Raw genomic sequence first — 51,601 nt, forward strand, 5'->3', positions numbered from 1 at the left:
CGTCACCGTACGTGGTGATCTCGACGAGCTCGACGGGCCGTCCGGTCACCTGGCTCACGGCTTCCGCCACCTGCCCGGACTGGGCCATGGCGAGCCTGCTGCGCCGCGTCCCCAGCCTCAGTGCCCTCCCCGTCATGCCGGCCCGCACGTGTGGCAGCGCACCGTCCGGGTGAAGCGGCGCGGGGCGCCCGACAGGGGTCCCTGCCTGCCGTCGGCCGTGATGTGTGCGTGTGCGTCGCAGACGGCGGCGCCGCAGGCGAGGCAGACGCCGACGGCCGTCGTGGCCGCGTCCTGCCGACGGCAATCCAGACACTGCATCAGTACTCCTCGAGCGGGGTGGAAGGCGCCTCACCGGCCGGTGCGGGCGGGCGGGAGCCGCGTGGGTGCGGGAGTCGCGTGGGTGCGGCGTAGCCGCCGTCGTGGCGTACCAGCGCGGGGGCTTCCTCCCGTGTCCCGCCGGCGTCGACCTCACCGATGACCAGGACGTGGTCCCCGGCGGGGTACCGGGCGACGACGCGTGCGCTGAGCCAGGCCGGCACGGCCGGCAGGATGGGCAGTCCGTCGTGCTCCAGCAGACTGGCCGTCCCGGCGAACCGGTCGGCGCCGCTGCGCGCGAACCGGTCCGCCAGCCCGGCGTCGTCCGCGCCCAGCAGGTGGACGGCGAAGCGGTCGGCCCGCTCCACGGCGGGTGCGACGGAGGCCCGGGCCGCCACGCAGAAGGAGACCAGCGCGGGGTCCAGCGAAACGGAGCAGAAGGACGTCGCGGTGAAGCCGGCGGGCCCCGGCACGGTGATGACGGTGACCCCGGCCGCGTGGCGCCGCAGGGTACGGCGCAGGAGGGCCGCCTTGGTGGGGTGCGTGCCGTCCCGGGACGACATGACGGTCCGATACATGGTGTTCCTCCGCCAGCGACCTGGCATGCCGTGGACGAGGCCCCCCGTGAGAGAGGTCAGGGCCCTCTCACAGGGGGCGGCCGTCACTCCTCAGGCCGCGCTGTTCACGAGGGGGTGCGCCGACAGGTGGTCGAGCATCTCCTGGAGCTGCTCGGTCTCCTTGTCCGGCAGGGGCAGCAGCGGCGTCCGCGGGTGACCGGCCCCGCGGTCCTGGAGCCGCAGTCCCGCCTTGACGGCCCGCGGCAGGCCGTGGCCGACGATGAACCGCAGGAACGGCAGCAGTTCGGCGAGGAGGGCATCGGCCCGCGCGTCGTCCCCGCCGGTCGCCGCGGCGTACAGCTCCAGGGCCCACCGCGGCACGAGGCAGGGCGCCGCGGTGCACCAGCCGGCGGCGCCGGAGCGGAAGGCGTCGAGCGCGACCGGGTTGTTGCCGTTGTAGACCGACAGCGCCCCGTCGGACAGTTCGCGCAGGGAGCGGAAGCGTGCGACGTCGCCGGAGCTCTCCTTGACCATGGTCAGGTTCGGGATCCTGCGCGCGAGCGCGACCACGGTCTCCGGCTTCAGGTCCACGCCGCTGGTGCCGGGGTTGTTGTAGAGCATCATCGGCAGGTCGGTGGCCGCCGCCACCGCGGCGTAGTGCCGCTCGAGTTCCGCCTCCGTCAGCTGCCAGTACACCTGCGGCAGCACCATGATCGCGGTGGCTCCGTTGCGGGCCGCCACCCGGGCCCGGCGGACCGTGCCCTCCGTGCTCCAGTGCGAGACGCCGACCAGGGTGGGAACCCTCCCCGCGACGGTCTGCAGGGTGGTCTCGCAGACCGCGTCCCACTCGACCTCGCGGAGGTAGGCGCTCTCACCGGTGCTGCCCAGCGGGGCGACGGCGTGACTGCCCGCGACCACCAGGTCCTCGGTGAGCCGGCCCAGCGCGCCGAGGTCGACCTCGCCGGTGACCGTGTCGAAGGGCGTGACGGGGTAGGAGATGATGCCCTTCAGCGGCGGGTGCGCCATCAGAGTTCCACCTTGCCCGAGACGCAGTCGGGGTGGTTGCGCAGGGCCTTGCGCGCGTAGTAGGCGAAGTTCGCCTTGTTGCGGCGGTCGGTGGAGGTCCAGTCGTGGGCCTCACGCGCCAGCTCCGGGTCCAGCGGCTGCAGGGTGCCCGCCGCCATGGCGAGGAGCTGCAGGCGCGCTGCGCGCTCGATGAGCATCGCCAGGTTGCAGGCCTCCTCGACGGTGGCTCCGGTCACCAGCTGGCCGTGGTGGGCCAGGAGGATGGCGCGCTTGTCACCGAGGGCGCCCGCGATGATCTCGCCCTCCTCGTTGCCCACGGGGACGCCCGGCCACGTCTTGAGGAAGGCGCAGTCGTCGTACAGGGGCGTGGTGTCCATCTGGGAGATGACGAGCGGGACTTCCAGCATGGCGAGCGCGGCGGTGTGCAGCGAGTGCGTGTGGACGATGCAGTTGACGTCCGGCCGGGCCCGGTAGATCCAGGAGTGGAAGCGGTTGGCGGGGTTGGCCATGCCCTCCCCCTCCAGGACGTTCAGGTCCTCGTCCACCAGCAGCAGGTTGTCCTCGGTGATCTCGTCGAAGCCGAGGCCCAGGCGCTGGGTGTAGTAGGTGCCGGACTCCTGCCCGCGGGCGCTGATCTGCCCGGCGAGCCCCGAGTCGTGCCCGCCGTCGAAGGCGATGCGGCACGTCAGGGCCAGCTTCTGCCGCGTGGTGAGCTTCGAGTCGCCGAAGACGTCACCCATCTGCCGCTTGGCCCGGTCGACGAGGACGTCCTTCGAGTCGTGCAGGGTGCTTGCCATTGTCTGCTCCAGTTCCGAGGCCCGGTCTGTCGCGGACCCCGTGTCCGGTGTGCTGCGTGGAACAACACGGGAAGGAAACCATGTTCACCATAGGACACCTTGTGTCCTCACGCAAGACCGGGCCCACCGCGTCGGCTCCCGCACGGGCCGACACGGAGGCGACGGCCGGGCGGAACGGTGGGGACGGCCGGGCGGAACGGTGGGGATCCCCGCCCGGCACCGCCGTCACCGGTCCGGCACTTCACGGAGGAATGCGGTGCCGCGCGGAAAAGCCCGGCACTTCACAGCAGCTCGGTCCGAACGGGCAGGCCGAGCAGGAATTTCCCCGTCACCTCGTCCATGGCCGACCTGATCTGCGCGTGGGCGGTCATCGTGTGCGCGTCCCTGAAACGGCGCTGGAGGGGGGACGTCTCGTAGATGGCCGATCCGCCGCCGAGCCCATGCATCGACGCGGTCACCTCGGCGGCGGTGCGTGCGGCGTGGACCGCGGCCAGGCGCAGGTCCACCCGCACCGCGTCCGGTACGGGCACACCTTCCCGCGCGGCCCGCCAGGCGTCGTCGACCGAGCGGTAGAACAGCAGACGGGCGGCCCTGAGGGAGGCCTCCGCCCGGGCCACGGCGGTCTGGGTCCCGGTCCGCTCGGCAAGCGAACGGCTCGACCCGAAGGGCTTCTTGGCGGTGGCCAGCGCCCGCAGGTCGTCGACGGCGCCACGGGCGTTGCCCAGTGCGGCGGCCGCCACCGCCGCGGCGAAGAAACCGAACAGCGGGAACCGGTACAGCGCGTCCGCTCCGGCCGGAGGGCCGTCCACGACCGACAGAACACGACGGTCGGGAACGAACACCTCGTCGGCCTCGCAGTCGTGGCTGCCCGTGGCCCGCATCCCGATGGTGTTCCAGGTGTCCAGGACGGACAGTTGCGAGGTGGGTACCGCCACGACCCGCAGATCCGGTCCGGCGGCGTCCGCCCCTCCGTCCGCCGTTTCCCGCACGCACCCGGCGAACAGCCAGTCCGCGTGGGAGACACCACTGCAGAACGTCCAGCGCCCCGACACCACGACGCCGCCCTCGACAGCCCTGGCCCGGGCGGTGGGTGACCACACCCCCACCGCCGTCGACCGCGGATCGCCGAAGACCTCCTCGGCGCCTTCCGGAGGCAAGTAGGCGCTCAGAAGGCTCGACGTCATCGCGATGGAGACGAACCAGCCCGCGGAGGCGTCGCCCCGCGCGATCGACTCGGCGGTCCGCAGCATCACCGCGGGAGGCGCCTGCACTCCACCGACCGAGCGCGACACCCCGGTACGCAGCAGTCCGGCCCCGGCCAGTTCCCGGACGAGGGCCGCGTCCAGCGCCCGCCGCTCGTCACCCGCCCCCGCCAGGGAGCCGGCCGACTCGCGGCCGCGCAGCGCGGCACGGCGCAGTCCTTCGAAACCGCTCCACACGCCGTCCGCCGCCTCGGCCAACACGTTGTCGTCGTCCACCGGCCATTCCCATCGATACTCGTTCATGTCCATTCGAGTGCCAGCACCATGTGGCACTGCCAACTTAATTTGGCAGTGCCTATTATTACCATTCCGACCACCGACCGGAGACCGCACGTGACAGACCTTCCAGGCACACCGGCCCATGAGCAGCTACTGGTGGGACTCATCCGACTCGGCCAGGCCCTGCGCATCAACAGCTACCGCAACGCGGGTCCCTACCGGCTCTCCCCGCTGCAGGCGGACATCGTCACGCTGCTGGCGGGAGATCCACGGCCGCGACGACTGAGCGACCTCACCCGCGCCCTCGCCTCCTCGCCCCCGACGATCAGCGACGCGGTGAAGACACTGACGACCAAGGGGCTCGTCGACCGCCACCGCGACCCGTCCGACGCCCGGGCGGTCTCGCTGACCCTGACGCAGGACGGGCACACGGAGGCGAGACGACTGGCGCGCGTACCGGAGGACTTCGACGACGCGATGGCGACCCTGGCGCGGGAGGACCTCGCCGCCATGCTGCGCGGCACGAGCACCATGATCAGGTCACTGCAGGACCGCAAGGCCATTCCCCTGTCGAGAATGTGCCTGACCTGCCAGTTCTTCCGCCCCGACACCCACCCCGGCAGCGACAGGCCGCATCACTGCGCGTTCGTGGACAACCCCATCGGCGACGCCGAACTGCGCCTGGACTGCCCCGACCACCGCGAGGCCTGAGCGGCCGCACCGGCACCCGGCGCCGCGGGGCACGCACGGTTCACCCACACCCCGCCCCAATTAATTAGGAGTCCTATACACTTTGGGAGTACCGCAGCGCCGTCGGGTGCCGTCCCGGCCGGTGCCCGACGACGAAAGAGGAGACATGTCCACTTCTCGCGCCACGCAGGTGCACCGCGCCGCTCCCGACTGGGACGTCAGCCAGTGGCTCAACTCCGACGCGCTGGACCTGGAGCGACTGCGCGGCAAGGTCGTCCTCCTGGAGGCCTTCCAGATGCTGTGTCCCGGATGCGTCGCACACGGGATCCCGCAGGCGCAGCGCGTGGAATCGGCCTTCGCCGGGGCCGACGTCCAGGTCGTCGGACTGCATTCGGTCTTCGAGCACCACGCCGCGATGACACCCGTGGCGCTGGAGGCGTTCCTCTCGGAGTACCGCGTGACGTTCCCCGTCGCCGTCGACCGGCACGCCGAGGACGATCCGACACCGCTCACCTTCGCCCGGTACGCCATGCAGGGAACTCCGACCACCGTCCTGATCGACCGGGAGGGAAGGCTGCGCATGCAGCGTTTCGGTGCCGTCGAGGACCTGGTGCTCGGCGCCTCGATCGCCACCCTCCTCGAGGAGCGGGACGTGGTCCCGGCCCCGGCCGAGACCGCCGACGAGGACAGGGCCGGGGTGTGCACGGTGGGCGGGGAGTGCAGCTGACATCCCTTCGGGGCTTCAGCCGGACGTCCGTCCCCCCGGGGCGGTGAGCAAGGCCCGGAGGCACAACTCCCTCCGGGCGGCCGGCCCCTGCCGCGCGGCCGCCCCGCCGGTCTCCGGCGGGCCGTGGACTCCCTGGCCGCTCCAGGCGTACGCGGCCGCGGCGACTTCGCCGGGCCGCACCCGTCACCCGTCGGTCGCCCGTCGGTCGCCAAGAAAACGACAACCTCCAGCCAAGGGCTTCCGGAGAGGATCGAGCGTGCCCTCGATCCTCAGGAGGGCACGCCACAGCACCGCCGGAACACGATTGGGCACCACTCATGACGGGGACCACGGAGACCGGGTGTCTCCCTCCTGCTCCCGGCCGAATTCCCCCAGCGCACTCCGCCGCAGCGCACTGCGACCGCGACGGCTTCGTCCGCGCCATCTACGACCAGTACGGATCCGAGCTGCAGCGCTACGCGGCACGATTGCTCGACGGCGACTGGCACAAGGCCGAGGACATCCTCCAGGAAACGGCGGCCCGCGCCTGGAAGCACGCCGCGTTCCTGCAGACCCGGGGGGAAGGGCTGCGCCCGTGGCTGTTCACCGTGATCAGGAACCTGGCTATCGACCACCACCGCGCCCGGCGCCTGCGCCCGTTGCAGCTGGTACCGCTCGAAGAGCTCGACGTCGCCGCGGAGAGCCCGGACCATCAGCTCACCCTCCACCTGGTGCTCGACGCGCTGCAGGACCTGAACGAGCAGCAGCGGACCGTGATCAGGCTCATGTATTACCTCGAGTGCGGTGTCGCCCGGACCGCGGAGCACCTCGGCGTCCCGCCGGGGACGGTCAAGAGCCGCGCCTTCTACGCGATGCGGGCCCTGCGCGAGGCCCTTCGGGCACGGGGCGTGCACGGCGACGAATGAGCCCGGCGGCGGACAACCGGACACCGCCCGGTGCGGCAGGTGAACCGGATGCCGTCCCCCACCGTTGAGCCAGTGTGGACGAATACGCCACAATCCCGCTGGAAACCGGCGGAGTTGACCACGACCCCCGGTGGTATCGGCCCCGTCCTGATGTACCGCCACGTGTGAGCACCCCCGTCCCACACGTGGCACGGTCCCGGCAGGTGCGCGACCGCGCCTGCCGGGACCGCATCGTCTCCCGTGGTGTCAGCAGGTCTCCCGGACGTACGTCTCGCTGCCGGGCTCGGACACCTCGACATCACGCCTGACCACGCTCACCCGGTCCCCGTAGGCGCAGGCATTGCGCAGGCCCTCGTCCGAGTACTCGATGAAGATGGCGTGGTCGCCGAAGGCCGAGACGTACTGGCCGCACTCGTTCCACCGCGGGTCGCCGCACTGCTCGGCGATGGCGAAGTCGAGGCCGTTGCGCTCGTGCCGGTCGGCCAGTTCGACCGTGTTCTTCTGGCCGACGGCCAGTCCCTTGCTGTGCGCGTGCGACGACAGCAGGCGGATGTAGGCCTGTGCGTCGCCGGCCGTGATGGCGCCGTTGACGACGTCACGGTCGTAGGTGTCGTAGTTGTCCAACTCGACCGCGTCGAAGCCCTTCTCGTCGCACACGTCGATCTGCTTGTTGATCTCTTCCGCGATCCGCTCGCGCTTGCCGTCCTCGCTGATGTCGAGGATCACCTCGTCCCAGTCGGGGTCGATCACCACGACGCCGTCCTCGTCGGTCAGCAGGAGGTCCTGGTCCCAGTCCTGCGGACCACCGACATCACCCTCCTCCTGGGTCTGGAAGGCATTGACGTAGCAGATGTTGTACAGGTCCTCGACGATGGACTCCTTGACGTCGCGGGTGACGACCTCCACGTCGTCGGCCGGTTGGTAGGGGCCGCCTATCTGGTAGTCGAAGGGCGCGTTCACCGGTGGGAGGGTGACGGCCGGAGCGGCTTCGGACCGGAACGGGCCCAGCAGGGCCGCGACCGTGCCGCAGGCCGCGGCGACGGCAAGTCCGACAACGACCGTTCCCGTACGAGTACGGCGGTGGGAGCGCATGGGTGACTCCTTCATGGGCTTGTGTCATGACAGTGAGGGGCGGAGAGCCACGGTGCCCCCGACAAGGCGTACTGCGCCCACCCTAGGAACGATCTTGGCGAACCCGCAACGCAAGCCTTGTCGAAAGCTTGGCACCGGCCCCCGGCTCCCCTGCGAAGTACGTGCTCACAGGCCGTGCAGCGCCTGCAAGCGAAGGAGTGCCGTGTCTGCCGCCCCGGCGGGCACCGCTCCTCGCACAGAGCCCGTCGGGACGACTTCGGCGGTCGAGCCGAGGAGGGCGCGACCGGCCGTGCGTCCGTCACCGGTGGTGCGTACTCATGCGACGTGCAGCTTCTTGCGGCGTTCGCGGGCCAGTTGCTCACGGTAGTCCTCGACCGCCTGGTGGTAGCGCGCCACGAAGTACGGGTCGTCCAGCCGGTCCGCCGCGTCCATCGCCTCGATGGCGGCCCGGGCATCGGCCGGTGTCTCGTAGGCGGCGAGCATCGCGTTGATGCGGTAGACACCGTTGCGCTGCTTCCTCACCAGCCGAGCGAGGATCAGCTCCCGGAGGCCGGAGGTGACGCTGGGCCGGCTCAGGCTGAGCAACTCGGCGATCTGGCTCTGTCCCATCTCCACACGTCCGCCGGGCTCGCTGCGCGAGCGCAGAGTGAACAGGACCCGATAGGCCGGCCCCGGCAGATCCAGGGCCGCGACGACCCCTTCCGCGTTGACCGGTGTGACCAAAAGTCCCCTGCTCACCGATCGTCCTCCTCCTTCTGTGTCTTCATCGCCGCGAACCGCTCCCGGCGCTCCCGGCGTTTGCGGGCGCGCTCCTCGCGGAACTCCTCGATCGCCTCCCGCATGTGCTTCAGCGAGGGAAATCGGACGAGATCCGGAAGCGCGGCGGCCCGCAGTTCCGCCAAGGCGTCGGCTTGGTCGACTTGAACATACTCTGTACTGCCGTCGGAGAGCCTGACCAGTTCAGCCGCGACGTAGGAGTACGGCGGATTGAACTGGTAGACCCCGCGCGAGCGCTTGATCACGATCCCGTGGCCCATGACCTCCCGCAGGGACTCGTTCACCTTCTGGCGGGGAACATCCAGAATGTGCGCCATGTCCTCCTGCGTGAGCGGGATCCGCCCACCGGCGCGCTGCCCCGCGATCAGCAACAGGATGAGCCGCAGCGGCAGCGCCTCGCGGTAGTACTGGGCGATCACCAGGAAGAACTCCAGCGCCACCATGGCGAAGGCGTTGGGACGCTCGGAGGTGGAGAAGAACTCCAGTTGCTGACGCTGGCGTCCCACGGTGATCTCGCGGCCCGGATAGGACCGGGCCAGCTCGTCCAGGCCGTCGATCTTCCGCAGTCGCTCTCCGAATGCCCGCAGCGGGTCGTCGGGTGCCAGGCCTGGGTTCGGCGCGGGCCTGGCGACATGTCGACGGCGCTGCGACTCGGACACGAGCAACACTCCATATTTCCAAGATCCCGGGCATGTGCAACGTAGCAGAAGGTCAGCAGTTCTGACCTCAAGGTCAGCAATGCCGACCTTCCGCAGTCTTGTGTCACCCCTAGGAGTGACACATCTCCTGCATGACCCCTGCATCGACTCCTGTGCGCTGGGCAGCTCTGGAGTGTCCGGGACGGGCAGACCCTCGGCACGGAAGTCAGCAATGCTGACCATCCGGCGGAGAAAGGTCAGTAATGCTGACCTTTTAAGAGCTTCCAGGTCAGGAATGCTGACCTTTCCGGGGAGTTATGTCTACTCAGGAGTGACATTCAGAAGCCCGAATGTCACTCCTGAGGTGACACAAGCACCCCACCTTCAACGCTGTGACCAGCAAGAACGCTGCCTCTCTCCCTATCTAGGTCGTGTGGGAACGTGCGGACCGGACCCCGTCGTGGCTGAGGTGGCTTCGCGTGCGGCTCCGTAGGCCGACCGCGGACCGTAGGCGGCACCAACGGCTCTGAGTCTCGGGTGGTGCCGGCCGTGACGAACAAGCAGCGGCATGGCGTGGCTGGGGTAGGACCCGGGTTCCGCCGCACGGCCCGGGGGGGCCGTGCGGCTGCTGCACCTCCGCACGCCGCATCTCAAGTGCCGGGCATCCGAGGTGCTCTTCCGTGGCTCGGCATGTCGACGGGCGGAGGTGATGCGAAAGCCCTCGGGCAGTGGGGATCCTGCGCATCAGGTGACGGTGGGTCGACTACGAGGCGGGACGGCGATCCCGTAGGCCGGGGGCGACAACGGGCGTGGCGGAAGGCGCTCCTGAGATCGCCGACCGACGGTTCAGGATCCTCCAGGCCCGGGTGTGCCTTCCGTACTCCATCTCGTTCCCACGAGGGGTGGCCCACAGCAGCCCGTCCTCTGTGCTGACGGGGTGGCCCGCACGGGCTTCGGCCTCCGGACGCCTGGCGGTGGACAGCCAGGCGTCCGGAGGCCGTCATGGTCGCCGGAGGTCATCTGGAAGGCGGTTGCGACGACTTCACCGACGTCCGAGCCTCACGGACGGCCAGGCCGGGGTCAGGCAGGGTCCCGGACCGGAACCGCTGATCGTCCTGGGACATCGGCTGCCGCCTCACGACTCCTCATCAAGGAGGCCCGGAAGGTGCGCGGGGGCCGACCGGTGAGGCGCTGGACGGTGTCGGTGGTGCGGTCCTCCGCCCCTCCGGCGATGGCACGGTCCATACCGGCCAGTAGCGCGGCGAACTCTTCCGGCATCTGCGTCGAGAGGCGATCGCGCATCTGCTCGTAGGACAGACGGCGGTGGACCACGGTCCGACCGGTGAGCTCGGTGATGATCGCGGCGATGTCGTCGTAGCCGAGTGCCTCGGGTCCGGTGAGGACGAGATCGGTGTTGGGGGCTTGCTCATCGGTCAGCGCGCGGACGGCCACGGCCGCGATGTCGTCGGCGTCGACGAAGCCGACCCGGCCGCTTCCGGTGGCGGTCCAGATGATGCCCTCGTCGCGGATGCTACGGGCGTGCGCGTGCGTGCCGGTGAAGTTCTGCATGAACCACGAGGGCCGCAGTACCGCCCACTGTTCGAACAGATCGGGCAGGGCCTGATGCACCGTTCCCACCGCGGGGCCGCCCTCAGGGACGGCCGAGGAGCTCAACAGCACCGCGCGGTGCACACCGGCGGTGCGGGCCCGACGCAGGAACGGCAGCATGGTCGCCGCAGGGTCGGAATCGCCCACGGGCGGTACGAGGTAGACGCGGTCGACGCCGTCGAGGGCGGCCGTGTGGGTGGCGGAGTCGTACCAGTCGAAGGGGATGGGCTCGGCGCCGGCGACCGGAACGGCCCGGCGGCCGGCGGCTTTGACGCGGTGGCCCGCGGCCGTCAGCTGTGCGGTGGTGCGGCTGCCGGTGGTGCCGGTGGCGCCGATGACCAGAGTGGTGCCGACAGTGGTCATCGGCTGCTCCCGGTGAAGTCGGCGCCGGGCTCCTGGAGGGCGAGGGGGTTCCAGTAGTCGCGGTAGGAGGTGATGCGTCCGTCCCGGACGGTCACGACGGCGATGTAGGTCATGTCGAAGGGGGCGTCGCTCTCCACCAGGCGGCCGACGCCGCGCATCTCGACCACGATGGTCTCCGGATCGGTGGTCCGGTGGATCCGCAGGTCGGGGAAGTCGTGCAGATCGATGTGGTCGGGATAGTGGCGCATGTAGGCGGCGATGGCCTCCTTGCCCTCCAGACGCCGGGGCCAGCCGTCGGGGGCAAAGGGGAACTCCGCGAGGCCGTCCTCGGCCCACAGGTCGACCCACCCGGGAATGTCCTTGTCGAGCAGCAGCCGCAGGCTGTGGCGGTACAGATCCGTTGGGGAAGGCGGTGCGGACATGGGTATCCTCCAGTTCACAGAATCCGGACCTCGGGTCCGCTTTGACAATACGGACCACGGGTCCGCTTCGCAAATGGAGGAGCAGCATGCCGGAGCGCAGGTCCCGCAAGGACGCCGCCCGCAACCGGAAGGCCGTGCTCGAGGCCGCCGACACCCTTTTCGCCCGCTGCGAAAGCCCCGAGGACGTCACCATGGCCGCCGTCGCCGCGGCGGCCGGCGTCGGCAAGGGCACACTCTTCCGGGCCTTCGGCGATCGCGCCGGACTGCTCCGCGCCCTGTACGAGGCACGGCTCGAACCGATCAGGGAGGCCGTCGAGACCGGGCCACCGCCTCTGGGGCCCACGACCCCACCGCGAGATCGCGTGCCCGCCCTGCTCGACGCCGTCCTGTGCTTCAAACTCGACAACCGGCGCCTCGCGCTGGCTCTGGAGGAAACCGGGAGCAGCAGCCCGTACCGGGCGGAACACTACGAGCGGTGGCACAGCCTGCTCCGAGCCGTACTGGAGCAGATCCCCGGCCGGACCGACAGCGACTTCACCGCCCACGCCCTGCTCGCCGCCACACGAGCCGACCTCGTCGAGCACCTGACCGGAGAAGAGCATGTTCCGCGGGAGAGAATGCGGGCACAGTTGGCGGACTTCGTCACCGGCGTCCTGGCCTCCGGCCCACCGCAAGGGAGGACCGCCGAGGAGTGATCGGGGACCGGGTGGGTCCTCGATCAGTGCGGCCCACCAGTCGTCCTCGGCCGGTTCGACGCCTCGGCCCTGACCGGTTCACCCCTGACCGGGTGGTGGACCGCAGGCGGGGACGGCCGTCACCCGGACCCGAACGGGGTGCTCCCATCGGCCCCGTGGTCCGCCGCGAACCCGCGCCACCAACGGCGAACGCCCTGACAGAGCGTCCGTCACGACCGCCTCGGCGTGCGATCGCGCCGTGGGAAGGACCGGGGCGGGGCCGTCCTCGGGGCCGATGAGAAGCTCGATCCCGTGCGGCCGTGGACGCCGCCTTCCGCCCGGTCCGGTACGCAGGCGAGGGGTGTCGACGAGCCGTTGTCAGCATCCCCGGCATGGGACTGACCCGTATCGGTGGCCCCCAGGGCGAGGTTGTGGTGAGCGTGGAGGCCCATCTCCAGCGAGCCGGAGCGGTTCACTCGCCGCCGTCGGTGATTACGCCGTAATCACCGACGCACCCGTGATCAGTTGGCACGCCCAGGTGATTACGCCGTAATCACCTGGGCGCTCGTGATCGGTTGGCGGGCCGGGGTGATTACGCCGTAATCACCGGCGCATCCGTGGTCGGTTGGCAGGCTCGGGTGATTACGCCGTAATCACCCGGGCGGTCACCGGCACGCATCAACTTGGCTTAACTAACGCGTCGATGCCGCTTCTGATCATGGACGTTAGTATGGTGTCTTGCATGAGTTCACCAGCCACCTCCAGCGACCGCGAGAAGGTCGTCTCCAAACTGCCGGGATGGCTCCGGCAGAACCTCAAAGTCAGAGCTGCTCAGCACGGCATCGAGATCCAGGCCGCCGTGGAAGAGGGCATCAACGCCTGGTGCGATCTGGCTTCCGCCACTGCGACGGTCGACACCGCCGGCGCCGACTCTTTCGCCACCTTCTTGCCCGCCGGCCAGTGGGAAGAGTTCCGGCAGATCGCTGCCGCCCGACGCGTCTCGCTCATCCAGGGCCTCGCCCAGTCCGTTCAGCTGTGGCTCGACATCCACCCGGCCCCGGACATCGAGCGGCCCTCCATCACCCGCCGGGTCATCGTCTGCAACCAGAAAGGCGGAGTCGGCAAGACCGCCGTCACCGCAGGCCTGGGTGAGGCCCTGGCGGAAGACCCCGACACCTTGCATCCCGTTCGCGTCGCCAAAGCCCTCACCAAAGCACTGCGCGCCAGCGAAGCCCACCCCGACGAGGCCGAGCCCGATGGCGACCCACTCGACATCGAGAACCTCCCCGGCCCCGGGATGCGCGTGCTCCTCGTCGACTTCGACCCTCAGTGCCACCTCACCAATCAGCTCGGCGCGGCACCCTTGCCCATGAACGGCGACAGCCTCACCAACCACATGGCGGGCGACCCGAAGGGCGACCTGAGCGACCTCATCGTCTCCATCGACGACGACACCTTCGACGGCCGACTCCACCTGCTGCCCGCCTGCAACGACGCGTTCCTTCTCGACGTGCGTCTCTCCGCGGTACGCGCCCGGGAAGCCGCACTCGAGCGGGCTCTCGCCCCCCTCGAAGATGATTACGACGTAATCATCGTGGACTGCCCGCCCAGCCTCGGCCTCAGCATGGACGCCGCCGCCTACTACGGCCGCCGCCGCGACGGAGAAACCCCCGGGCAGTCCGGTGCCTTGATCGTCGTCCAGGCCGAAGACAGCTCCGCCGACGCATACGAACTGCTCACCACGCAGATCGACGACCTCCGCAGCGACCTCCAGGTCGACATCGACTACCTCGGCATCGTCGTCAACCTGTACGACTCCCGCCGCGGCTACATCGCCACCTCGTCCCTCCAGGGATGGGTGGACATAAAGGATCCGCGGGTCGTCGGTCTCATCGGAGACCTCAAGGAACAGAAAGAAGCCGTCCGTGTGAAGAAGCCCCTGCTGTCCTACGCCCCTAAGTCACAGCAGGCAGTCGGCATGCGCGCGCTCGCCAGGGAGGTCTTGTGAGCAAGGCCGATCAGCTCGGTGCCGGCCGGTTCGGCGGGGCAGTGCGTTCCGTCAGCGCACGCCGCCAAGCCGTCGCCGCCGCAACCGGCGTACCCACCGAAGGCGTCGCCCCACCGGCGGAACTCCCCGTCGAACGCATCAGCCTCAACCCGGACAACCCCCGCTCCACACTCGGGGACCTCACCGACCTTGCCGGCAGTCTGAAAACCCACGGTCAGAAGCAGGCGATCACGGTCATGAACCGCGACGCCTACGTCAAAGCCAACCCTGACCGGGAAGCCGACCTCGAACCGGACAGCACCCACGTTGTCATCGACGGCAGCAGCCGCCTCGCCGCCGCACGCGAGGCGGGCCTCACCAGCATCAAGGTGATGGTCAGTGACGACCAGGGCACCACCTCGGAGGAACTCCTCGAGTCCGCCCTCGTCGCCAACATCCACCGGCAGAACCTCGAAGAGCTCGACGAAGCCCGCGCCCTCCAACGGCTCCTGGCCATCCACGGAAGCCAACGGGCCCTCGCCAAGCGTCTCCACCGTTCCCAGGGATGGGTGTCCCAGCGTCTCGCCCTGCTCAACCTCACTCCCGAGCTTCAGGCCCGCATCGGTGAGGAGCCCATCGACCTACTGCGAGCTGTCGGCAACAAACCAGCGGAACACCAGGCAACGGCTCTGCAAGAACTGAAGGAAGAAAGAGAACGAAAGGAAGAAAAGGCACTCGCTTCCGCGAAGCACGCGGTACAACCGGCAGCCGACACGCCTGCACACGCGGAGAACAACCCTGCCGGTGATTACGGCGTAATCACCGGCACCACGGACGACGGCGAACCGTCCCCGGCGCCGGAGGAGTCAGCCACCACAGAGCAACGCGCGCCTTCCATGCCGACAGCCACGGAGCAAGATCCGTCTGCCGCTGAAACGGGGAAGGACACGCCATCCGTTCCCGTGCAGGCCACCGCTCCCACGGCGGCGGCCAGTGCAGGAGAGCAGCCGAAGCGGTTCCCCTACGACGACGGTGTCTACGCAGCGCAGCACCTGATCCGCAAGATGCCGCCCGAGGAGTTCAACAAGATGCTGGACCTCCTCATCAAGCACAGGGACAGCCACACTGTCCACACCGGCTGAACCCTGGCACGGCAAGCGACCGGCCCGGTCCCTCTTTTGCTTTGAGGGACCGGACTGGTAACCGCATCCGAGGAACACGAACTCCTCGGGTGCGACGCGGACGTCGGTACGGTTCCAGTAGTAGACACCGCTCTGCTCACCTTCGTAAGCGAAGGTCTGGCCGGCCTCGATGGTGAAGAACTGCTCCTCTCCCATCTCACCGAACCCCCGTTATGTTTTTCGCGGTCCTGCAAGAGGGCCGCTGGCCTTCGGGCCCGGCATGACTGTTCCCCCCCTGTCGAACGGATGACCTGGGGGGTGGTGTCACCGGGTCCGAGAGGCGCCGTCGGAGACGCTGACAAGAGGTCCGACTACCGCATGGCCGGGCGCAATGCCCGGTCGTGTCCGGGTGGCAGGTCTGCATAACGTGGATGCGCGAGAACGGCCTCGACAGCCAGGCCAGCACCGGTATCGAGCAAGTGGGTCACGGTGATCGACACCAGCAGCGTGGGCGTCTTCCTCGGTTTGGACGTGGGCAAGAGCACACACCCCGGCCACGGCCTGGCCCCGGCCGGGAAGAAGGTCTTCGACAAAATGCTCCGCGACGGCACCTTCTACGAATCACGCCTCCCCCAGACGACAGCTGCGTGAACCCGGCCGCAGGCAGACCGGCGCAGATCAACGCTTTATGCCCTCTGCCCATGCCGCGATATCCGCGGCACCCCGACGGACAGCTTCTTCCGGGTCCCGGGCGAGCTCCCCGCAGGCCGCTGTGACGTCCGGCGCGCCGCCCGGTCCCACGAGCGCGTCGTGCACCCCGGTCTGCAGCCAGTCGGCCTGGTTGTCGTCCGCCGCGGCAAACGCGAGAGCGATGAGCCTGATGGCGGCCACCGTCCCCATCCGGGCGAGAGCCTCTGCCGTCTGCCGGGTCACCGCCGTGTTTTCGACGTCCAGCAACAGCCCCACCAGTGTTTCCCCAGCTTCAGGAACATCAGCGAAGGAAGCAAGGCCACGCCCGGCACGAACACGTCGCGTCCATGAGGGAGACGAGGCCTCAGCCAAGGCCGTCTTCAACCCACTCATCATCTCTGACACGACAAGACAGTTTCATGTCCCATGAAGAAGATCGAACCCCGGGCAGAAGCTGCCCACACGCTTGACGAAGGACATAGAGGCACCCCCGACTCCGGCGCCCACCCGGAGGCGAGTTGCGCCTCCGGCATCTTCCCGTCGCGAAACAGCGCCGCTGGAGCCAGACGCGTATGTCGTAGGAAGAAGTGTCGCGGACCTTCACCAAGTACATGGCTGAGGTGGGGTCGTCATCAGTGAGCGGTAGCCCTACGGCGCCGCGACGTGTTCATGTCGGTCCCGCCGATGAACACGTCGCGGACAGCTCCCACGTCCTTGATCACGGCCTTGCGGAAAACTGAGATGCCCTATGGGATTCCGTGCCCGTGGAGGGCGCCGGCTGGTCGACCGGTCCCGACCCCCTGTCAGACATCTACCGCGTCCCCTGTTCAAGCACGGCTGCCACGTGCGGCTACGACAACCCAAGGCGCCCGCCCTGAGGGCCTCCGCAGGTTTTCCACGCAGTCGTCACAGGACGCCACGGCCTTGAGGACCCCGGCGAAGTCCACCGGCATGAGCAGTGACCGGCAGGACGAAACGGCAGGGACTGTTCATGGTGGAGCGCCGGGACTCACGCAGCCTCAGTCCCTCCCCGATTTCCGCAGGTCAGAGCAGGTATGGCGATACCTGGAGGGACCGAAGGGACTCAAAGCTCTAATTATGAGCCAGCTATGTTCATGTATTCGTACACGCGCGCGCGTGTGAGAAAGAAGTACCAAGAAGTACCAGCTGGCTTATAACTCCGGTCCCTCGGTCCCTTCAGTCCCTCCAGGCTGGATCTGGCCTCTCTGACCTGCGGAAATGCTCTTCAGGTAGGCGGCTGCGAGGGACCCTGGTCGGTCCCCTCCTTCAGTCCCTGAGCTCCGCCCCCCCGGCTCCAGGTCTCGGAGGGCCTCGGAGGGCCCCGAAGTGCGGCGCCACAGACGGGCCACCAGCCGCGGGCTTCAGTCCCTGAGCGCCTGAGTCCCTGACTGCTTGAGTCCCTGAGTCCCTGAGGGAGGATTCCCCTGCCCCGGACCGCAGGGGTGCGAGCTTCTGGTCCCTCCAGCCCTTGGGCAGAGTGAAAGTGACAGCAAGAGGCATTTCCCCCACGACCGACAGGGCCGAAGGGACCCAAGGGACTGAGAAAGAGAAAACTTCCCGGCACGCGGTGAAGAGGAGCGCCCTCAACCTTCCAAGGGCCTAAACTCTTGACGAAACTGGTCCCTTCGGTCCCTCAAGCACCAGGCATCACACGCCTGACCTGCTGTTTAACATCGAGGACGGACCAGCCGAGCTGAAATGAACGAGGAAGATCCGCGTGCCGCGCCCTGGTGACAGCCGCTTGCCTGCCGCTCCGGCAGTGCTGACGCAGCCCCACACCCTGGCCCGCTGGTGCGCGGCCCAGGGCTGGCCGGTCCACCCTCTGGCGCCAGGACGCAAGACACCGGCAGCCAACTGCGGCAAGTGCAGGCACAGCAAGCACATCGCCGAGGACTGCCCGTGCCTGGGCCAGGGCCGGTGGTGTCACGGCTTCCATGCGGCCACCCTCGACCCAGCCCTCATCGACACATGGTGGGGTACCACTCCTTCACTCGGAGTGGGCATCGCCTGTGGGCCGGCCAACCTCGTGGTCATCGACATCGACGCGCATCCCGCGGCTGTCCCGGACCGCAACCGGCTCCTGCCAGGTATCCCCATCCATGAATCGGTCAATCTCGACGGGCTTGCCTCCGGGTTCGACACCCTCGCTCTCCTCGCGGCCCTGCGTGGCGAACAGGACCCCGCACACGACACGAACACGTTGCGAGTCCGAACCCCCTCGGGGGGCCTGCACGTCTGGTACCGCACCGCCCGTCCCACTGTGCGCTACCGGTGTTCCACCGGCTCCAGCCCGAAAGTGGCGCTCGCCTGGCAGGTCGACGTCCGAGCGCACGGCGGCTATATCGTGGCTCCCTCCACCCGGACGGCGAAAGGCGCCTACCGGGCTGAAGGCGATACCCGTTTGCCGGCTGCCCTTCCCGACTGGCTGCATCACGAACTGGCCCGCACCGGCCACATCATCGAGCCGCCACGGCCCCGCCTGACCACTGTGCTTCCTGCCCGACCAGTCCGCCGCGCCTCCCCCCGCACGGCGGACCGGGTTCTCAGCAAGCTGATGGAACAGGTCCAGCAGTGCGCGACCGCACCGGAAGGCACCGGCTTCACGGAGAAACTCAACCGGGCCGCCTATACCGCGGGAGGCCTCGCCGCCGCCGGTCACCTCGACCACGACGCGATACGCGAACAACTTCTGCACGTCGCCAACGACGCCCGCCCCTGGCAGACCCTTCGCAACGAAAAGATCATCGACACAGGAATGACCGCTGGGGCTGCCCGCCCGCTCAACCCTGAAGGACTCTCATGAGCAGCGCCGAGAGCACGCCACGTTTCGATCCTCAGGCCGCCGCTCAGCAGATGCTGGAGCTCAGCCTGCAAGACGAGACAGCCACTGCTCCCGCCCTGCTCCCCGCCCAGGGCCAGCCCGTCGGCTCCATGACCGCGGTGCCGCTGCCGCCCTCCCTGACGGACCGCGGCAATGCCCGTCTGTTCGCCCAGCGCTACCGCGACCAGTTCCGCCACGTCGAAGGCCTGGGCTGGTTCACCTGGGACGGATACCGATGGAAGCGCGCCGGCGGGGAGAAAGCCGCCCTGTGGGCAGCCGGCGAAATGGCCGAAGACCTCCCCACCACCGACCCCCACGGCGTTTTCAACGACCGCGAACTCGCCCGCCACAAGCGACGCACCCTGTCCACGACCGGCATCCAAGCCCTGCTCACCCAAGCCAAAGCCTCGCCGGACCTGTCCGTCGACCCCGACGCCCTCGACGGCGACCCCTACGCGCTGTGCACTCCAGCCGGTGTCGTCGACCTCCACACCGGACACATCCACAAACCCGACCCCAACCGAGACTTCCACTCACGCGCCACCAGCGTCGCCCCCCAGCGGATGAACACCCCCCGCTGGCACCGTTTCCTCGCCGACACCTTCGGCGACGACGACGTCGGCCGGGAAATGATCAGCTTTCTCCACCTGCTGCTCGGCTACTCCATCACCGGCGACGTCGGAGCCCAGGTCCTGCCGTTCCTGCACGGCGAGGGCAAGAACGGCAAAAGCGCCCTGATGGACGTCCTCCTCCAGATCCTCGGCGACTACGCCGACGCCGCCCCGCCCGGCTTCCTCATGGACCGCGGAGCGTTCTCCGAGCACTCCACCGAACTCACCGAACTCCACGGCCGTCGCCTGGTGGTCTGCAGCGAACTCAAACCCAACGACAAGTTCGACGAAGCCCGTGTCAGGCTCCTCACCGGCGGCGACAAGATCAAAGCCCGCCGCATGCGACAGGACTACTTCTCCTTCACCCCCACCCACCACCTCTGGCTCTTGGGCAACCACCGCCCGGAAGTCTCCGTCGGCGGATTCGCGTTCTGGCGTCGCATCCGCCTGCTGCCCTTCACCCGCACCGTGCCCGCCGAACGCCGCATCGACAACCTCGCCTTCGAGCTCGTCCGCGACGAAGGCCCCGGCATCCTGCAATGGCTCATCGAAGGCGCACGCCGCTACCTCGCCACCCGTGATCCCCTCGACGGCCCCGACCAGGTCCGCCTGGCCACCACCGCCTACGCCACCACCGAAGACCACATCGGCCGCTTCCTCACCGAATGCTGCACCCGCGACACAGCCGGCCCCGCCGACCTCCGCGTCGAACAAGGCCTGCTCTACGCCCGCTACCAGAACTGGTGCAGCACAGAGGAAGGCATCCGCGCCGCCACCGCCCGTACCTTCGCCACCCGCGTCCGCTCCGAACTCAGCCTTGCCTCACCGGCTGACATGATCAAATCCAACGGGCGCAAGTACTACCCTGGCCTGGCCCTCCTGGAGACCGAATGACCAGCCGCAGCAGGCACCAGTCCCCAGCACGACACATCCACCCCCAGCCCCGGCCGCTCTACCATGGCCACCTGAGTCCGTACCCGCAGAGCCCGGCCGCCCCAGCTGATCACCACAGCCTCGACGCCATGAACCCGCACACACACCAAGCGCTGCTCCCTCACCGGAGCCGACCGACGAAGGAGGGGCGGCAGCCATGAGCTCGCTGCTGACCGAGAGCGACCTCATCCACGAAGCCGACGTGGTGTGGCTGGAACCCCTCGACGCCCTCGACTACGTCCGTCAAGCCCTGGACAAGACCAAACGCCGCAACAACAAACCTCCCTACGCCCGTGACGGCCGCATGGTCGGCTACGCACGACTCGACGACCACGCCGAACCCGACCCCGACAGCGGCCTGTACAAACGGCGCGTCTTCTACCTCCTGCCGCACGACCGCGACAGTCTCCCCGACGGCGTCTACCGCGAGGGGGCGCCCGGGGAAGCCGTCGACCCGCGCACCATCGCCCCGAAGAAACCTGGCACGAAAACGGACCGCTCCCAGAGCGGCCCGGCCATAGCATCGGCATAGTCAGGTCAGTCGATCCGGCGCGGCACGACCGCCTGGGTCGTCTTCCGTGACCACCTGGCCCCAGCCGTCCGCAGTGGCCTGCGCCGCATCCGACGACGCACCCGTCTCATCTCGAGGACCGCCCCGCCGGAAACCGGCCTCTCGCTCACCACGGCAACTCAACGGAGAGCTCGGTAACAGCGGGACCGGGTGCAGTCCGAGCCGGGATCCGGAAAGCCCGGGGGAGCAGCACGTCGGTGAAGAACCTCGTCGTCGTGACAGGTGTGTCCGTGTCTCCCTCGTGAAGGTGGCCGCGTCGATCAGCTCACTGTGATCCGTCGGCGCTCCTGCTCCGGCGTCCGGTCCGGAAGCAACGGACAGCTTCGAGCGCGGAGTTCGCCGTTCTGCCCGATGGTCCGGCCGGCTCCCGATCCGGTCCGGCTCCTGTGCCGGATGAACTTCGCGGACTCTGTGGCCGTTGTCGATATGGAGCACTCTTTGCTCTGCGCAACGAGAACCACCGAAGACAGCTCGGCACCCACCTGTGGGGATGCACCGTAGGCTGTCTCGCCGACAGTAAAAGGAAAGAACGTGCGAGCCCTTACCTCCCCAGGCAGTCAGGTGGCCCGCCAGACCTTGTACGAGGGCGTGATCTCCTCTTTCGGGAGCCATGCTCCCTGTGAACGGCACTCGTCGGGGACTGGCCCGGGAGCCGATCCCCGCGCATCGTTCCTCACTGGTCCTCGGGGCAGGAGGGTCCCCGCGCTTCCTTGAGTCCCTGCCCCTGGATCCTGGCCAAGGCGCAGGTCACAGTGGTGCGCTGAACCATTCAGGGACTCAAGAGACCCAATGTCGAAATCATGCCCACGCCCTCCGCGGTGCAGGTGTGCGCAAGGACGCCGAGCCGGGACGCACCCCCTGGAACGCTGGTAATCGAGAATCTGAGTCCCTTCAGTCCCTCGGGAGTGTATGAAAAGCATACTGACCTGCACGGATGCCGAAGGGGCCAAGGAGGGACCGAAGGGCCTGGAGGCTCCCGGACGGATCGTTCGCAGCAGCCCGTAGGTGTTCCCGATGCTGATGTCCACCGTCCGAGGTGCATCCGCTGGCCGGCTTCTGCTTGTCCGAAAAGAGCAGAAGGCCGCTCAAGCAGCCCACCGGCCGGTCTGCCACCGCCATGACGGCAGACCGGTCCCTTCGGTCCCTGCCCTCATTGAGGTCCGATGGAAGCTACCCCGACGAGTCTCAGCAAAGGATGGCCACGTGCCCGGCTCTGGCGTGACAAGCGAGCCCGCAGATACTGCTCGGCCTGCCATCCCTGACGCGGGGAGCGTGGCCCGATGGTGTGCCGGAAGGCCTGCCCATCCCCTGGCAGCAGGTCGTCGGACTCCTGTCGCCAGGGGGGAGACCTCCGCTCCCTCCCGAGGAGTCGGAGCGGAGTGCGGGAAAGCCGGCCCCGCCGCCGCTGACATCGATGTCCGTGCCCCAGCGGTTCCCCGGCGCGACCGCCCGCTTTCCAGGATTCTCATCCACGAGCCGACCGGCCCGGGCGGACTGGCTTCGGACTGTGACACCCTTGCTTGTGCCGCCGTGCTGCGTGGCCGGCCCGGTCCAGCCGACAACGACGTCATCCGACGAGTGCGCACCCCCCGCGGCGGCATGCACATCCGGTACCGAAATCCCTGCCCGGCTGTGCGGTTCTGCTGTTCGACCGGCTTGAATGCGCGGATCGCTCCGGCCTGTCAGATGGATGTGTGCGCGGATGACGACCGCGTCGTCGCCCCTGTGATCCGCCCTGCTCGAGGAACCCGCGGTCGAAGGGGACCCGCGGGCCTGCCCGCTGCCTTCCCTGAAAAAATGAACAAGGCTGCGTACACCGCTGGAGGGCTTGCGTCCGCGGGGCATCTGGATGAAATCATCGCGCTTGCCCTCCTGTGCGAGGCGGTAGAGATCGATCGCCCCTGGCAAGCGGCGCGCCATCAGCGCGTCGCCACGAACGCGTTCGCCGCCGGTTCGGCTCGCCCGCTCCATCTCAAAGGACCTTCATGAGCAGCGCCGACACTCCGCGCTTCCACACAAGCGCCGCGGCTCAGCAGAGGTTCGGTCCTGGACAGGCAGATCGGCCGCCGACAGGACTGGACGCTCAGCCAGACACTTCCCCAGCCCCCATGCCCTCCTGGGCAAAGCCGGTATCACTCCCCGATACTCTTACCGACCGGGGCAATGCCAAGCTCTTCGTCAGGCTCTATCGCGATCAGTTCCGTCATGTCGAAGGGCTCGGTTGGTTTTCCTGGGACGGTTACCGGTGGAAGCGCGCCGGTGGGGAGAAGGCGGCTCTGTGGGCGGCTGGTGAGATGGCCGAGGGCATGCCGGAAAGGGATCCACGAGGACTGTTCAGCGAACGGGATCTCCACCAGCACAAGAGGCATGCGCTGTCGACCACCGGAATGAAATCCCTCCTCGCTCAGGCCAAAGCGTCACCGGACCTCTCGATGGACCCTGACACTCTGGACGGCGACCCCTACGCTTTGTGCACACCGGCCGGAATCGTCGACCTGAATTCCGGTTTACTGCGCAAGCCGGATCCCACGCGTGATGTCCATTCCCGAGCGACCAGTGTCGCCCCACAGCGGATCGAGACTCCCCGCTGGCACCGCTTCCTGCGCGACACGTTCGGTGACGACGCCGAAGGCCAGGAGATGATCAATTTTCTGCACCTGCTGCTCGGTTACTCCATCACCGGCGATGTCGGCGCACAGGTACTGCCCTTCCTCCACGGACAGGGAAAGAACGGTAAAAGCGTCCTGCTCGACACCATGATCCAAATTCTGGGCGACTATGCCGATGCCGCCCCGCCCGGCTTCCTCATGGACCGTGGGGCCTTTTCCGAACACTCCACGGAGCTGACCGAACTCCACGGGCGCCGGCTCATCGTCTGCAGCGAACTCAAGCCCAACGACAGGTTCGATGAAGCACGCGTGCGGCTGTTGACCGGTGGAGACAGGATCAAAGCCCGCCGTATGCGCCAAGATTACTTCTCCTTCACCCCTACTCATCATCTGTGGCTCCTCGGGAACCACCGGCCCGAGGTGTCGACGGGCGGATTCGCCTTCTGGCGCCGTATCCGCCTGCTGCCTTTCGAACGTACCGTTCCCGATCACCGTAAGATCGACAACTTGGCTTTCGAACTCGTCCGCGACGAAGGTCCCGGCATCCTGCAGTGGCTTATCGAGGGCGCCAGGCGCTATCTGACCACCCGTGACACCCTTGAAGGACCCGACCGCGTTCGCATCGCCACCACTGCCTACGCACATACGGAGGATCACATTGGCCGCTTCCTCGCCGAGTGCTGCACCCGAGACCTCAGCACTCAGCCGGACCTCCGCGTCGAGCAGGTCCTTCTTTACACCGCGTACGCCTCCTGGTGCAGCACCAGTGAGGGCATCCGTCCGGCTGGTGCCCGTGGCTTTGCCACGCGTGTGCGGCAGGAGGTCGGACTTGCCTCCCCGGCCGACATGATCAAATCCAACGGGCGTAAGTACTATCCCGGCTTGGCCCTGCTGGACACACCGTCATGAACCACCGCACCTGCCGGCATCCACCGTCATTCGCAACCAGAATTTTTCCGTGTACCAGCCCCTGATCGACCTACCATGAAGGGGTGGAGGGCTCGGCCTGGGGTGCACCCCTCCCACGGGGCGGGCCACCGGCCGCCCCGGCAGACCAAGGAGGGACAGCAGCTATGAGTTCGCTACTGACCGAGGGCGATCTCACTCATGAGGAACACGTGGTGTGGTTGGAGAACCTCGATACCCTCGACTACGTCCGCCAGGCGCTCGACAAGACCTCACGTCGTCGTAACAAGCCCCGCTACGCTCGTGACGGCCGCATGGTCGGCTATGCCGAGCTGAGCGATGAGGCTCAGGCGGACCCCGACAGTGGTCTGTACCGACGTCGTGTCTTCTTCCTCCTCCCGCACGATCGCGACACTCTTCCCGAAGGCATCTATCGCGAAGGCGCTCCAGGGGAAGCCGTGGACCCTCGCACCATCGAAGTCAGAAAAGTGGGCGAAAAGACTCCCCGGTCCCAAAGCGGCCTTGCGGAGTTGACGGGAACCCCCGTCTGACAGGAACAGGGGACGCTCTTCGTCCCGTTCGGTGTTCGGCGAGCCGAGGCCGTCTCGATGTCGCGTTGTTCCAAGGACCGTGGGGGAGGGGCGGGGGTGCGGGAAAGAGAGCCCCCGCAGGTAACCAGAGGGATCTTGGACCGACGCGACCAGGGGATCACAGGAGAACCGTCGACCTGGCGCGGGACAACCACGTCATCCGAGGGATCCTGGTGATCAAGCGTTGTCCCGCACCTCTTGCAGCCGCTCCCCGGCATCCGGTTCCGGCCTGATCGGCCGGGCCGTGGCCGAGGCCGTGAGTCGTGCCGGAACCGGACAAGCCGTCCCGCCGGCGGTGGTTCGCCGGTCTCCGCGCGAGATACGGGAAGTCCTCAGCGAGCCAGACGATCGAGCAGTTCGTCCAGCAGTGCGTGCTCTCCACGAGTGAGGTCGCCTGGATCTTCGTGGAGCAACGCGCGCAACGTGAGCGCGGCACTCGCGCGGGTCCTCAGGACCTCTTTCGACGTGAGGTTCAACGCTCCGGCCAGCGCCGCCTCGCGGACGCGCTCGGACAGCGCGAAGTCCGGCTCGGGCTGCGCGATCAAGGTGAGCGTCACGCCGACGTTCGCGGCGAGGAGCTGCTCGGCAGCGTCCTCCGCGGGCACCTTCAGCAGACCCTTCGTAGCCGCTTCATTGAACCTCTCGCGCAGCGCGGCGTGGGCGGGAGCGGTGACGGCACAGGGCTTTCCCGGTTCGGCGCGGCCATAGAGCAGGCCGTAGAACGACGGGTGCTCCAGCCCGAACCGCACGTGCCTGTCCCAGCCCTCGCGCAGGTCGCCGAGCGGGTCGCCGGAGCTCTCGACGGCCGTGTACTGGGTGAAACCGTGATTCGCCACGGCGTCGATCAGGCCCTGCTTGCTGCCGAAGTGGTGGTACAGCGTCGGCGCCTGCACCCCGGCTCGCTCGCATACGGCCCTTGTGGACACCGTGCCGGCGCTCTCCAGCAACTCCGCTGCGGCGAGAAGGAGTCGATCCCGTGCGTTCTGCATGTTGCTATGGTAGACCATGTAGCGCTACATTGGGTGCTATAGCGATAGGAGAAGTCCATGAAGACTTGGTTCATCACCGGTGGGACGCCCGGAGGATTCGGCCTGGCCTACGCCGAGGCCGCGCTGCGACAGGGCGATCAGGTGGCACTGACCGTGCGCCGGCCGTCCGAGCTGCAGGAGTGGGCCGACCAGTACGGCGACCGCGTGCTGGTTCTCAAGCTCGACGTGACCGACGCCGATCAGGTGCGGGCGGCGGTCAAGACGACGGAAGAGCGGTTCGGCGGGATCGACGTGCTCGTCAACAACGCGGGCCGAGGTTGGTTCGGCTCCGTCGAGGGCGCTCAGGAAGAGACGATCCGCCGCACGTTCGACCTGAACCTGTTCTCGGTGATCGATGTGGTGCGGGCGGTTCTGCCGGGCATGCGGGCACGGGGCGGCGGCTGGATCGTGAACATGTCGTCGGTGGCAGGCCGCGTCGCAGGGCCGGGGTTCGGCTACTACTCGGCGGCGAAGTTCGCGCTCGAAGGGCTGTCGGAGACGCTGCGTCAAGAGGTCGAGCCGTTCGGGGTGCGTGTGCTCCTCGTGGAGCCGGGAGGGTTCCGCACCAAGGCCTATGCCGGCTTCCAGGACGAGCCCGTCGACGAGACCGTCGACGCCTACCTGTCACTGATCGAGGGCGTCAAGGCGGCGTTCGTGGAGCGGAACGGCAAGCAGGCGGGTGATCCCGTGCGCGGTGTGCAGGCCGTGATCAATGCGATGAACACACCCGTTCCGCCGCAGCGGATCGTGCTCGGCAATTCCGGGTACGAAACTGTCGTTGCCATGCACGAGAACGCACTCGTGGAGCTTCGCGAGAACGAGAAGCTTTCGCGTAGCGCCGACTTCTAGTGGTGTGCCACGCCATGCCGGCTGAGCAGCGGGTCTGGGCGTTGTCCCGTAAATGATCCACGGCATGCCGATTGGCCGGTGCTCTTGCCTTTCGACCAGCCAGTGTGAGGCCGCGCGGGCGGGCGCTGCCGAGCAGGGCGTGGTGTGGTGGCGAGTGGGGGCCAGGGTGCTGCCCACGATCAGCACGGTGTCCTTGCGGAATCGTCTCCGGGCGCCGGAGCGAGAGCGCCGGGCCGAGGTGGCCGACGATCCGGTCGGCCGCGAACCTCGATACCCCGGACAGCGGAGCCGGCTGACGCAGGATGAGGTTGGTGCGCCCATACGCGGCGGCCAGGAGCACGCGGTCCTCAAGCGGCCGGCTCCAGGGGCGGCCGCTTGAGGACCGGGTTCGCACCCTCACGCCGCGGCGCGGTGACCAGCCCGCCGACTGCCGCGGGCTCAGCCCGGTGAACGGGGCTGTCCAAAAGGACTCCGATGCCGTGATCACACCGGACACGGCAGGATCATCCCACCCGTGACCAGCGGTCACGGGACAACGCTCAGACCCTGACCTTCGTGTCCGGCCTGGTCCGCGCTCACCACGAGGAGCTCGGCTCGGTACGACGCGAGTTCAACCCGGGACAACAAGCCCTGCCGGTCCAGGTGTACCTGCGTAAAGCGAGCCGCTCGCGGAGGCCGGTGCCAAGTTTGTGGTATTCATCACAACATGTCGGCGCTACGTCGACGAAACCGTGGAGCTGTCGGCCCGACGGTCCCCGAAGGTGCGGGAAACGCTGCGCAGCCCAGACGCCAGGGCATGGCCCACGTGGTGATCGACGGCATACTCGTCCCGGTCGACCGGGTCACTGCCGACCGGCCTTCTGCTCCGGCACACACAAGGGGAGGGTGCGGAGATACTGTCCGAGCCCGGGCGGTGCGAGAGCGTTTGTCTCGGCCGGCAGCGCCTCGATCGCGTCGCACTCACCACCTCTTGTGATCGGGGCGTAACGCAGGATGACGAGACGCTCTTGACAGTGACTATCGGTTGGCGTGCAATATATCGTATGCCAGTACCGCAGAGTCGAGGACTCGTTTCACGATCGCTCCTGAGGGAGGATGCTTACCGCGCCATTCGCGACGCCATCGTAGATGGCACGCTGGCGCCGGGTGAGCGCTTGACAGACAGCGACTTGGTCGCTTGGCTCGGCGTGAGTCGCACGCCGGTCAGGGAAGCACTGGCACGCCTGGAGCAGGTAGGGCTGGTTCAGACCAAGCCGGGGCGATACACCAGAGTCAGCCCTTTGGACATCCGGGCGATCCGTGCCGCACAGTCGGTGACGGCGGCCATGCATGAGCTCGCCGTTCGCGAGGCCTTGCCCAACCTTTCCGCGACGGAACTAGCGGCTATGCGTGAGGCCAACGCGCGGTTCGCAAGTGCGATGAGTCACGATGACGTGGACGCGGCATTGGCTGCTGATGCCGATTTCCACGGTGTCCCCGTGTTCGCCAGCGCCAATGACGCCATTCGAAACGTTCTCGAGCAATACACGCCTGTTCTGCGCCGCGTGGAGTACTTTCGGTTTTCTTCGATTTCCGGCCGCGACTCGGTTGCGCAGCATGACCGAATCATCGCGCTCTGTGAGGCGGGGGATGTCGAAGGGGCGGTACTTGCCACCCGCACCAACTGGCGCACCCTTCTGGATCTTCTGGAAGGTCTTCCCTCCGACGGTGAAGGATGATGCCACTTCCCGCACTCCGGTGACCGGACCTCCTCCGTCTTGTGCGGTCGCAGGTCAGGAGGGTGTGGACGGCTTGGGTGGCGCGGCCGATACGGCGGGTCGAGGAACGGGCTCTGTGGAATGCCCGCAGAACCGCGACCGGGCGAAGGCGCGTTTGCCCGAGGCGCGCAGGCGAGTGTGGCCGCGGTCGTGGGCCGGCGTCCGGTTCGCCACGGCTGAACCACTGCCGCACGAGAGCGGCCCGTGGATTCCGCACGCCTACTCGTGGGAGACGATGGCGTGCTCGATGGTGCCGACGCCCTCGATCTCCAACCGCAGGACGTCCCCGGGGGCGAGCCACCTGTTGATCTCCATGCCGGAGCCGTTCACGTAGGTTCCCGTCGCGCACAGTTCACCCGGGTACAGTCGCTCGCCGGCCGAACTGTGCGCGAGCATCTCGCCCAGACTCCACTTCGGGGAACCGGAGTCCGGCCGCGCGACGATCTCCCCGTTCAGGGAAACGGCCGACGGCAGCGTCGTCCATCGGTCGAGAATGTCGGCCGCCTCGACAGCGGTGCTGGAGAGCGACGTCATGAAGTGCTTGCTCTTCTGCGGCCCGAAATTACTGTTCATCTCGGCGATCTGCACGTCCCTCGCGCTGAAGTCGCAAAGGACCACGAACGCGCCGATTGCTCTGACCGCTTCCTCGGGTGTCGCATTGTAGAGCGGTGCACGGAGTACGAAAGCAAGCTCCAGTTCGTAGTCCAGAGCGGAACTGTAGGGCGGAGCGGCCACCGGGGTTCCACTGGGGACGAATGTCGAGGCGTTGCTCATGTAGTAGATCGGCTTGCGGTACCAAAGAGGCTTGGGCCGAAAAGCCGGAAAGGTCTTACGGGTGACGGACTCGACGCCATCGGCGATACGCGCCAGCCCCGGGCGGAACCGACGGGCCCACCCGCGGGCGGCGTTCACGTTGTGCTGCTCGAACAGCATGAAGTCGCGAAACGAAAGAGGCTGGAACGGCAAGACGACCGAACCGTCCTTCGCGCCGTGGCCGACGGCTTGCCGCACCTCCCAGCTCTCGGTGAACGGGGACGGGTAACCCGCGACGGGCCCGGTCGCCGCAGACCATTCCGCGTCGGGCCCGCTGCGCACCTCGGTCACGAGGGTGTCCGTCCCGATCATCCGCCGACGGAATTCCATGACTTCTCCTGCTCGTTGGTCAACTTGCCACCGGCGCGTCGCAGACGACGCCCGGTCCCACCCGTCCGGACCCACCCTCAAAGCGCCCGGCCGCCGAACCGGAACCGCGCCACCGTCCAGGGGCCGACGCCGGCACGGCGCCGTGCGGGACCGGATCGGGCCGGCGATCGTTCCGCTCGGCCGCGGGCCGATGGGCCCGGATACCGGTGCTCACACCGATCGCGCAGCCCGTGACCGCGCTCTGTCGCCGTTCACTCCTCACTACGGCGGGCGCTGCTTCGATCCCCGCGGAGGAAGGAGGCTGCGGAAAACCTGTGAACACTCGGGGCACGTTCCGTGCCGGATGGCCAGGCATTTTCAGGACGCTTGTCAGTAAAATGAGATGTAGTGGTTGCGCGGAGTCTCGAGGCGAGTTTCGGATTTCCTGCTGCAGAACGGCATCGAAGATCTCCCGCGTATCCATCTCCCGTAAGGACGGGGGTAGTGCCGGCCGCCCCTGCCGAGAAGTGAAACCGCTCAATCTGCAGAGCAGTCGGCAGAGCCGTCCTCTTTTTCCATTCCTCGGGCGAACGAGGAGAGGAACCTGCCCACGCCCTCCAGCCCCTCCATGGCGTTCTTGGCGCTCATGTTGTATTCGCCCCAGTACGGTGTGAACTTGACATCGGATTCAGGCGTGCAGTACGCGGCTGCGATCACCTTGGCCATCCGTGTCTCGGCTTCCTGGAGCCCCTGCTCCAGAAGCGCGCTCTGATGTATGAGCCAAGTCCTGGCCTCCTCGATTTCTCTGCGGTCGACGGTCACCTGATCAGACATGGCTGGTCCCCCTTGCCGTAAGAGGTGCTACGACGCCGTCCTGCGCCGTCACTTGTACTACGTTGCAACGGCCCGGCAGGTTCTCCTCCAACAGGACCGATTTCTGTGGAACGTGAGGACGAGCGACGGCCCGCCACCGGGCGGGCCCGCGGGAAGCCCGTGGAGAAGGGCGTGCTGCGGCCGCGATCCTGCATACCGCACGACGACGTGGCTCAAGTGGGTGCCGGAAAGGCCGTTTCACGCCTGGTGCCGCTCGCGGACCCGGGTCTCCGCTCGGCCGGGGACGGGCCGTGACCGACGCACGTCATCGAAGGCGCCGGCCCGGTGAGGGGGAGCACGTACACATTGTTCGGTCCGGTGTTACGCCTGGGGAACGGTGTGTGGAGGACACGCGGCCTGTGCATCGGCGACGTCATCGCCCAGGGCGCGGACGACTGTGGGGAAGACCGTCATGATGACAGTGAGAGATGCGTCGGCGCTGCAGGCCGAGCTGGTGGAGTTGAGACGGTCGCTGCATCGTCGTCCGGAAACCGGCCTCGATCTGCCGCGGACCCAGCGTGCGGTGCTGGCGGCGCTGGAGGGCCTGCCGCTGGAGATCCGTCTGGGCAGTTCGTCGACGTCGGTGACAGCGGTGCTGCGCGGCGGCCGGCCGGGGCCCGCCGTTCTGCTCCGTGGCGACATGGACGCGCTGCCGGTCACCGAGGCGACAGGGCTTGACTACGCCAGTGAGATCGACGGTGTCATGCATGCGTGCGGACACGACCTGCACGTCGCCATGCTGGTCGGGGCGGCTCGGCTGCTGTGCGCACGACGGGAGACGCTGCAGGGCGACGTGGTCTTCATGTTCCAGCCGGGAGAGGAGGGATTCGACGGCGCCAAGCACATGATCGCCGAGGGCGTGCTCGACGCGGCGGGACGAAAGGTCGCCGCGGCGTACGGGATCCATGTCTCCTCGTACCGTGAGCGCGGAGTCTTCTTCAGCCGTCCCGGCCCGCTGATGTCGGGTTCGCATGAGATGCGTGTCGTCGTCGAGGGATCCGGAGGACATGGCTCCCTCCCACACCTCTCCCGCGACCCGGTGAACGTGGCGGCCGAGATGCTGACCGCACTGCAGACGATGGTCACCAGTCGTTTCAACATCTTCGACCCAGTGGTGCTCTCGGTGGGCGTGTTCCGAGCGGGCACCAAGTTCAACGTCATCCCTGACGAAGCTCGTTTCGAAGCCACGTTGCGGAGCTTCTCGCCCGCCACCGGCGCCCTTCTGCGCTCTCAGGCCAAGCGTCTGTGCGAGGGCATCGCGGCGGCTCACGGCCTCACGGCCGCAGTCGAGTTCCGGGACGGATTCCCGGTGACGATCAACAACCGCGACCATCACGACTTCGCCCGTACCGTCGTATCGGAGACCTTGGGCTCTGATCGCTTCCGGCTCATGGAGTTCCCGATCGCCGCGTCCGAGGACTTCTCGTTCGTCCTGGACGAAGTGCCGGGCTGCTACCTGCATCTTGGCGCCCGCGTGGACACGGGGAGCGATGCCCCGGCAGCACCCAACCACAGCGCCCGGGCCATGTTCGACGACGGAGTGCTGTCCGACGGGGCTCTCGTCCTCGCCGAACTGGCACTGCGCGCCCCGCGGAACGAGGCGGACACCCACTGAGGCCGCGCCGGGGACGCGTACGGGTGCCGTCCCCCGCTACCGGGGGCGCGTCTGCCCGGGGCCGTGTGCTCAACGTACGGCAGGGGCGCCACACGTACCGGAGCCGCCGGAGTGCCGTCGATGTGAAGTGACCCGACACGGTTGTGGAGCGAGGTCCCGGGCTTCGGCCGTGCTTCCCCGGCCACCCGGAGATGAGGGCCGGGGCGTGCGCCCTCCGCCGGAGGGAGCGGACTCCTCATGCCGGCCTCGTGCGCGGAGTCCTCGCCGAAGCGGTGGACGTGATCGGTCAAGTGAGGTGGGGGCCGGGTACCCGGGGCCGATTTCCCGAGGTCCGGTGAGCGGCGGGAGAGACCGGGAGCAAGGGCGGTCCGAAGCCGAGGTCTTCGGGCAGAGGGCGCCGGTACGCCGTCCGGGCGGCAGCCGCGCCCATGGGGGTGTTGCGCCGGGAGTCCCGGCACAACACCCGTTCATCCTTCTGACGGGGTGTCACGCGGTCTCGCGGGGCGCTGTCCGTCCACGTCCGTGCCGCCGTCGTGCCCTTGGCACGGGTGACCGGCTCAACAGCGGTGTGCCGGGCTCGTCACGGCTTCCAGCCGCACTTGGCCAGCGCGCTGTGCACCGCCCTGCCCATGGCCAGCTCACCGCGCGCGTTCGGGTGCAGAGGGGCCGCGGGGTTCTGCGGAGAGAAGTCCTCGATCCACCGCTCGGCGCCGGAACGGCACATGTCGTGGCCCACCGTCGGGCGGTAGGTGTCGACGTAGGAGGCGCCCTCGGTGCGGGCGACCCGGGCGATCATGGCGTTGAGGGACTTCGCCTTGTCCCGGAGATACGCGAAGTCCCCGGCGGCGAACGGGGCGGTGGGGCTCGTGCATCCGACACCGTCGTCGGGGAAGATCGAGGGATAGCCGACCATGAGGACCTTGGCACGGGGCGCCCGGGCGCGGATCTCGGAGACGACCTGCGCGACCTTCGCGGCCGTCGCCGATATGCTCTGCTCGACCTGGTCCGTGCCGCCCGCGGTGAGGTCGTCACGGCAGGGGCTTCCCGCAGGGTCGTTCTGGGACAGGACGGCGCAGCGCGTCAGGACCGGGGTGAAGCCGATGTCGTTGCCGCCGATCGTCACCGTGACCAGGTCGGTCTTCCGGTTGAGGGCGGTGAACTGGGCGGGGGCGGTGCCCTGAGGGGCCGCGAGATCGGCCGTCGTCGCCCCGGAGCAACTGACGTCCGTCAGCCGCGCCTTGATCTTGTCCGCGAGGATGTGCGGGTAGTTGCCGCTGGAGCGGGCGCATGCCGCGTCGATTTCCTCCGGCACTCCCGGTGCCGAAGCGTAGGAGTCGCCCAGGGCGACGTAGTTGAGCGGCGTGGCCGGTCGAGGTGCGGCGGTGGCCGGTGCCGCGGCGGTCAGAGCACCGGCCAGCGCCACGGCGGCAGCTCCGAGGACAGGCGCACGCCGGGACACGCGGACATCCGAGATGCGAATCACTTGGTTCCTTCGAGGTGGTGAGGAGGGGGTGTGAGATCCCCTCATGTACCAAACGCTGTCAGGACAGGGCCGGTTCATCGGTGCGAAAGCGCGGGGCCTTCTTCCGCCGGTGACTTCGGCGCCCCACCGGAGAGGCAGCACTGCGCGTGACGCGGACCGCCTTCCCCGGTCCGAGCCGGCTCGGACACCGGGCGGGCCGGACACGGGCAGCCTCGACATCGCCGGCTGCCGGTCGGTAACGACCCCACGCGGACGGTCGTGAGGGCGCCTGGTGCACGGCGCGGCTGAACCCATGACAAGCCGGGGACGTCGTACAGGTCGTGACCGTGCGGAGCGCCGGCCCTGTTCGCGGTCGCAGTGATTTCCCGAGCGGGCGGTGAAAGTGCGGCCAGGCCCCTTACGGACACAGGCGGAGGGAGGGGTTCGTGATCGAAAGCCTTGTGGTCAAGGGCGTCTTGGCGGTCATCCGCTTCATCGGATATGCCTACTGGTTCTTGTGGCGGAGCCGCACGTACGTGTCGTATCACGACGACATCGAGCCGCTGGACGTTCCGGCCGATGCCTCTGGAGGCCGGATTTCAGGTGGCCGGACATCGTAGGAAAGGCTGGCGGAGGGCGGAAAGTCCTGCGGCCGGGAAGGGCGGACCGTCGATGGTGTGCCGGCCCGTAGGGCGGTATGGGCGGCCGTGAGTCCATCCGGAGGTGTTACCGCCTGCTTGGGCAGGTCGGTGATGACCCTCGGGAAGAGGGGCGGGGAAGGTGCGCGAGAGACGCTCGAAGAATGGCGTCTCGCAGTATGGAATGCTTGGAGCCGACGGGATCGTCCCGCCGTGAACGGCATCGAATTTCAGGGCGGAATGTCCGCGCGTTTCAGTACGGAACACCCTCGCGTAAGGTTCGGACCCGGAAATTGAGAACAGGGCGGACGGGTGTCCGGCTGTGCTGTCCGCTCCGGGACTCCGAGTGGATCCGTGCTTCTCACCCTGTACCGTCCAGGCGCTGTTGCACCGCCCTCACCTGTGAATTTTCCAGCCCGATGCCCCCGTGCCGGCAGTGATGCGGCCGTGCCCCGGCCGTGCGCCGGGTCTCTCTCGCACGGCCGGGGACGCTACATGGACAAGACCGCCATTACGGCAAACCCTGACGGGCAGACCGAATGATCTCCTATCCGGCCAGCCGGTAACTCAACCCGCTGAAACCGCCCGGAAAGTTGTGCAGATCACCGGTGGGGGAGTGGTAGACGCCGCCCTCGCAGTCGGCTTCCGAGAACACCTCGATGGGCCCGGCCAGGTTGGCGATGAGCTTTGTGGAGAAGGGCAGGTTGGCGCATTCGGTGGTGGGGTGGGAATCAAGGAAATAGCGACCGCCGTATGCCTCCTCGTAGAAGACGACCTGGCCGGGAAGGTGATCGTCTGCCGCCGCGGTCCCGGCACTGGTCCCCATCAGTATGACTGCGGCTGTCGCACCGACTGTGGCCGCCAGCCTCATGCTCTTGCGCATGGGTCAATCCTCCCTGTTTTGTTTCGGGTTGAACTGCTTGCGCTCTCAAAATCTCGCACATGTGACTGGTTGTCAATGATTGATCGGACTCATCCATGTGCACCTTGGGTGTGAATGTCTTGGCGGGAGGGGAAAAGAGGTGACGCGCCGCGGGATGGAGTTGTCGAGCGGCATCGGCACACGGGGATCGGAAATGGCTGAATTTTTCCTCTGATCCGTCCCATTCATTCCGGGTCGCTTTGTGAGCCGTTCATCCCCCGCCGCAGGCGCTCGTCCACGACCGAGACCTTGCCGTCCTGTCTCCGCGGGGTGACGCGGCAGGCCGGCGGGGGCGGGTGACGGGCGGTCGCACCGGCCACTCCCGTACGGTACGAACCCCGTGGCCGGTGGGCGCCCCTCACCGGGAAGAGGGAAACCCGCCGCCCGCACGCCCCGCTGGTCAGGCCAGGGCGGGAGGGATCACATCCGGCCGGTCGTCGGGCCGGCCGGTGAGAAGGTTCGCGATCCCGGCCGGGTGGACGAGATGCGGAAAGTGGCCACCGCCGGGCAGGGAGACGATCCGGACCGAGGGCATCACCGCGGAGAGCCACTGCGCGTACGGCGCCGGCACATCGCCCCCCGAGACGTGGCTGTAGCTCGCACCGGCGGCCACGATGGCCCGCATCTCCGAGGTACGCAGCTCCGCGAGCTCCTCGGACGGCACCTCCAGAAGTTCCCGCCAGTACTCCAGGAGCAGCTCCTGACGAGGAGTCGTCGCCGTCCGTACCAGTTCCCGCGCTTCGGCCGGGAGGGTGTCGATGCCCATCGCCGCCAGCTGCTCGTTCCAGACATCCCTCCATCCCGGGCCGCGCAACAGGGGCTCGACCTCCCGCAGCCGCCTCGCGAAAGGACCGGCCAGCAGCGGCTGATCCACATTGATCACTCCAGCGGCCGGGTGGGCGGCGGCGTAAGCCGTCGCGACCACCGCTCCGAACGAGTGGCCGACCAGCATGGGTGCTGCCAGCCCGATCGCGTCGATGGACCGGCGCAGCTCGGAGGCGAGATCGGACGGACGACAGGACTCGGCATCCGGCGAGCCCCCATGGCCCGGGAGATCGAAGGCGACGATCTGTCTTTCGGGTTCCGCCGCCGTCAGTTTCCCGATCAGCGGCCCCCACTGCCGACGGTCATAGGTGAGACCGTGCAACAGGACCACCGGTGGTTTTCTCCCGTGCCCCGTACCGTGCATCTCCGCGGCCAGCCGGCCGTGGAGCCCCTGCCGTCCCAGTGTCATCGCGCTCCGCCTTCCCATTGTCTTCGACAAGAAGGCGTAACAGGGCCGGGAACCGGGTGTGCGTGACTCGGGTCATACCCTCCATCGGCTCGGGCCACCCGCCGCCGGTTGGTAGCAGAAGGCGCGGCCGGACCGCAGGGAGGCGCGCAGATGTGCGCCCGCGAGGGGCGCCGCCACCTCGATGCGCTTCACCGCCGCCCACAGCGCCCGTGTGGCACTGACCCGTGCCCTTTCCGCCTCACCGCTGCTCGTCCGTACCCGTCCCCCCAGACCACTGGCCCGGCGCAGCTCGATCACGATCGCGCTTCGCTCCCTCTGTACGCTCCGTGCTCGGTCCACATCGCCGACACGATCGGCGGAGTCGAGCTCCTCGTCCAGCTGCGCGAGCCGCTTCCGGTAGTTCGCCACGGCGGTCGCGTCGAGGAGAGGCGCTCCGTCGGGGACCCGTAGCCCCCGGCCGCCCGCCACCAGGTCGAGAGCCGGGATGTCCTTTCCCGGGGCGGCGAGCAGGCTTCGCAGGTAGGCCATGCCGCGTGTGTCGGCCAGCCTGGCGGACTCGTCTCCCGCTTCCAGCAGCCATCCGTCGTCGTCCTGGGTCAGCCGCCACTCGTCCGGAGGCGGCGCGAGGGCGGACAGAAGTCCGCACATCCCGAGCCGCTCCGCGATGGACCGGGCACGAGCCTGATCGTCGCGAGCCCGGGCCGGATCTCCTTCACCCTTGCGCGCCAGCAACGCCTCGGCCCGGGCCCTGAGAGTCTCGGCCAGCCACGGCAGGGTTCCGGTCCTGTTCTCCCACGCCTCTGCCGCGTCGAAGTCGGAAAGCGCCTGGTCGAGATCGCCGAGCTGCGCGGACAGCAGTCCGAGGTAGTGGTCGACGGGTCCCGCGACTGTGTTCGCCCCGCCCCACACCACCAGGCGGCCACGGTAAGGCACGAGTGCGGCGTGCAGTTTCCGGGCACTGTCCAGGGCCCGCGAGCGGGACGCCACCACGGCCAGATCCGCGACAGCGCCCAGCCAGCGTGGACCGGAGCCCACGAGCACGCTCGGCAGCAGCCGCTCCAACTCGAGTTCCGCTTCCACCAGTCGGCCGGTCTCGGCCAGACTGCGAGCCGCTGTCGCGGAGAAGAAGTGCCCGGGGAGCCGCCGGTCCAGTGCCTGCCAGGGGGCGAGTGTGCTCTCCCAGTCGCCGCGCAAGGTGGAGATGCTGCCGCGCAGACTCCCGGTCAGGCGTGCCGTGTCGGCTATTCCGGCCCTGTGGCCGAGCACCTCCGCCTCGGACGCGAACGAGGCGGCCTCCTTGAAACGACCGCGGATCGCCGCAAGCATGGACTGGCGGGCCGCGACCACCACAGCGGTCTCGGCATCGCCGGTCAGCTCACCTGTCCGGGCATAGTAGGTGAGCACCGCCTCGGCGGCAGCGATGTCCCCGAGCTCCATCAGCGCTGTGAACCGCCACATGAGGCCGCGGCGCTCCGTCACGATGTCCCCGGCCAGCCTGGCCTGGGTGACGATCTCGGCCGCGGTCTCCAGCCGCTCGTGGGCGGCTGCCGGATTCCACAGGGCGTGCAGCTTCGAGTCGAGGACCTCGGCGATGATGCCCGGGGAGCCGGCGAGCTGGGCCAGGGAGAGGGCTTCCTCGATCAGCGCGCGCCGGCGTGTGTCCGTCGGCTCGCCCAGCAGTTCGCGGGCGAGCCGGGCGAGCACCCGTGCCCGCGTCTGCGGTGACAGAGGCCGGGTGGAGGCGGCTTCCAGCAGCCGGATCAGCCGTGTGTCGAGATCGAGGAAGGAGGCCTGGGACGGCATCGTCAGAGCCAGGTGTGCCAGTGGGTCCTCTTTGCCGTCGACGGCGGCGAGCTGATGCGTGAGGCAGAGCGCGATGCCGGGCAGCCCCGCCGAAGCCAGCCAGATGGCGTGCACGGCGTCGGCGGGCAGGTCGCCGAGCAGTGCGGCGAGCTCGGGCTCTTCGATGCCGCCGAGCCGTAGTTCGGGGGGCAGTCCGACGGGCTGTGTGGTGGTGGCCAGGAGCCCTGTGGCGCCGGTGGCCAGGTGAGAGGCCAGCCGGGCGAGCAGGCGGACGCCCGCGGACGGATTCCTGCCCCCGTCGTTCAGGGCCGAGAGGGCGTCGTCGGAGACCGAGGGGCGGGTACTCCCGTCCGCGTCCAGATCATCGATCACAAGCAGTCGAGGGGGGCCGTCGGCGACCGCCGCGAACAGTGCGTCGATCTCCTCCGGCCCGGCGTCCGCCCGCAGGGCCGGCCGGCCGGTCAAGGCCGCCAGATTGCCGAGCAGGCCCGATGCCGGGGATCCGAGGCAGGGACCGTCGTTGATGAGGCGGTACGTCTGGAGGCCGCGGGCGGTGGCGAGTTGCCCGGCACACCTCGTCAGGGCGCTCTTTCCGGACCCCGGGGGCCCGGTGATGAGCAGGTGCCCTCCCGAACCGGCAAGGGTCCGGTCGATGAGCTGTCGCACCGCGGTGAGTTCTCTGCGCCGTCCGATCAGTTCCACCTGGTCATCGTAGTTCGCCGCTCCGCACGGAACGGTTCCCGTGAGCGGCCCCACCTGGGCCGGCCCTTCTCACCACACGTGTGGGAACGGCTGCCGGAGGCGGTCCGCACGGGGAACACCCCGATCGAAAGCGCTTTGAATACGGCCTTCCTGACCTGTCCGGGCGGCAACCCGGTGGGGCCGGACTCCTCTCGGCGGCCATGCCCGGCACGCCGGAGCGGCCGGACCGTGATCCGGCCGGGACAGCGGCACCGCGACGACGCCGATGGAACGGCCGCCCGCCGGGCCGCTCGTCCGACGGACGGGGACGGGAGAGGAAAGGGGCCGGTCCGGCGCCGGGTCCCGCCGCGGTGCCGGCCGCCCCGTGCCCCGGGCCCGTCCGGCCTCGGGCCCTCCCGCCCTGTTCCGGATCAGGACCCCGCGGCTTCCGGTGAACCAGCGGCGGTTCACGTCCGTTGTACTGCAGTGCGAGGGCTCACACCTTCGGTGCCGGCCGACGTGCCCCCGGGATGTTCCGTGAGGCGGCCGGACGCTCCTCGGACCGTTGCCCGCCTGCCCGTCCCTTGGCCGTTCCCGCCGAGGACCGGACAGTTCGTGGCCGGACACACGCCGCCGTCGAGCCGCGGCCGGCGGGTCCACCCCATGGGGAGCGTTCCGCGGGGCCGGGACGGTCCCGTGAGGCCGGCACGCACAAGTTTTTCCTGAGCCGAAGTCCGGCACACGCTTCAAGGAGAGCCGATGCACACAGCGCGGCCTCTCCGCCAACCAGTCCAGGAGGGCGCACGCCATGGCGGCGATCGAGGGTACGAGCGCAGGTTTTCAGGGATCGGACGGGGTCCTCTACAGCACGACCCCCGGGGAACTGGTGGACAAGGCCAGGGACATCACCGCCACTCAGGCGAGCGTCCAGGCCGAACTCTCCGCTCTGCAGAACTACGTGAGGGGGCTCGCACCTGCCTGGGGAGGTGTCGCGTCCATGGCCTTCCAGCAGCTCATGCAGGAGTGGGACACCCATGCGGCGAAGCTGCAGGAGGCGCTCCTCGGTATCGCACATGGCCTCCAGAGCACCGCCGACAACTACATGCAGGGCGAGCACGCGAACCTCACGAACCTGAACAACATCAGTCTTCCTCCGGCTCGCCTCTCCTGAAGACGCCGCACTGCCCGGAAACGAAAAGACCTCAGTCCTCGAAGGAACCGATATGCCCGATATCGAAGGAAGCAACATACACGTCGGCCGGGAGCTGGAGGGGGCGGGTCCCTACCTCAACGGCCAGGCGCAGCACATCATGGGCGAACTGCACGCTCTGAAGAGCCGTCTCCAGGTACTGATCGACACGTGGAACGCCCAGTCCGCGACGGAGTACCAGATGCGCATGCACGAGTGGGACATGGCCGCGGTCGGGCTCTTCGGCAGCGAGGCGGAGAACGGCGTGCTCGGTGAGATCGCGCACACGCTGCGCATCAACTGGGGCAATTACGTCGGAGCCGAGGAAGCGAACCTCAGGACGTGGGCCTCCACCCACTGATCCACCGGTTCGCCACGGAGGACCGGGCCGGCCGCACCGCCCCGCACCGCTCGTCGATGTGTGACAAGGAATGACCCAGTGGAAAATGAACGCTGCCACGTGACCGTGGTGGGGGCACGACGACGGGTGGATCTTGCCGTGCCCGCGGACGCGGCGATCGCCGAGTACGCTCCGGCACTGCTGGAACTGGTCGGAGAGGTCGAGTTCGACGAGACCTTTCCCCCCGTCTGGTCGCTCGCCCTGCCGACCGCCGCGCCCTTCCCACCGGAGGCATCCCTCCGGGAATGCGGCGTCGTGGACGGGGCGACGCTGTACCTGAGGGATACGGCCGAGGGCGAATTCGACGAGCCCGTGGTCACCGACCTCGAGGAGTCGGTGAGCCAGGCCAGCGGGGACGCCGCCGAGTGGGGCCGGCGGCTGCGGGCACATACGACCCTGGTCCTCGGCCTGCTGGGGTTCATCGCCGGCTTCGTGGCCCTGGCCCTGGTGGCCGGGCGGGGGAGCGCGCTCGTGGTCGTCGGCGCCGGGGCGCTCTCCGCGGCCCTGTCGCTGGCCGGACTGGTGTGGCAGGCCACCCGTCAGGGCTGGTCCCTCCCGCTGGGACTGCGGCTGATCATGGCGCACGGCACCGTACCGCTGTTCGCCATCGGCGCCGCCGCGCTGTCGACCGCGGCGACGAGCACCGCCACGCTGCCGAAGGCGGTCGGCGTGGGCGCCGTACTGGGGGCGGTGATCGGTCTTCTGGCGCTTCGTCACGCCACCACACTGATGGCGGTGGCGATCACCGCCGTCGGGCTGGTGCTCGTCGTGGTCCTCGCCGGCACCACGCTTCTTGAGACGTCCGCCGTGATGTCCGTCAGCATGATGGCCGTGCTCGGTGCCGCGTCCAAGGTCTCCGGACACTTCGCGGTGCTGGCGGGGATGCCCGGCGGCGGCACGGGAGCCCAGGACGCCGAGGCCCACGTGACACACCTGGTCAAGCGGAGCCAGCGGCTGCTCACCGGGATGAGCGTGCTGGGGTCCCTCGTCACGGCGGCCTGCCTGGTCGTTCTGGGCAGCGCGGACCAGGCATTCGCGGTGGCCCTGGCCGGCTGCCTCGGACTGGCGCTCGTCCTGAGGGCGGGACGGCTGACGGTGGCGGCGGCGGTGGTGCCCATGGTGACCGCCGGGACCGTCGGCCTCTCGGCGACGCTGGTCCGTGCCCCGGGCAACTTCGGGTATCCGGACTGGGCGGGTGCCGTCGTGCTGCTCGGCGCGGCCGTGTTCGCGATGGTGCTCGGCCTGGGCCGGTCCTTCCGCACGGACGACGCCCGGGAACGCCCTTCGTGGATCGATCCGCTTTCCGGGTTCCTCCTGGTGCTCTCCGTACCGCTCGCGGTGGGGGTCTTCGGCGTCTATACATCGCTGCTGCGCTTCTGGCAGGCGTCGTGAGTGCCCGGAACAGGGCGTGATGCCGGTGAGACTCAACGTCCTGCGGGTGGCGGACCGGGGCTGGGGCACCTACCGGACCATCACCGCCGCGCTACGGGCAGCGGGCAAGGGAGCCGTGATCCACGTCCAGCCGGGGGTCTACCGGGAGACCCTGGTCCTCGACAGTGACGTCACGGTCCTCGCGGAAAAGGGCCCGGACACCGTGCGGCTCGTGGGATCCACCGGCCCGGCGGTCAGCGTGCGGGCCGGCTCCCCCGTGCTGCGGGAGATCGTCGTCGAAGGCGCCGGGCACCGCGGTACCGCGGTGCTGATCGGCGGTGGTGAACCGGTGCTCGACCGGTGCACGGTGACCGGAGGCCGGGTCGACGTCATCGGCGATGCCACGGTGGAACTGCGCTCGTGCACGGTGGAGGACTCCAGCGACACGGGCGTCTACGTCACCGGTACGGCGCGTGTCCTGCTCCATGACTGCGTGATCCGGTCCATCGCGGGGCACGGCCTGACGTTCAACGACGCCGCCCGCGCGGACGTGCAGCGGACCACGGTCGAGCGGGTCGTCGGATGCGGGATCGCCATGACGGGGCAGTCCCTGGGGCTCTTCGACAACTGCACGGTCCGGCACACAGGCGATGCGGCGGTACTGCTGCACGCCGCGGCGCGCCCGGTGCTGCGCGACTGCCGCCTGCACGACACGAAGGCGCAGGGGCTGCGGATCAGCGAGAAGACCGGGGCCGCAACCGCGCCGCAGGGGGCCGCCTCCGACGAGGACGCCACCGGAGCCGGCCGGGACGAAACGCGGATCCGGCTGGAGAAGTGCGAGATCTTCCGCACGGGACTCGAGGGTGTGCTGGCGGGCGACGCCGCCGATCTGCGGCTGCGGGACTGCCACATCCACGAGACGGGAGGGGCGGGGGTGATCGCCGCCGGTACCGGCAGGGTGGAACTCGACAGAACCCGTGTCGTCGACGTGCCCGGCACGGGCGTCGCCGCGCTGGACAGCGCGGAGGTGCGGGGGCAGGGCGTCACCATAGCCCGCACCGGAGCCAACGGGGTTCACGCGGCGGACACCTGCACCGTCCGTCTCGCCGACTGCGAGATCTCGGCCACGGCGTACACGGCCGTGCATTTCGGCGGGAACGCACGTGCGGAACTGCGTTCCTGCACGGTGACCGACAGCGCGCAGCACGCCGTGAGCGTCGAGGACTCGGCGGATCTCACGGCCGAGAACCTCCGGGTGGAGGGGGCGCGGATGACGGGTGTCGACATCAACGGCGCCGACGCCGTCCTGCGGCGCTGCGTCATCAGTCAGGCCGAGACAGGCATCAGGCTGGACACCGGGCACCGTCCGCTGCTGCAGGACTGTGAGGTGCTCCGGTCCGCGGGGACGGCGATCGAGATCGCCGCGGCCACGGGTGCCGTCCTGCTGGGGGGCCGGATCGAGACCGCGGGGGCCGCCGGTGTCTTCCTCGCCGAAGGCAGCGCGCCCTGGATCGAGGACCTGGCCGTCGCCGATGTGAAGGGCAGCGGGCTGGTGATCTGGTCCGGGGCCCGGCCGCGGGTGCGGTCGGTGACCATCACCGGAGCGGCCAAGAACGGCGTCTATTTCGGGGACCGGGCTGAGGGGCTGCTGGAGGACTGTTCGGTCGCGGACACCGGTTACCCCGCGGTGTACGTGGGAGCGAAGGCAGGTCCGGTCCTGCGTCGCTGCCTGGTGCGTGACACGGATGAGGATCTGTCCCAGGCCGATGACGCGGACGCGCGTTTCGAACAGTGCCGTACGGACAACGTCAAGGTCGCCACCCTGGCCACGGTGGTCGAGGACCACGAGGAGTCCGAAGCGGAGCAGGAGCCCGCCGCCGAGGACCAGTTGCCGGAACTCCTGGCCGAATTGGAGCAGCTCGTGGGCCTGGACGACGTCAAGCGTGAAGTGGCGTCCATGGCCAAGGTCATGCAGATGGTCAGGCGGCGCCAGGAGGCCGGACTGCAGCCACCGCCCCTGTCCCGGCACCTGATCTTCGCGGGCAATCCCGGTACCGGCAAGACGACGGTGGCGCGGCTGTACGGGCGGCTCCTCGCGGCCCTCGGCCTGCTGGCCAGCGGGCACCTGGTGGAGGCCGAGCGCAGCGCGCTGGTGGGTGAGTACGTCGGACACACCGCGCCGAAGACCACATCGGTCTTCCGCCGCGCGCTGGGCGGGGTGCTCTTCATCGATGAGGCGTACGCCCTGGTGCCGGCGGGACAGAGCAACGACTTCGGGCAGGAAGCCGTCTCGACCCTGGTCAAGCTGATGGAGGACCACCGGGACGACGTCGTGGTGATCGCGGCGGGTTACCCCGAGGACATGGAGCGTCTCATCGACTCCAACCCCGGTCTGGCGTCACGGTTCACCCGCACCCTGCGGTTCGACGACTACTCACCGCGGGACCTGGTGCGGATCGTGGAACATCAGGCGTCCCGGCACGAGTACCGGCTGAGTGAGGAGGCGGCCGCGGCGCTGCTCGCCCACTTCGGCTCGATCGAGCGCACAGAGCGCTTCGGCAACGGGCGCACGGCCCGCCAGACCTTCCAGCGGATGACGGAACAGCACGCCATGCGGGTGGCGGCCCTGGCCGACCCCAGCGACGAGGACCTGACCGTGCTGCTGCCCGCCGACGTGCCCCCGGCGGTGGGGCAATGACCACGCACCGGGGACACGCCGGACGGACCGCGGCCGTCCGGTCACTTCTCCAGCGTGCCCTGGGGGTCGGGGAAACGCGCGGCCCGGTCCACCTTGCCGTAGGACTGCCCGGCCCGGTTGATCATCGCGATGAGGTTGCTGAGGAGGGCCAGCGAGTTGCTCTGCAACGACAGAGCCTTCTGCATCGTCGGGGCGATGTGCCGCGCGAACTCCGCACCGATGTCCGCGAGAACCTGCTGATCCTGGCGGTCCCTGTCCTCCTTGGACTGGTAGTAGCCGGTGTTCGGCGTCGCGCTGCCCCAGTTCATCGCCGCGATCGGCTCATCCGGCGGTGGCGGGCCCCAGAAGGCCGGTGCGTGCACCACGGCGTCCACCCGCGCGCGCAGCGTCTCGTACCCGGAGACGGCGTTGCGGCTCTCGGCGAGCAGGGTGTTCTCGGTCGACCGGACGGTCTTGGCGTCGAACAGGATCGGACCGCTGTCCGCGACCTCCTTGCTCGTCGCCCCGGTGCCCGAACCCATCTCGGGATCGAGGTTGAAGCTGGGCGGCACGTCCCAGCCGACCGACATGGCCGGGATGAGATGACTGAAATCCTTTCCGGCGTCAGGGTTCTCGAAATCGTCGTGATCGTCGTGGTCGTTGTGCCCGTGACTTTGTTGCGGGTTGGGGGTGGGCATCTTTTCGCTCCCGTGTGTGTGTTCGGCGGAAACGCCGGTCCGGAACTGCCGCCGGCTGATCCTGGCCGGCTTCAGTCTGGCACAGAGGAATCCATGACGGGAACCCCGTCAGGGAAATACGGGAGAATTTCGAAGGTGCGCGGCCGGAGCAAGGCTGGAATCGAGAAGGGGGCCTGTCGTGCCGGATATTTCACCCGGTGAATTCACGGTCGCTCTGGGGGAACTCCGGAGCGCGATCGGAACGCTGCGGCGGGAGAACGAGCATGTGTCGAACCTGATCAGTCAGATTCAGGGGCATTTCGAAGCCGCACAGAACTTCTGGAAAAGCCCGTCGTCCGCGTCTTTCGAGACGATGGCCGAGTGGTTCACGAGATCCTCGCGTGATCTTGAGGAGATCCTCGCGGAGGCTGCCCAGCGTATGCAGACCGCTTACGACAATTATGTCCAGGCGGAACATTCCAACACCCGTAACGTCGGAGGCTGAGCGTGCCCGAGAGTGCCGACCACGCCGCAGGGCCCACCCCGGGTGCGGAGAACGTCGACTACGACAGCAGGCTGATCAGGATCAACCCTGAGTCACTGGCCATGGAGGGCGACAGGCTTCTCTCGCTCGCCAAGGAGATGAGCGACACGATCAAGCGGATCAACGCCCTCATCTTCCACCTCAGGCTGGGGTGGGTCGCGGCGACCACCGAAGAGGTGAGAGCGTTCTTCGAACGCTGGGACAAGGTCATGACGCAGATGTTCGGGAACGACGGCAATCCGATCGGAGTGCTGCCTGCCCTTTCCGGAGGGGTGACCGGAACGGCTGTCGGTTTCAGCCAGTTGGAGCTCGAGCTCTTCTGGATGTTCACGAACTTCTCCAACGAGCTCGCCGTTCCTTCCGGCGGTGATGGATCAGGACCTGCTGACCGTATCGGGCCGGAAATTCCCATCACTCAGGATTACGTGGACTGAAAATGACCAGGGTAGATTTCCACCGTCCCGCCAGAACTTTCCCGCCATCGGTTCCCGAGCAGCAGGTGGCATTGGCGGCCCCTCCGCAGAAGGCCACGGAGAACCAGGCTCAGACCTGGCTCTACATGCTGCTTCCCCTGCTCAGCAGCGTGAGCATGGCCGCTTACATGATCACCTTCGGTAAGACGTGGATGATCCTGCTCGGTATCGGTTTCGTCGTTCTTTCCATCGGCGTCATGGTGCTGGTCAGGACACAGACGAAGAACGCCAGCCGACGCACCCAGTACCGTCAACGGGAGAGATATGTGGAATATCTCTCCGACATTCGCGCACAAGCTAGGCAGGCGGCAGCGGCGCAGCGCGCGACCAACGCCTTCGTCCACCCCAGCCCGCAGAGGCTGTGGGCCGTCGTCACCGCCGGTCCGCGGCGCGTGTGGGAGCGCCGGCCGACGGACCCGGACTTCATGAAGCTGAGGCTGGGCATCGGCCGCGCCAGGCCGGCGATGAGCATCGTATTGAGCAAACACGGTGACCCCACCACGGAGCACGACCCCGAGTCGCACCAGCGCGCGGTGAAGCTCACCCGCGACTTCGAGACCATCGGTCTCCAGCCGGCCTGGGTCGACCTGGCGAGAACGGGCGTCCTGAGCCTGCTCGGACCCGAGGAACGCACCGCCGAGCTGACCTCGGCCCTGCTGATGCAGCTTGCCGTGCTGCACGCCCCGGACGATGTCGAGATCATCGCCCTCACCCGGGCCGAGGACCACACGTGGGGATGGGTGAAGTGGCTGCCGCACGCGCGTCAGCCGGGTCGGGCGGAGCACGTCCCCCAGGTCGCCCGGACCATGGACGGCATCGCCGATCTGCTCCACGCGCACATCGACCGCATACGGCAGGAGCGTGCCGAGCGCGCGGTCTCCCTCGGCGGGCGCCGCGAGACGCAGGTGTCGCGGCACCTGGTGGTGGTGCTGGACGACTTCCGGCCAGGGGCCGACTGGGCTCGCCTGCCGCTGGTGTCGGACCTCCTGGCGGAGGCCGGCGCGGAAGCGGGCCTGCATGTGGTCTGCCTGGTCACCAAGGAGAGCGAGGAGCCCAGCAGGGTCGACGCGCGGGCCCGGGTGGACTTCGAAGGGAACCTGGCACTGGAGACGCGCCACCCCGGACTGGTGCAGACGGTGGCGGACGCCGTCGCCGACAAGCCCCCGTCGCAGCTGGGTGAGCAGGTGGCCAGAGCACTGACGCCGCTGAGACTCACCGGGGAGCAGGAGCAGGTCCTCGCACGCACCGTCGCGCTGCCCGAGATGCTGGGAGTCGAGGACCTGGGATCGTTCGACCCGACCCGGCTGTGGCGCAAGCCCGACGACGAGGCGCTGCTGCGGCTGCCGATCGGCTTCACGGGCGAGGGCGCTCCGCTCGTGCTGGATCTGAAGGAGGCCGCACTCGGCGGCATCGGCCCCCACGGCCTGGTCGTCGGGGCGACCGGATCGGGCAAGAGCGAGCTGCTGCGGACCCTTGTCACGGGTCTGACGATGACCCACGCTCCCGAGCACCTCAGTTTCGTCCTGATCGACTTCAAGGGCGGCGCCACTTTCGCGGGCGTGACCGAACTGCCCCACGTGGCGGGCCTGATCACCAACCTCGCCGATGACCTGGCGATGGTCGACCGTGTCCGCACGGCCCTTCAGGGAGAGCAGCAGCGGCGCCAGCGGATGCTGCGTGCCGCCGGCAACGTGGACTCGGTCCGCGAGTACCAGATCCTGCAGGAGGCCGGCGGAGCCGATGCCGACGGCAGGCCCCTCGAACCGATGCCCTACCTGATGATCATCGTTGACGAGTTCGGTGAACTCCTCGCTCAACGGCCCGATTTCATCGACCTCTTCGTCCAGATCGGACGGGTGGGCCGAAGCCTCGGCATGCACCTGCTGCTGGCCACCCAGCGGTTGGACGAAGGACGTCTGCGCGGCCTGGAGTCGCACCTGTCCTACCGGGTGTGCCTGCGTACCTTCAGTGCCCAGGAGAGCCGGGCGGTGATCGGGACGCCCGACGCCTACCGCCTCCCCTCGATCCCGGGCTCCGCCTACCTCAAGGTGGACGAGTCCGTCTACGAGCGGTTCAGGGTCGCGCACATCTCCGGCGCGTACCAGGAGGAGAGCGAGCGGGAACCGGTGACCGGACCGGCCCCCGTACCCGTGCCGTTCGAGCTGCGGACCGCCGAGGCCGCCCGGACCGAGGACGACGACGCCGCCGAGCCGTCCGTGACCCTCGCCAGGCCGAAACCGGGCCAGCGCACCGAGATGCAGGTGGCGGTGGAACGCGTGCGGGCGTACGGCAACGCCGTGCACCAGGTGTGGCTGCCGCCACTGCCCGCGGCCGTCGAGCTCGACTCGATGCTGGGACCCGTCACCACCGACGACGAGCGCGGTTTCCACTCCAGCCTCTGGCCGCAGGGCGGACAGCTCTTCTTCCCGCTCGGTGTCGTGGACCTGCCCAGCCGCCAGGAACAGCGGGCCATGCTCATGGACCTGTCCGGACCACAGGGACATCTCGTCGTCGTGGGCGGACCGCAGTCCGGCAAGAGCACCCTGCTGCGTTCGTTCATGATGAGCGCGATGCTCACCCACACCCCTCGTGAACTGCAGTTCATCGGAATAGACTTCGGCGGCGGCAGCCTCACCGGACTGGAGCGTGCACCCCACGTGTCGGGCATCACGACGCGGCACGACGAGGCACGGACCAGACGTGCGCTGTCCGTGATCCGGCAGCTGGTCGACGACCGCGAGCGGCTCTTCCAGAAGCTGCGGATCGACTCCGCGGCGGACTTCCGTGCCCTGCGTGACCAGGGGGAGCTGCCCGAGGACGTCAACGCCGCCGACGTCGTCCTCGTCATCGACAACTGGGCGGCGCTGCGCGCGGACGTCGAAGAGGCCGAGCAGATCGTGCCCGACATCGCGGTACGCGGTCTCGGAGTGGGCGTACACCTCGTCCTGACCGCGAACCGCTGGGCGGAGCTGCGCTCCAACCTGCGGGACACCATCACGGGCCGCCTGGAGCTGCGCCTGGCGGAACCCGCCGAGTCCGAGATCTCCCGGCCCCTGGCCCGGCAACTGCGTGCTTTCCTGCCCGGCCGCGGCATCGTGGCGCCCGGAAACGTCTTCCACACGGCGCTGCCGCGCCTGGACGGTGCGGCGGTGACCGAGAACCTCGGCAAGGCGCAGGAAGCGGTGGTCGACGAACTGGCCGCGAGCTGGTCCGGCCCCACCGCCGCACCGCTGCGGGTGCTGGCCGACGTCGTCACGCCGGAGGAACTGCAGCGGGCCTGCGAGGACCTCCCCGGCGGGACGGCCGCGCTGCCCGACAGCGCGGTACCCATCGGGATCCGGGACTTCGATCTCAGCCCCGCGGTGCTCGACCTGGAGGCCAACGGCCCGCACTTCCTCGTGTACGGCGATCCGGGGTCGGGCAAGACCACGTTCCTGAAGTCGTGGATGCGCTCCATGGCCCGCCGGCGTTCCGCCTGGGACGTGCGCTTCATCGTCGTCGACTACCGGCGCGGGCTCCTGGGCGCCGTCGACGAGGACTATGTCGGCGCGAGTGCCGGCGATCCGGACTCCGCCGCGACCTACCTGCGGCAGGTCGCGGAAAAGCTCAAGGAACGCATCCCGCCCGCGGGCATCACCCCGAGCGAGCTGAAGAAGAGGGACTGGTGGTCGGGGCCCGAGCTGTACGTCGTGGTGGACGACTACGACCTCGTCGCCGGCGGCGGGGCCATGGCACAAGGGCCGCTGGCGGTGATCAGCGACTACCTCACCCAGGGGGCCGACATCGGATTCCACATGATGCTCGCCCGCAGAACCGGGGGCGTGGGCCGCTCCTTCGCCGATCCGGTGGCCGGCCGCATCCGTGACCTCGGCTCCGACGGCCTGCTTCTGTCGGGTGATCCACGTGAGGGAGCGGTCCTGGGGGATCAGCGCGCGCGGCGCCTCCCTCCCGGCCGTGGCCTTCTCGTCTCCCGCCGCGGCGGCGCCCAGCTCGTCCAAACGGTGCAGGACCTGGCGGACACGTAGGCCTCGCGCCCCCGCCGTTCCGCCCGATGCCCGTCAGCCCACGATCACTCGTGGGTGGCCCCTGCTTGGCCGCCCGTCCGTGAGGAACCCACACCATGCCCCACTTCGATGACTCTCTGATTCGTGAACTCGGACGTCAGTGGATCGAGAACGGCCAGAGGCTTCACGACTACGTGACCGTCATGGACAGCAGCATGTCGTTCATGAACGACGGGTGGACGGGCAAGGCCGGAGAAGCCGCGCAGGTGGTGTGGAGCGGGGTGGCCGATCACAACGTCCGTCACGCCCTGCTGGAAGCGGGCCAGGTGGCCCAGGACGTCGGAAACGCGATCATCGCCTATGCGGACGAGTTGCAGAAGACGGTCGAGGAGATCGACCGGGCGCACATGATCGAGGCCCTGGCCTCCATCTTCGGTCTCGTTCTGGGGCTTGCCTCCTTCGGCATCGCCGGTCTGCTGGGCCGGCTCCTCGCCTCGGTCGCGGACATCGTGGCGGGTATCGTGTCCAGGATCTCCTCGATCGCCTCCGCCGCGGCCGGAGCAGGCCGCGCGGGCGCCTTCGTGACCGATGCGGTCATCAACGCGGCACTGACCCTGGGCACGGACGTCCTCTCGAACCTGATGGCGTCGAAAGCGGTCAACGCGCCGCTGCACATCAACTGGCAGTCGGAGGGAATGAACATCGGCCTGGGCGTCTGGATGGGCGCGGGAATGGGCGGTCTGGAGTCCGCACAGGGACACCCCAACACGACGGGCAGGAACCTGCCGCAGGTCTCGTCCTCCGCCTCCCTGCCCAAACCCGCCGAGGTCAAGGTCTCGACCACAATCGAGAGCTGGACCGATTCATCCCCGGTGCCGCTCTCGCAGGGGCCCGACCCGGTCAACCTCAGCGTGTCCGGCATCCGAGGGTCGGAGCTGAGGACGAACCACGCGCCGCCGGCGAACGTGGGCGTGCAGAGCCCGGCTGTCAGCCCGCCGCGCGCGAGCACAGGCCGGGAGAACGCGGCCGCGCGTACGCCGGAGAGTGTCGTGGGGGTGGAGGGCAGCCGCGGTCAGGTGTCGGCGGGGCATCCGGTTCCGGTGGTTCGTGAGAACGCGGGGGTGGAGGCGTCGGGCGGCCAGTTCGCGGGCGGCCGTGCCGGGCAGGCGCCGCCGGTCCGGGAGGGGGGCGACGTCACTCCTGTGCCCCGGGCGTCGGACGCGTTCCTCGACTCGCCGCCGCAGAGTGTGAACCGGGAGAACGCGGCCGCGCGTACGCCGGAGAGTGTCGTGGGGGTGGAGGGCAGCCGCGGTCAGGTGTCGGCGGGGCATCCGGTTCCGGTGGTTCGTG

At 68.5% G+C, this 51,601-nt stretch carries 44 protein-coding genes and 3 pseudogenes; 26 read left to right on the plus strand and 21 right to left on the minus strand.

Features of this window, described 5'->3' with window-relative positions; translation table 11 throughout:
* The 6 genes and pseudogenes from ACH5AO_RS34940 to ACH5AO_RS34965 form a co-directional block, all read right to left on the minus strand.
* A pseudogene (locus ACH5AO_RS34940) lies at nucleotides 1-136 on the minus strand (hydroxymethylbilane synthase); the annotation flags it as partial.
* Nucleotides 133-318, minus strand: coding sequence for a DUF2180 family protein (locus tag ACH5AO_RS34945; protein ID WP_398931831.1), 186 nt, complete (start codon nucleotides 316-318; stop codon nucleotides 133-135). The pseudogene ACH5AO_RS34940 and the gene ACH5AO_RS34945, both read right to left, overlap by 4 nt.
* Nucleotides 318-893, minus strand: a complete 576-nt coding sequence (locus ACH5AO_RS34950; protein ID WP_398931833.1) for a flavin reductase family protein — start codon at nucleotides 891-893, stop codon at nucleotides 318-320. Before ACH5AO_RS34950 ends, ACH5AO_RS34945 begins: the two co-directional genes overlap by 1 nt.
* 90 nt (nucleotides 894-983) lie before the next feature.
* Nucleotides 984-1,898, minus strand: a complete 915-nt coding sequence (locus ACH5AO_RS34955; protein WP_398931835.1) for a dihydrodipicolinate synthase family protein — start codon at nucleotides 1,896-1,898, stop codon at nucleotides 984-986.
* Nucleotides 1,898-2,695, minus strand: a complete 798-nt coding sequence (locus ACH5AO_RS34960; protein ID WP_398931837.1) for an aldolase — start codon at nucleotides 2,693-2,695, stop codon at nucleotides 1,898-1,900. Before ACH5AO_RS34960 ends, ACH5AO_RS34955 begins: the two co-directional genes overlap by 1 nt.
* 281 nt (nucleotides 2,696-2,976) lie before the next feature.
* Nucleotides 2,977-4,200: an acyl-CoA dehydrogenase family protein gene (locus tag ACH5AO_RS34965; protein WP_398931839.1), complete on the minus strand. Its 1,224-nt coding sequence runs from the start codon at nucleotides 4,198-4,200 to the stop codon at nucleotides 2,977-2,979.
* Nucleotides 4,201-4,290: 90 nt separating this feature from the next.
* Between ACH5AO_RS34965 and ACH5AO_RS34970 the strand changes: the two genes are divergently transcribed.
* The 3 genes from ACH5AO_RS34970 to ACH5AO_RS34980 all read left to right on the plus strand — a co-directional run bounded on the left by ACH5AO_RS34970 (nucleotide 4,291) and on the right by ACH5AO_RS34980 (nucleotide 6,498).
* On the plus strand, nucleotides 4,291-4,887 hold the full coding sequence (locus ACH5AO_RS34970) for a MarR family winged helix-turn-helix transcriptional regulator (protein WP_398931840.1): 597 nt from the start codon (nucleotides 4,291-4,293) through the stop codon (nucleotides 4,885-4,887).
* A 145-nt stretch (nucleotides 4,888-5,032) separates the two neighbouring features.
* Complete coding sequence (locus ACH5AO_RS34975) at nucleotides 5,033-5,593, plus strand: peroxiredoxin family protein (RefSeq protein WP_398931843.1); 561 nt, start codon at nucleotides 5,033-5,035, stop codon at nucleotides 5,591-5,593.
* 317 nt (nucleotides 5,594-5,910) lie between these two features.
* Nucleotides 5,911-6,498: a sigma-70 family RNA polymerase sigma factor gene (locus ACH5AO_RS34980; RefSeq protein WP_398931845.1), complete on the plus strand. Its 588-nt coding sequence runs from the start codon at nucleotides 5,911-5,913 to the stop codon at nucleotides 6,496-6,498.
* A 246-nt stretch (nucleotides 6,499-6,744) separates the two neighbouring features.
* Here ACH5AO_RS34980 and ACH5AO_RS34985 read toward each other — a convergent pair whose 3' ends face one another.
* From ACH5AO_RS34985 to ACH5AO_RS35005, 5 genes are all read right to left on the minus strand, one after another.
* Nucleotides 6,745-7,590 (minus strand): endo alpha-1,4 polygalactosaminidase, encoded by an 846-nt coding sequence (locus ACH5AO_RS34985; protein WP_398931847.1) that lies wholly within the window; start codon nucleotides 7,588-7,590, stop codon nucleotides 6,745-6,747.
* 315 nt (nucleotides 7,591-7,905) lie between these two features.
* Complete coding sequence (locus tag ACH5AO_RS34990) at nucleotides 7,906-8,328, minus strand: MarR family transcriptional regulator (RefSeq protein WP_398931849.1); 423 nt, start codon at nucleotides 8,326-8,328, stop codon at nucleotides 7,906-7,908.
* Nucleotides 8,325-9,026 carry a hypothetical protein gene (locus ACH5AO_RS34995; protein WP_398931851.1) on the minus strand — a complete coding sequence of 234 codons (702 nt, stop codon included), beginning with the start codon at nucleotides 9,024-9,026 and terminating at the stop codon, nucleotides 8,325-8,327. Before ACH5AO_RS34995 ends, ACH5AO_RS34990 begins: the two co-directional genes overlap by 4 nt.
* Nucleotides 9,027-10,085: 1,059 nt before the next feature.
* Nucleotides 10,086-10,976 carry an NmrA family NAD(P)-binding protein gene (locus tag ACH5AO_RS35000; protein ID WP_398931853.1) on the minus strand — a complete coding sequence of 297 codons (891 nt, stop codon included), beginning with the start codon at nucleotides 10,974-10,976 and terminating at the stop codon, nucleotides 10,086-10,088.
* Nucleotides 10,973-11,398: a nuclear transport factor 2 family protein gene (locus ACH5AO_RS35005; RefSeq protein WP_398931855.1), complete on the minus strand. Its 426-nt coding sequence runs from the start codon at nucleotides 11,396-11,398 to the stop codon at nucleotides 10,973-10,975. Before ACH5AO_RS35005 ends, ACH5AO_RS35000 begins: the two co-directional genes overlap by 4 nt.
* 86 nt (nucleotides 11,399-11,484) lie before the next feature.
* Between ACH5AO_RS35005 and ACH5AO_RS35010 the strand changes: the two genes are divergently transcribed.
* From ACH5AO_RS35010 to ACH5AO_RS35025, 4 genes are all read left to right on the plus strand, one after another.
* Nucleotides 11,485-12,093: a TetR/AcrR family transcriptional regulator gene (locus ACH5AO_RS35010; protein ID WP_398931857.1), complete on the plus strand. Its 609-nt coding sequence runs from the start codon at nucleotides 11,485-11,487 to the stop codon at nucleotides 12,091-12,093.
* A 721-nt stretch (nucleotides 12,094-12,814) separates the two neighbouring features.
* Nucleotides 12,815-14,080 (plus strand): ParA family protein, encoded by a 1,266-nt coding sequence (locus ACH5AO_RS35015; RefSeq protein WP_398931859.1) that lies wholly within the window; start codon nucleotides 12,815-12,817, stop codon nucleotides 14,078-14,080.
* Nucleotides 14,077-15,201, plus strand: a complete 1,125-nt coding sequence (locus ACH5AO_RS35020) for a ParB/RepB/Spo0J family partition protein (RefSeq protein ID WP_398931861.1) — start codon at nucleotides 14,077-14,079, stop codon at nucleotides 15,199-15,201. The genes ACH5AO_RS35015 and ACH5AO_RS35020 overlap by 4 nt, the downstream gene beginning before the upstream one ends.
* A gap of 468 nt (nucleotides 15,202-15,669) precedes the next feature.
* A complete protein-coding gene (locus tag ACH5AO_RS35025; RefSeq protein WP_398931926.1) occupies nucleotides 15,670-15,831 on the plus strand; it encodes a hypothetical protein in 162 nt (53 codons plus the stop codon).
* Nucleotides 15,832-15,858: 27 nt separating this feature from the next.
* On the opposite strand, the gene ACH5AO_RS35030 is transcribed toward ACH5AO_RS35025, so the two are convergent.
* The gene (locus ACH5AO_RS35030; RefSeq protein WP_398931863.1) at nucleotides 15,859-16,146 is read right to left on the minus strand and encodes a hypothetical protein; all 288 of its coding nucleotides are present in this window, start codon (nucleotides 16,144-16,146) and stop codon (nucleotides 15,859-15,861) included.
* Nucleotides 16,147-17,650: 1,504 nt separating this feature from the next.
* Here ACH5AO_RS35030 and ACH5AO_RS35035 point away from each other — a divergent pair.
* The 6 genes from ACH5AO_RS35035 (at nucleotide 17,651) to ACH5AO_RS35060 (ending at nucleotide 24,893) form a co-directional block, all read left to right on the plus strand.
* Nucleotides 17,651-18,694 carry a bifunctional DNA primase/polymerase gene (locus tag ACH5AO_RS35035; RefSeq protein ID WP_398931865.1) on the plus strand — a complete coding sequence of 348 codons (1,044 nt, stop codon included), beginning with the start codon at nucleotides 17,651-17,653 and terminating at the stop codon, nucleotides 18,692-18,694.
* Nucleotides 18,691-20,217 (plus strand): phage/plasmid primase, P4 family, encoded by a 1,527-nt coding sequence (locus ACH5AO_RS35040; RefSeq protein ID WP_398931867.1) that lies wholly within the window; start codon nucleotides 18,691-18,693, stop codon nucleotides 20,215-20,217. Before ACH5AO_RS35035 ends, ACH5AO_RS35040 begins: the two co-directional genes overlap by 4 nt.
* A 196-nt stretch (nucleotides 20,218-20,413) precedes the next feature.
* Nucleotides 20,414-20,788 (plus strand): DUF6009 family protein, encoded by a 375-nt coding sequence (locus ACH5AO_RS35045; RefSeq protein ID WP_398931869.1) that lies wholly within the window; start codon nucleotides 20,414-20,416, stop codon nucleotides 20,786-20,788.
* 1,836 nt (nucleotides 20,789-22,624) lie between these two features.
* Nucleotides 22,625-22,816, plus strand: coding sequence for a hypothetical protein (locus tag ACH5AO_RS35050; protein ID WP_398931871.1), 192 nt, complete (start codon nucleotides 22,625-22,627; stop codon nucleotides 22,814-22,816).
* Between the two features lie 119 nt (nucleotides 22,817-22,935).
* Entirely contained in the window at nucleotides 22,936-24,345 is a 1,410-nt protein-coding gene (locus tag ACH5AO_RS35055; RefSeq protein ID WP_398931873.1) for a phage/plasmid primase, P4 family, read from the plus strand.
* Between the two features lie 164 nt (nucleotides 24,346-24,509).
* A complete protein-coding gene (locus ACH5AO_RS35060) occupies nucleotides 24,510-24,893 on the plus strand; it encodes a DUF6009 family protein (protein ID WP_398931875.1) in 384 nt (127 codons plus the stop codon).
* Nucleotides 24,894-25,264: 371 nt separating this feature from the next.
* Here the strand turns inward: ACH5AO_RS35060 and ACH5AO_RS35065 are convergent, their stop codons facing one another.
* A complete protein-coding gene (locus ACH5AO_RS35065) occupies nucleotides 25,265-25,921 on the minus strand; it encodes a TetR/AcrR family transcriptional regulator (RefSeq protein WP_398931876.1) in 657 nt (218 codons plus the stop codon).
* Between the two features lie 57 nt (nucleotides 25,922-25,978).
* Between ACH5AO_RS35065 and ACH5AO_RS35070 the strand changes: the two genes are divergently transcribed.
* Complete coding sequence (locus ACH5AO_RS35070) at nucleotides 25,979-26,809, plus strand: SDR family NAD(P)-dependent oxidoreductase (protein WP_398931878.1); 831 nt, start codon at nucleotides 25,979-25,981, stop codon at nucleotides 26,807-26,809.
* Nucleotides 26,810-26,950: 141 nt separating this feature from the next.
* On the opposite strand, the pseudogene ACH5AO_RS35075 reads toward ACH5AO_RS35070, so the two are convergent.
* A pseudogene (locus ACH5AO_RS35075) lies at nucleotides 26,951-27,305 on the minus strand (IS5/IS1182 family transposase); the annotation flags it as partial.
* Between the two features lie 50 nt (nucleotides 27,306-27,355).
* On the opposite strand from ACH5AO_RS35075, the pseudogene ACH5AO_RS35080 reads away from it, so the two are divergent.
* Both ACH5AO_RS35080 and ACH5AO_RS35085 read left to right on the plus strand, forming a co-directional pair.
* A pseudogene (locus ACH5AO_RS35080) lies at nucleotides 27,356-27,742 on the plus strand (IS5/IS1182 family transposase); the annotation flags it as partial.
* Nucleotides 27,743-27,852: 110 nt separating this feature from the next.
* On the plus strand, nucleotides 27,853-28,527 hold the full coding sequence (locus ACH5AO_RS35085) for a GntR family transcriptional regulator (protein WP_398931880.1): 675 nt from the start codon (nucleotides 27,853-27,855) through the stop codon (nucleotides 28,525-28,527).
* A gap of 258 nt (nucleotides 28,528-28,785) precedes the next feature.
* Here the strand turns inward: ACH5AO_RS35085 and ACH5AO_RS35090 are convergent, their stop codons facing one another.
* Nucleotides 28,786-29,709 (minus strand): fumarylacetoacetate hydrolase family protein, encoded by a 924-nt coding sequence (locus ACH5AO_RS35090; protein WP_398931882.1) that lies wholly within the window; start codon nucleotides 29,707-29,709, stop codon nucleotides 28,786-28,788.
* Nucleotides 29,710-30,225: 516 nt separating this feature from the next.
* Complete coding sequence (locus tag ACH5AO_RS35095; protein ID WP_398931884.1) at nucleotides 30,226-30,522, minus strand: hypothetical protein; 297 nt, start codon at nucleotides 30,520-30,522, stop codon at nucleotides 30,226-30,228.
* A 451-nt stretch (nucleotides 30,523-30,973) separates the two neighbouring features.
* Here ACH5AO_RS35095 and ACH5AO_RS35100 point away from each other — a divergent pair, with 451 nt between their 5' ends.
* The gene (locus ACH5AO_RS35100; protein WP_398931886.1) at nucleotides 30,974-32,176 is read left to right on the plus strand and encodes a M20 family metallopeptidase; all 1,203 of its coding nucleotides are present in this window, start codon (nucleotides 30,974-30,976) and stop codon (nucleotides 32,174-32,176) included.
* A 580-nt stretch (nucleotides 32,177-32,756) separates the two neighbouring features.
* Here the strand turns inward: ACH5AO_RS35100 and ACH5AO_RS35105 are convergent.
* A complete protein-coding gene (locus ACH5AO_RS35105; protein WP_398931888.1) occupies nucleotides 32,757-33,635 on the minus strand; it encodes an SGNH/GDSL hydrolase family protein in 879 nt (292 codons plus the stop codon).
* 449 nt (nucleotides 33,636-34,084) lie between these two features.
* Here ACH5AO_RS35105 and ACH5AO_RS35110 point away from each other — a divergent pair, with 449 nt between their 5' ends.
* On the plus strand, nucleotides 34,085-34,258 hold the full coding sequence (locus ACH5AO_RS35110; RefSeq protein WP_398931890.1) for a hypothetical protein: 174 nt from the start codon (nucleotides 34,085-34,087) through the stop codon (nucleotides 34,256-34,258).
* Between the two features lie 565 nt (nucleotides 34,259-34,823).
* On the opposite strand, the gene ACH5AO_RS35115 is transcribed toward ACH5AO_RS35110, so the two are convergent.
* The 3 genes from ACH5AO_RS35115 to ACH5AO_RS35125 all read right to left on the minus strand — a co-directional run bounded on the left by ACH5AO_RS35115 (nucleotide 34,824) and on the right by ACH5AO_RS35125 (nucleotide 38,937).
* Nucleotides 34,824-35,159 carry a hypothetical protein gene (locus ACH5AO_RS35115; protein ID WP_398931893.1) on the minus strand — a complete coding sequence of 112 codons (336 nt, stop codon included), beginning with the start codon at nucleotides 35,157-35,159 and terminating at the stop codon, nucleotides 34,824-34,826.
* Nucleotides 35,160-35,598: 439 nt separating this feature from the next.
* Nucleotides 35,599-36,432, minus strand: coding sequence for an alpha/beta fold hydrolase (locus ACH5AO_RS35120; RefSeq protein ID WP_398931895.1), 834 nt, complete (start codon nucleotides 36,430-36,432; stop codon nucleotides 35,599-35,601).
* A 72-nt stretch (nucleotides 36,433-36,504) separates the two neighbouring features.
* The gene (locus ACH5AO_RS35125; RefSeq protein ID WP_398931896.1) at nucleotides 36,505-38,937 is read right to left on the minus strand and encodes an AAA family ATPase; all 2,433 of its coding nucleotides are present in this window, start codon (nucleotides 38,935-38,937) and stop codon (nucleotides 36,505-36,507) included.
* Between the two features lie 787 nt (nucleotides 38,938-39,724).
* On the opposite strand from ACH5AO_RS35125, the gene ACH5AO_RS35130 reads away from it, so the two are divergent.
* From ACH5AO_RS35130 to ACH5AO_RS35145, 4 genes are all read left to right on the plus strand, one after another.
* Nucleotides 39,725-40,087: a WXG100 family type VII secretion target gene (locus tag ACH5AO_RS35130; RefSeq protein ID WP_398931898.1), complete on the plus strand. Its 363-nt coding sequence runs from the start codon at nucleotides 39,725-39,727 to the stop codon at nucleotides 40,085-40,087.
* A gap of 52 nt (nucleotides 40,088-40,139) precedes the next feature.
* On the plus strand, nucleotides 40,140-40,466 hold the full coding sequence (locus tag ACH5AO_RS35135) for a WXG100 family type VII secretion target (protein ID WP_391795606.1): 327 nt from the start codon (nucleotides 40,140-40,142) through the stop codon (nucleotides 40,464-40,466).
* A gap of 78 nt (nucleotides 40,467-40,544) precedes the next feature.
* A complete protein-coding gene (gene eccD / locus ACH5AO_RS35140; RefSeq protein ID WP_398931900.1) occupies nucleotides 40,545-41,897 on the plus strand; it encodes a type VII secretion integral membrane protein EccD in 1,353 nt (450 codons plus the stop codon).
* Between the two features lie 25 nt (nucleotides 41,898-41,922).
* Nucleotides 41,923-44,574 carry a right-handed parallel beta-helix repeat-containing protein gene (locus ACH5AO_RS35145; RefSeq protein ID WP_398931902.1) on the plus strand — a complete coding sequence of 884 codons (2,652 nt, stop codon included), beginning with the start codon at nucleotides 41,923-41,925 and terminating at the stop codon, nucleotides 44,572-44,574.
* A 41-nt stretch (nucleotides 44,575-44,615) separates the two neighbouring features.
* On the opposite strand, the gene ACH5AO_RS35150 is transcribed toward ACH5AO_RS35145, so the two are convergent.
* Entirely contained in the window at nucleotides 44,616-45,251 is a 636-nt protein-coding gene (locus ACH5AO_RS35150) for a hypothetical protein (RefSeq protein ID WP_398931904.1), read from the minus strand.
* 178 nt (nucleotides 45,252-45,429) lie between these two features.
* Between ACH5AO_RS35150 and ACH5AO_RS35155 the strand changes: the two genes are divergently transcribed.
* The 4 genes from ACH5AO_RS35155 to ACH5AO_RS35170 all read left to right on the plus strand — a co-directional run.
* Entirely contained in the window at nucleotides 45,430-45,735 is a 306-nt protein-coding gene (locus ACH5AO_RS35155) for a WXG100 family type VII secretion target (RefSeq protein ID WP_391795610.1), read from the plus strand.
* 2 nt (nucleotides 45,736-45,737) lie between these two features.
* The gene (locus ACH5AO_RS35160) at nucleotides 45,738-46,208 is read left to right on the plus strand and encodes a WXG100 family type VII secretion target (protein WP_398931906.1); all 471 of its coding nucleotides are present in this window, start codon (nucleotides 45,738-45,740) and stop codon (nucleotides 46,206-46,208) included.
* A gap of 65 nt (nucleotides 46,209-46,273) precedes the next feature.
* Entirely contained in the window at nucleotides 46,274-50,272 is a 3,999-nt protein-coding gene (gene eccCa, locus ACH5AO_RS35165; RefSeq protein ID WP_398931909.1) for a type VII secretion protein EccCa, read from the plus strand.
* Between the two features lie 95 nt (nucleotides 50,273-50,367).
* The coding region (locus tag ACH5AO_RS35170) for a hypothetical protein (RefSeq protein WP_398931912.1) at nucleotides 50,368-51,601 on the plus strand (1,234 nt) is incomplete at its 3' end.

Source organism: Streptomyces sp. NPDC018964 (assembly GCF_044390325.1).
Taxonomy (GTDB): Bacteria; Actinomycetota; Actinomycetes; order Streptomycetales; family Streptomycetaceae; genus Streptomyces.

What these genes read in the sequence shown, in the direction of transcription:
- ACH5AO_RS34945 (WP_398931831.1), bottom strand. Translation starts at nt 318, where the DNA reads ATGCAGTGTCTGGATTGCCGTCGGCAGGACGCGGCCACGACGGCCGTC.
- ACH5AO_RS35060 (WP_398931875.1), top strand. Translation starts at nt 24,510, where the DNA reads ATGAGTTCGCTACTGACCGAGGGCGATCTCACTCATGAGGAACACGTG.
- ACH5AO_RS34950 (WP_398931833.1), bottom strand. Translation starts at nt 893, where the DNA reads ATGTATCGGACCGTCATGTCGTCCCGGGACGGCACGCACCCCACCAAG.
- ACH5AO_RS35005 (WP_398931855.1), bottom strand. Translation starts at nt 11,398, where the DNA reads ATGTCCGCACCGCCTTCCCCAACGGATCTGTACCGCCACAGCCTGCGG.
- ACH5AO_RS35065 (WP_398931876.1), bottom strand. Translation starts at nt 25,921, where the DNA reads ATGCAGAACGCACGGGATCGACTCCTTCTCGCCGCAGCGGAGTTGCTG.
- ACH5AO_RS35150 (WP_398931904.1), bottom strand. Translation starts at nt 45,251, where the DNA reads ATGCCCACCCCCAACCCGCAACAAAGTCACGGGCACAACGACCACGAC.
- ACH5AO_RS34960 (WP_398931837.1), bottom strand. Translation starts at nt 2,695, where the DNA reads ATGGCAAGCACCCTGCACGACTCGAAGGACGTCCTCGTCGACCGGGCC.
- ACH5AO_RS35050 (WP_398931871.1), top strand. Translation starts at nt 22,625, where the DNA reads ATGAACAAGGCTGCGTACACCGCTGGAGGGCTTGCGTCCGCGGGGCAT.
- ACH5AO_RS34955 (WP_398931835.1), bottom strand. Translation starts at nt 1,898, where the DNA reads ATGGCGCACCCGCCGCTGAAGGGCATCATCTCCTACCCCGTCACGCCC.
- ACH5AO_RS34980 (WP_398931845.1), top strand. Translation starts at nt 5,911, where the DNA reads ATGACGGGGACCACGGAGACCGGGTGTCTCCCTCCTGCTCCCGGCCGA.
- ACH5AO_RS35045 (WP_398931869.1), top strand. Translation starts at nt 20,414, where the DNA reads ATGAGCTCGCTGCTGACCGAGAGCGACCTCATCCACGAAGCCGACGTG.
- ACH5AO_RS35055 (WP_398931873.1), top strand. Translation starts at nt 22,936, where the DNA reads ATGCCCTCCTGGGCAAAGCCGGTATCACTCCCCGATACTCTTACCGAC.
- ACH5AO_RS35135 (WP_391795606.1), top strand. Translation starts at nt 40,140, where the DNA reads ATGCCCGATATCGAAGGAAGCAACATACACGTCGGCCGGGAGCTGGAG.
- ACH5AO_RS35120 (WP_398931895.1), bottom strand. Translation starts at nt 36,432, where the DNA reads ATGACACTGGGACGGCAGGGGCTCCACGGCCGGCTGGCCGCGGAGATG.
- ACH5AO_RS35070 (WP_398931878.1), top strand. Translation starts at nt 25,979, where the DNA reads ATGAAGACTTGGTTCATCACCGGTGGGACGCCCGGAGGATTCGGCCTG.
- ACH5AO_RS35085 (WP_398931880.1), top strand. Translation starts at nt 27,853, where the DNA reads ATGCCAGTACCGCAGAGTCGAGGACTCGTTTCACGATCGCTCCTGAGG.
- ACH5AO_RS35130 (WP_398931898.1), top strand. Translation starts at nt 39,725, where the DNA reads ATGGCGGCGATCGAGGGTACGAGCGCAGGTTTTCAGGGATCGGACGGG.
- ACH5AO_RS34975 (WP_398931843.1), top strand. Translation starts at nt 5,033, where the DNA reads ATGTCCACTTCTCGCGCCACGCAGGTGCACCGCGCCGCTCCCGACTGG.
- ACH5AO_RS34965 (WP_398931839.1), bottom strand. Translation starts at nt 4,200, where the DNA reads ATGAACGAGTATCGATGGGAATGGCCGGTGGACGACGACAACGTGTTG.
- ACH5AO_RS35115 (WP_398931893.1), bottom strand. Translation starts at nt 35,159, where the DNA reads ATGCGCAAGAGCATGAGGCTGGCGGCCACAGTCGGTGCGACAGCCGCA.
- ACH5AO_RS35000 (WP_398931853.1), bottom strand. Translation starts at nt 10,976, where the DNA reads ATGACCACTGTCGGCACCACTCTGGTCATCGGCGCCACCGGCACCACC.
- ACH5AO_RS34985 (WP_398931847.1), bottom strand. Translation starts at nt 7,590, where the DNA reads ATGCGCTCCCACCGCCGTACTCGTACGGGAACGGTCGTTGTCGGACTT.
- ACH5AO_RS35015 (WP_398931859.1), top strand. Translation starts at nt 12,815, where the DNA reads ATGAGTTCACCAGCCACCTCCAGCGACCGCGAGAAGGTCGTCTCCAAA.
- ACH5AO_RS35100 (WP_398931886.1), top strand. Translation starts at nt 30,974, where the DNA reads ATGATGACAGTGAGAGATGCGTCGGCGCTGCAGGCCGAGCTGGTGGAG.
- ACH5AO_RS35040 (WP_398931867.1), top strand. Translation starts at nt 18,691, where the DNA reads ATGAGCAGCGCCGAGAGCACGCCACGTTTCGATCCTCAGGCCGCCGCT.
- ACH5AO_RS35095 (WP_398931884.1), bottom strand. Translation starts at nt 30,522, where the DNA reads ATGTCTGATCAGGTGACCGTCGACCGCAGAGAAATCGAGGAGGCCAGG.
- ACH5AO_RS35090 (WP_398931882.1), bottom strand. Translation starts at nt 29,709, where the DNA reads ATGGAATTCCGTCGGCGGATGATCGGGACGGACACCCTCGTGACCGAG.
- ACH5AO_RS35010 (WP_398931857.1), top strand. Translation starts at nt 11,485, where the DNA reads ATGCCGGAGCGCAGGTCCCGCAAGGACGCCGCCCGCAACCGGAAGGCC.